The sequence below is a fragment of the Candidatus Cloacimonadota bacterium genome, from assembly GCA_021734245.1.
GTDB lineage: Bacteria > Cloacimonadota > Cloacimonadia > Cloacimonadales > TCS61 > B137-G9.
In genome coordinates this window covers 1-54,668 of record JAIPJH010000009.1, presented here as the reverse complement: position 1 = coordinate 54,668, position 54,668 = coordinate 1, and the positions used below count along the sequence as shown (strand labels likewise).

Sequence of the window (54,668 nt, the reverse complement as noted above, 5' to 3'; positions counted from 1 at the left end):
GAAATATATCAGAAATTAAATCTCAAGTTCAAATTTAATCGGAAATATCATGATGTGAAAGTAAGAATGTAGTGCCCAAACAAAAAAGCCGCCCTTGCAAAATAAGAACTTAGAGGCATTTTGCCGAAACTTGGGTTAATATAAAAATGCCCCGGCAGAAACCGGGGCAGATATAAAACTAACCTTCGTAATGGTTTAATTTATAAGACCTTACGAATGGTTGCATAATAAACCATTGCGGAGGTCAAATGACCATCCGCAAGGTTTTCATATTTCTATTTCATCAGAACCTGTCCCGTGAAATTCCGAAGGACTATTTCATCAGGATCATTTTTTTAGTTTCACCATATTTACCAGCTTTCATTTTGTAGAAATAAACTCCGCTGGAAACAGATCTTCCGTTATCGTCGATTCCGTTCCAGGTTACACTGTAATTACCGGCATCCATTTCATTATTTCTGAGTGTACTTACTTTTTCACCTTTGATGTTATAAACTTCGATGCTTACATGACCATGTTCTGCTACGCTGAAATTGATCAATGTAGTCGGATTGAATGGATTTGGATAATTTCCACCAAGCTTGGTAACTGTTGGTAATAGATTTGGATCGTTGCCAACAGGAACTTCTACTTCTACTTCGTTAGATGGAACAGATTCGTAATCTCCATATAATGCTGTAATGTAATATGTATAAGTTCCGGCAGGAACGTTTGGATCGATAAACAGAAGAGAAGTTACTGTGTTGATAACTTCATCATTTCTATAAATATTGTATCCGGTCAATCCTGGTCCAACAGGAGCAGACCATTGCAGGATTACATTTGGAGCTGTGTAAGTATAAGTTAAGTTTACTGGAGGATTGTACATATGCTGAAGTGCAAAATCTACTTGAGATGTATTGCCAGAAGTTACAACAATTCCAGTTTGAGTGGAAGTTTCATAACCATCGAATGAACATTCTACATCATATGTATCAGGATCAACATCAAAAGAATATTCACCATCAGCATCGGTTGTTGTAGTATACACACCTGCAGTAACCAATGCACCTTCGATGAAATCACCGGTATCTGTATCTGTTACTACACCTGCGATAGTACCAGGAACAACACCTTGAACAAGTTCTACTACCGATCTGAAATGGAAATCAGCAGTATCCAGAGTCCAGCTTGCACCATTCCAGGCATAAGATTGGCCAAATGAACCAGGAGAAGTTTCTGTGCAAGCTACAATGCCAGTTGGAATAAGAAATCCAATATAGAAATCACCCTGGATATCATCAAGTTGTGCAGCATAAGGTCGCAGATCTATTCTGGTCATGGGGCTGTTATTTGCTAAAGTAGCTTCGGGTGTAACCATAAATGGAGTGATCAGATCATCACCAGGAACTCCGCCGTTATCATCCCAAACATGGAATTCAAAATCATCATTTGTATTGTTTGTATCTGTATAATTTCTAATAAGAGCAAAATCCAAATTCAGATCCATTCCGGCTGGATTAAGCATTTTCACTGCTGCGCCCGTGCCTTCGGCAAAAGTAATATAGAAATCTACAACGCCATTATCATAGATGAGATGAGTACCTTCAATATAAGAATTTATTACTGTTTCACCTTCATTAGCTTGAGGAGAAGCATCCACAGCAACTACTTTATAATCGATTTGATCGCCATAATCATGGAATGGAATTGTGAATGAATAGATGTTTCCGGTATTTCCGGTAGATGGTAATGTTTGTTCTGTTCCACCTTCTACAGTGAAAACAACATCAGCAGAAGCTAAACCGGAAATATCGATGATCTCAGCTTCAAAGGTATAATCTTCATCGGTTCCTTCATAAAAATCCGGACCATCATGCAAGATCAATGGTGGAGTGTTATCTACGTCGGAAGTAGAGATAACAACGTCATCCAGATACATTCCATTAACTTCGTATCCACCGTCTGTAACGATCTGCCAGCGAACAAGAACCTGAGAATTTCCTACAAATCCTCCCAGAGAAATTGTATATTCATCCCAGTCGTTTCCTTCTCCATAATAGGTTCCGATATTTACCCAGGTTGCACCATTGTCAGGAGAAACATCAATATACAAGAAATCAAACAATCCACCTTCAATATCGTATTTCATCCAGAAGTTCAGGCTGGCTTCCATGGCGGTAGAAAAATCCAGAGGATTGGCGATTGTTGCTGTATAGGTTACATCGGGAGAATAGTTTCCACCGGGACTTTCTGTTAGTGAATGTGTAGCAGAATGGTATTGACCATCTACCAGATCCCACGTATTATTTGCGGCAGGATCTGCTTCCAATACCCAATTTGTCAGTCCACTTTCAAAGTCATCTTCAAATACTACAGTGTTTCCACCACCGCCGCTGCCTTCTACGAAATATACAAATCTGGCATTTACTCCGTCGATTTTTGTGGATACCAGGTTGTTGCTTCTATCTATCTCATAAACTCCGGCACCATTTGTAACTAAAATGTTTCCATTGGGAAGTTCATAAACTCCACGCGGGCTGCCGACTACGTCATAATAACCGACTTGAGTTCCATCGCTGGTATATTCGTAAACTCCGGATGGAACGCTGAATCCTGCTACCAGCAGATTGCCGTTGGAAGCAATTGAAACTTGTTCAGGAAATTGAATTCCAGAAACCAGATCGCCGATATAAGCACCGGCATTGTCGTATTGGTGTACTGCATCGGATGTGCTGGCAGTTACCAGATAATCATCCTGAGCATCTCGGTATAAAACACAAAATGGACCATCCATAATGGCAGAATTGGGCTCAATGAAATTTCCCAGATAGTTGCCAGACGCATCAAATTCTGCTACTGCATCAGTATTTCCGCCACCAGCTGTTGTCACTAGAATGTTGCCATCAGCTTTTAAATCCCAGCCGCGGACATTATCTAAAACAGCTGTATTAACACCTCCGGCTGGGGCAAACCAACCCATAAAGTTTCCATCCAGATCATATTGAAGAACGCCATCTTCTATTTGATCTGAAACCAGAATGCTATTGCCATCGGGATGAAGAGCTGCTGCAATTGGAGTTGACAAATTAGCATTCATGGGAATAAAATCTGCATCATAAAGATCACCTGTGGCTGGATCAAAAGCCATTACACGATCATCACCGGAATCCGGAATCAAGAGCAGTCCATCATCGGGAATATCTCTTGTGGAGCGTGTTCCAGAATTTGAATGATGATTTACAACATCAATTCCCTGTTCTTCATTGATTTCAGCTGTATCTACAGCGTTCAAAGAAAAAACCAGGATTGCTAATACGAATAAAATAACCATTTTTTTCATTTTTGACCTCCTAAGTCATATATTGATTTGAACCTGCACTCTCCATACAGGTTCTTTTTTTTTATTTAGTAATCTCTACTTTTGTTCCTACGCGCACAATATCAAAAAAAATTATGATATCCTTATTTTTCATGCGGATACAACCTTGTGATGCTGGTTTACCGATCATTGATTCCTGAGTAGTTCCATGAATCCAAATATATCTTTTGGCAGAATCGATACCATCACCTTTATTAATGCCTTCTTCCAAGCCTTCCAATTGTAGAATTCTGGTGGTTATCAGATCTTGCCCTTTGTAAAAATCTTCATTCTGACTGATGATCTCGCCAGTATTACGACTGCCATTAAATATTGATCCTTCAGGTGCATTTTTGCCGAATTTTGCACTGATTTTGTGTTTTCCTAAAGGCGTTTTTCGACTGCCGATTTTATTTCCGATTCCAAATTTTGATGTAGAAACAGGAAAAGTTTTGAATACTTCATCATTCTTGTAGATAGTCATGAGCTGTTTTTTGGCATTTACCACAACTCTCATACTTCCTTTTTTATTCATAAAACTAAAGGTTTATATCCTTACTATTACGTCAAGTGTTTAGAGACATCAATGAAAGTTTTTTTATTGTTGATGTGCAAAATTGATGTCATGCCAAATTTTTCGGCAGCTCTCATGTTTTCCAGTTTATCATCGATGAAGATACATTCTTCTGCTTTTAATTTGTGCATAGATAAGGCTTTGGAATAAATCTCGAGATTTGGTTTCATACAGCCCAATTGGTAGGAAAGCATTAAGTTCTGAGCAAAAATATGTAGCGAAGGAAAAGTTTTCCAAATATATGGAAAATGAATTTCATCTGTATTGGAAAGAATGAATATCTTATATTTGGAAGATAACTTTTTGGCAAAATCGATCATTTTAGTATTTTCCCAAAACAGACTGCACTAGGCTTTTTCAAAATCAGATTGAATAAGATCAAAATTGAAACTTGTTTTCATTTCTTTATAGAATGTTTTACGATAGATAAGACCAGAATCAAATTTCAAAATTAGTGAAATGTCATCTTTAAAATCAATTTTATCAGGTTCCAAACCACAAGCCTGGAAAAAAAGATTGAAATCATAATCTATCAGAACTTTTCCCAGATCAAAAATTATGTTCTTTATCATCGTTCCAGAATTATCGTTACCGGACCTTCATTACAAAGTTTCACCTGCATCATAGCACCGAATTCACCGAATTTGACTGGCACATCTTTTAGCTTCAGGCTTTCACCGAATTTCAGGTAAAGTTTTTCTGCCAGATCCGGCTTGGCTGCATTATTGAAATCTGGTCGTCTGCCTTTTTGACAACTGGCATACAAAGTAAATTGAGAAACCAACAGCACTTCTCCGCCAATATCTTTGATCGATAAATTCATTTTACCTTTTTCATCGGGAAATACGCGTAATTCACTCACCTTTTTTGCCAGCCAGTCGATCTGGTTTCCATCATCATGGATGCTTACGCCAATCATGATCAGAAATCCTGTTCCAATCGTGGAAATGATTTTTTCATCGACGCTAACTGAAGCTTGTGATACTCTCTGCACTACTAATTTCATTATTTATAGTTTTGCGGGAATACAATTCGTTCTACAGTTTCTATAATAATGTGCAGCACGCAGATATGAATTTCCTGAATACGATCTGTTGTTTCTCCGGGAGCGATGATTTCCAGATCGCATTTCCCAGACAGTTTCCCACCATCTTTTCCAGTCAAAAAAATCGTTTTCATGCCTTTTTCTTTAGCAGTTTTCACAGCTTCGATCACATTTTTAGAATTTCCGCTGGTAGAAATTCCAATGAAAATATCACCTTCATTTCCGTAAGCTTCCACTCCCCGGGCAAAAATCTGATCAAATCCAAAATCGTTGGCAACGCAAGTGATGTGTGATGGATCGGTGAGAGAAATTGCTGGCAAAGCTTGGCGGTCTTTGCGGAATCTGCCGGTACATTCTTCGGCAAAATGCATGGCATCTGTACTGCTGCCGCCATTTCCGCAGATAAGAACTTTATTGCCTTTGGAAAACGCTGCAGCTATCATTTCCGAAGCTGCCAGGATTGTTTCGGAATTTTCTGTTTCATGCAAAAAACGAGCAAAATGAGTTGCTGCTTCCTTCAACGAATTCATTACATTTTCTATCATACTTTTTCCTTCTAAATCTTATCTCCTTTTTGTTCCCCTGTTAAGGGGAAATGTTCTGCGTTTTTTTTCTTACACAACAATGCAGAACTAAGGAGTTAGCAAATTTTTCATTTTTTTGTTATTATTTCAAAACCCACAGTTCTCCTTCGTCGAACAGCTCTCTTACAAAGGGAGTGAAAGTAGACGATAAATTTTCTAAAATTCAGCTTTCACTTCCAAACTTATTTTGTGTTCGGTCGGTTTATCGGGAATTACTTCTCCTGAATATTCAAAATGGGCAGAAGTGATCGAACTCACTCTATAATCAAAATTCAGATTCCACTTAATAATATTACCGTCTTTCTTGTCATCCAAAAAACTCAGAAATTCCGATCCGGTACGTTCATTTCTTTTCCAGCTGACCTTTCCAAAAAATCTGTATTTGCTACTCAGATAATAAGTTAATATTTCTGTTAACTTGTAAGAAGCAATCTCATAATCACTTGAATTATCTGTTTTTCTTCCTGCTTCTCTACCGTATTCCAGAGCGGATTTCAAATTGGCATCATCGGTAATTTGATTGCGGATTTCCAGAGCATAGCTATCGATTTCCGAGAAGGATTGATAGCGAGATTCTTCGGTTTCATTTCTTTCTAAAATCAGTTCGATGACAGTTTTGGAAATTGCCGAAAATCTCAGGTTGCCTTCCCAATTCAGTTTATTGGTTTCTTCCGAAATCTCATTGTATCGATTATCTAGAATATCTTCCTGTTTATAGCGCAATTTGGCTCTCAATTTATTCTTTATGATATCCAGCCAAACCGTCTGCTGCTGCAGTATTCTACTGTACAGAGAACTTTCCTTATTCATTAGAATATCAGGATTCAGCAGGTAGATTTTTGTTTTATCGGCTGCTTTAGAATTTTCTGAGATCTGCAGATTAGATTCGGTCTTTATTTTTTTCAGGAAAGATTCGGTGATCATGGATGGAGTTAAGTTCAGAGTAAAATTTGTATTTACTTCCACGCTCATTTGTGGATTATCATAATCGATCTCAACTATCTTCCAATCGTAATCTCCTTGTCCAAAACCAACATAAAGTGAATCTTCATCGTAAGAACCCATTCCTTCTCCGATAAGCTGCAGTTCCCGGATTTTGGGATAGAATTCCACATTTTGGAAAGCGTAACCGGAAGTAAGAGAAATTGATCTTTTAAAGAAAGAATTTCCCGTATTTATCTCTGCCAGATCAAAATTTTTCTTATCATTCTCCACATCATCATAAATTTCTCTATGCGAAAATTGAAGATCTGCATTATGATTCTTTAGATTAAGTTTGGAATTGATGCCAAAAGTATAGGATGTTTCATCTTTAAAAGGAACATCTGTTGTATCGATCACAGTTTTTTGAAGTTCTTTTTTCAGAAAGAACTCAACACCAAATTTTTTTGTATTAATTGTCTGCATCCCAATTTGCCAGTTTTTGTTTGAGATTTGGGATGAATAAATGTTTAATTTCTGATCTGTTTCTTTGTTATGATAGATAAAATTGAACTGCAGCCAGTTGATCTTGTATCTGCTGTCAAGATCGTGTTGATCAAATCTGAAAGTTTGACTGGTTTCATATTCTCTAGCCAATTTTGCGAATTTGTAATTGATGGCAGGAATATACTTCAATTGTTTAGAAATACTTGATAAGTAATAATAATTCTGATCGGCAAAATCTTTGGCTTTTTTTTGGGAAAATCTGAATTCAGGAGAGATGAAATCTTTTATATTGAATTTTAAATTTCCGTTGAAAGTGTTATTGGCAACAGAATCGGGAATTTGCACAGATTCATAATTTGCCAGCGGATTGGAAAGCTCAGCAAAAGTATTCAGGTTTTTTCCGATCAGCCTGTAATTAACAGAAAAATCTGGCTTGATAAGATCAAGGTCTGGAAAATAGCGAGTAGAAAAATTTGCTGCGAATCCCTCGTTATCTCCATCATCTTTTTTGCTGTAAGTATTTCTGTCATGTTGAGTATAAATGGCTTCAGCAGAAGTTTGGAAAGTTTCGGTTTCGTAATCCAGGATTAAATCATAATTGGCTTTTTTCTGAGGTGCTGTAAGCTTGGTAATCGGTAGATAATCGCCTTCTCCAGTTCCCGCGAAAATGTAGTAATTTTCATTATCTACCAAGTCATAATCTCCCTGCTCAAATCCTACAAATTCAAAATGAATTGTATAATTTCCCACAATCGTAGAATCATTCCCAACATACTCATAAAAGCCGTTATCGGTTAAAATATAATCTCCATCTTCTGTCTCATAAACACCGCTGCCCCAAATTTCCTTATCGCCGCCGCTTGTAAGAGAATCGATATCCGCTTCGGTAAATTCGGTCTGCAGAGGATTATCTTTGTCATCGTTCTGAAAAACAAGGTAATTCCTGATCTTGAATTTTTCTGAAATATTTACTTCTGAATGCGCCAGGTACATGTTCTGACGGAAATATTCGTCGCTGTATTGGAAATTTACCTGGATCAGAGAGTTGGAAGAAATGAAATGTTTATTGTCGAATGTGATACTTCCTTCCGCATAATCAATGATATAATCATCACCGCGCTGCATCTGTTTTCCGTTCAAGAAAACCTGTTCCGTTCCCGCCACCACCTGAATAAGTTGAGAGGAATTATTGGTCAGATAATACGGACCCTGTTTAGCTTCAACGCCTGCAAACTGGATGGAAGTACTTTTTCCTTTGGAAATTGCCAAAGCAGCTTGATAAGTATTTCGGCGTTGCCAGGTTGCTTTCAAGCCTTCGAATTTGGGAGCATAATTCATAAACTTCGTGTTATGATAATCAACTTCAAGATCACCAAAAGCCAGTTCGTAATTTGTGCTGTAAAGCCGCAGAAAAACTTTGTCCAGATTGCTGATTTCCCGGCTGTTTCCTTCTGGTGTGATAGGAGTTTGGCTGTCGGAAAGTTGAGCTTCGATGTTTAAATTTTCGCTTAATTCACCATCCATTTTCAGGAACAGAGATTGATCTAAACTGAAATCTTCATTTCGGGAAACAGAGACAGCGATGGTTTTACTTCCCGAGATCTGCAGTTTAGTTGTATTGGAAAACAGCGGATTTCGTTTTGGCGGGAGTTTTACTTTTTTATCAACTGAATATTCCTGTTCTTCAAACAGGTAAAATTTTTCTTTTAGATCTGCTGGATATTTTTGATATTCAACAAAAACGTTTCCCAAATTTTGAGTGAAGGTTATTTTTCCAGTTAGATAGTCAATTGTGTAATCCTGATTTCTTTTGAGTTGGATGGAGTCCTTAATTACAAATTCAGAATTGATAATTACAGGATTGTGCGACAGAACAAATTCACGTTTTTCGTTAGTTACGTTAATGCGTTCCGAATTTGAAATGGGGGAGAAGAAATTGAAAGAAAACAGGATATTGGAAATTAATATCATTCCAAAAAAGAATAATAACCTTCTATTTATATTTTTTTTTAACTTCCATTTCTTCATGCAGCCCAAAATATTTTGGCAGGCTGCAAAGAAGCAAGCAGAATCTTTCACAACATCCGATTGTGTCTCAACATCCGATTGTGCGCAGCTCATCAGATTGTTTCTCAACATCTGATTGTCCGCAGTTCATCAGATTGTTAAATTAATAAAATACAAACAACATTCGGAAGAATCCAGCAGATGCTGGATGCATTCCGAAGTTAGTTCAATTCATATTCAACCAAATACTTTTCTTGGATGGAGTTATTCTCCAAGTCGAAAATTGTTTGCTTTATCAAACCGATTCCAGGACAGAAATAAGAGAGAACGTAGTTATCACTTAAATCAGGGCTATAGGTTTTATAAACAAGGCAGTGTAAATTTTCACCATCATAATTGATCAAGTAATCTTTGGAAACACATTTTACAGTATTATCTCCTGTTGTAAATCCATCGTTATCGAGATCTTGAATCCACGTTTCATCTAATTCGACAGGGAATTTATAAAGCAGATAAGAATAATCCAGTAAACTGTCTTGCCCAGTTGTACTTTGCAATTTTCTTACAGCATGCAAACCGTCGTCATCATTGAATTGATAGTAATTAAGATTAGCCATTTTAATCCTGCTTACTTCTTTCAACTCACCATCAACTTGCAAATCAAGTTTTTCTTCTACTGAATATCTAAGAACGGAGTCATTCGTACTAAAATAGAAATCCCAGAAATCGCTAATATTCAATGGCTGGAAAACTGTTTGATCAGTTGGTTCGGTAGATTTTGTACAGGAAAGTAAAAACAAGATCGAGCAAATAACTAGAACGATTTTAAATTTTCTAAATAACATATCTCCTCCTCGAAGATCCCGGCGTAGTTTCGATTTTCGGAACGAAGCCGGATAATCCTCAACATCCGATTGTGCGAAGCTCATCGGATTGTGTCTCAACATCCGATTGTCCGCAGTTCATCAGATTGTTTCTCAACATCTGATTGTCCGCAGTTCATCAGATTGTTAAATTAATAAAATACAAACAACATTCGGAAGAATCCAGCAGATGCTGGATGCATTCCGAAGTTTACTATTTCAACAGCAACATTTTCTTTGTTTTCTCAAGTTGTCCAGCTTTCAATTTGTAAAAATAAATTCCTGATGAAACGGGTTTGTTGTCATTATCTGTTCCATTCCATGTAACCGAGTTAATCGGTTGATCAGTTGATGGGTAGATCGGGAAAGTCTTCACTTTTTGACCTTTTAAGTTGTAGATTTCTATTGTCGCAAAGTCGGAACTTTGCGTTACGTTGAAGCTGATCGTTGTGGATGGATTGAAGGGGTTGGGGTAATTGGAGAGTAATATTCCTGATTCTATAACGTCATAATGAACAATACCAACGAAATCATCTAGAAAACCAGTAGAAGAATGAAGATTACCCCAGTTTTCAACTGCATTTTCTTCAGCAAAAAGAAGATTTAATATTACCTGATCATCAGAAATAATATTTATTCCCAGATCGGAATATTCCTGGTTGATATTCGAAAACTGTGACTGCCAATTGTACATTCCACCCAAAATGGAATTCGTATTAGTATAATTGAAATCAAAATCTGTTTCAGTAGTGTTTGCTGATTCCTGGATGTAGATTACAGAACCAGCTGGGTTTGAAACAAGTGAGGTCAAATTACTTGGTTCGTAGTTTCCTAAAACATTAAAATCCAAACTAATTGGATCGAATTCGGCAACCACATCTTGATTTGGGTATGAAATTAGAAGTATGATTACATCATTGGCTAATGCTACTTTTTTGAATGTACCATCTATAATGGGAAGAGCATATACTTCATAATTTAGATTATTCTCAGTATAAATTAAATGAAGGTAATCATCGTTTACAAGTTGATAAGCGATTACTATTTTTTCACATTTTGTATCGAAATGGTAATTTGAGATTTCAGAAGAAATGGGAAAAGAATGGGTTTCTTCAAAACTGAAACCGTTATTATCTGATTTATATAGATTTAAACTTTCAAAATTCATAACATCATAATTTAGTGTGGGATAATTTGGAATTTCGACACTGTTCAATCTGCTGTCATAATGATAATTTTTATCATAACCTGTACTAGGATGAGGTCCATCGAAATGGAAATTATCGATATCCCATTCATTATTTCCAGGTGGATGATTGAAATCATCACTACCACTGCGATGAATGTAACCTTTTCTCATTTGAGCCATAGAACCCCAAAGGTGAATTGTTCCCCTTTCAAAAACGATATCTTCCGATGATTCCGGCCAAACAGGATTGTACCAGGGAAAATCCGTTCCATATGGATAGATGTAATTTTGCGGATCGTTATTGGGATAAGAGTTTGCATATTCATCACTTTCATAAGGATAGCCACAGCAAAAATATGCAGCAACTGGCATATTGCCGTGTAAATTGAATCCATCGATATTAGCCGGTAAATTATCTTGAATTGGAAAAATGTATTTGTGAAGATCAACAAAAGTGTAAGTAGTATCCTGCATCGTGTAAGGGCTTAAAGCGACAAAATCTGGTGTTGAACCGTGCGGATGCTGATATTCGAAAGTAAAGATTCCATCGTCTTGAGGATTTGTTCCCGATCCTAATCCTAAAGCTGCATAAGCACCATAAAGGTATACATCATTGCAGTTTCCGGATCTTATTACATTATTCATAAAAGGATCGCGATGTTTATATTTTATAACAATATCTTGTTCAGAAACCAAACCGAAAAAATCTGTCGTATTTGGATTATTTGGATCGTCTGGCGGTGTACCTGGTGTTGTATTGGCATAAGTAATATCATCAACTATATATACATTTTTTGATGTTCCAACAACAAGTTTACCTGATAGCACTCCTTCTATCCATAATTCGGAATCCGGCAAATAATAAGCTGATCCGTAAGGAGAAATGGGAAGCGTTGGTCCAGTCGACCAGATTGTATCGTAGATGGTTACTTCATTTGTCCAGATCACGTCAGTTTCTTCAAACCAGTTTTGATTGGCATTTGCCATGATATTTGCAGTTGCAGCTTCTTGCGGAAACCAACTGTAAACTGGAATCTCGAGGGTGTCACTTATTACAATATTACCATATTTTGTTTGAATTGATCCACCATTCAATTTCATATAAATAATATCTACACCCATTCCAATATGAGCAGCGTTGTTTGGTAGAACGCTCGCATCGATATTACGATGATCAACGTTTTCGGTATATCCACCTAAAAAAACATCATCATAGGGAATTGTTCCATTAATTGAGATAAATTGTCCTGCTGTTGTTACAGAATCATGAAATACCGGCCAGCCGCCATATTCACTGATGTAAATATCATCATTGGAATGAATCGGTCCAAAATATTCTCCATTCGCTCCACAATATGTCATAGGTCCAGATTGAGCAGGAATACCATTTTCATTCGTTTCGTATTCTGTGAAAACCTGAAAGCTGGCTAATGATCTTTCAAAGACTCCTGAATCGTAGGTTTTTCCCATTAGATAGATATTATCGGATTCACTAAAAAATGGATTTGAATCAATCGCCTGGCTTCCAATCTGGTAACTAGCAATATTTTGAAAAGTGTTGCCATTATCCATAGACCTGAAAATTTTTAATAGTTGTAAACTACCATTATGAGTATATACAGCTACGTTAATATAACCTGTTTCGGAAATTGAAATTGTGGGTTTGGAAAAATCAGTGTAGGATGTTTGATTATCGACGACAACAAAATATTCAATTAAGTCATTTTGCTTTTTTGCTAGCATTACTTCCAACAGACCATTATTTTTTTTCAAATATGTCCAATAAGCTGTTCCATTATAAGTTGCACAGCTTTCATTTCCTAGGAAGCTTTCGTTACCAGGGGTTTCATCAACTGATTCAAATGGTTCAAATTGTGCAGTTAATAAAACAGAAAGCAATACAAAACCCAATAGTACGATCTTTTTCATCATCTTCCCCCTTCCTTCAAAGTTCAAATCCAACTCTTAATTTTATGTTAACTTATTTCATTTCTGCTGTCAAGCTTCTGCAAAATTTTTTGCCCAAGAGCTTGAAGCGGAAATATTTGATGCAATTTTTATTCCGCAATGAGACGAAAAAAGGAAGAAAAAGTAATTCGTCATATTGAGGATTCTTCTAACTTTACATTCGAAATATCTCGTGAACATTCTTTTAGCTTTACATCTCGCAATTGCAATGAGATTCTTCCAACCTGTGCCGGCGAAGTTTTGCGAAGCCGTAAGCACAACGTGAACACACCCCGCGACTAAAGTCGCACCCCTCTCAAGAGGGGAATTGCGTCAGAATGACTAAAAAAAACATCGTCTTCCTGAGGTTTTTTAGCTTTACCCTCGACTGTGTCCGGCGAAGCTTTGCGAAGCCGTAAGCACAACGTGAACACACCCCGCGACTAAAGTCGCACCCCTCTCAAGAGGGGAATTGCTTCAAAATGACTAAAAAAAACATCGTCTTCCTGAGGTTTTTTAGCTTTACCCTCGACTGTGTCCGGCGAAGCTTTGCGAAGCCGTAAGCACAACGTGAACACACCCCGCGACTAAAGTCGCATCCCTCTCAAGAGGGGAATTGCTTCAAAATGACGGGAAAAAGACTTGAGTTAAGTTCCGTCTGTGCTCGAGAATTTTTGCTCTTAAGTCCAGTCAAGCCTGAACTCCAGTTCAAAATTTTTTATCCTAAACTTTTACCACCAATGCCAAAATTAGTGCGTGGTACTTCATCGATGCGAACGTAAACATAATTAGCAGGTTTGCCTGTAATGTCTACAACAGCATCGGTAAATCGTTTTATCAATTCTTGCTTTTGTTCATTGCTTAAGCTTCCCGCATTTTCCATTGTAATTATCGGCATCAGAACTCCTTAATCTTCATTTGGAAGAATAAACCAGAGAGCTACATAGCCGATAACACCGATCCAGCCGGCAAAAGAAAGAGCTACAAACCCAACCCGAACCAGAGTAACATCCCAGCCAAAATATCTGGCAATTCCAATGCAGACGCCTCCCAGCATTCTGCCTTCCCAAAGTCGAATCAGTTTTTTCTTTCCTTCTTCATCTGTTTGCGGCTCCACGTCGATGATCTGCTGAGCAGCATCTTTTTTTGGCATTATGAAAGCTAAAGCCAGATAGATCCAGAAACCAGCCGTTCCCACGAAAAGTGAGACAATAAAGAAGAAGCGAACCAGGTTGGCATTAAATCCATAGCTTTCAGCAATTCCTCCGCAAATTCCCAGAATCACTTTATCGTCTTGTGAAACATAAAGTTTTTTCATACGACCTCCAACTTCGAATTTTCTTTTCTCAGAAGCTCGATTGATGATTTTATTCGTCAAGAAAAATATGATGCGAATTGATTGACATATAAAACTGTGAAGTAAATTCTGATCTGTGAAAATTGGAGGTAAGAATGCTGAAAATGATCAATGTGAGTACATCCAGCCGGCAGCAGATGGTCGATGTAACTTCTCAAGTAAATAAGATTCTCCGCGAATCAGGAATTAAGAATGGAATAATAACCTTGTTTGTACCGCATACCACAGCGGCTGTTACAATCAATGAAAATGCTGATCCCACTGTTCCGCGAGATATGCTTTTTTCTCTGGAAAAGATATCACCAATCTACAAAGAATTTCGTCATCTGGAAGGCAATTCTGATGCTCATGTAAAAAGTTCTCTGATAGGTTGTGATCAGCAGATCATCGTGGAAAACGGGCAATTGGTTCTGGGAACCTGGCAGGATATTTATTTTTGTGAATTTGACGGTCCTAGAAATAGGAAACTGTATATAAAAATATTAGGAAATTAAGTAGTTTCAGATGCTCATCTGGATCAGTTTTCTGGTAGCTTTGGCGTTGATTGTTATCATTGCCAGGAAAAGTTTGTGGCTGGCCCTGATAATCGGGGCAGTTGTTTTAGGATTATTCAATCTTTCACTTCCCAAACTTGGTGAAGAAATCGTCAGAACGATCACACAAACTGATATTCTATTATTAGCGATCGCGGTTGGCTTGATCCCGATGATCGGTGGAAGCCTGCAGGTGAGTGGACTACTGAGAGATCTGGTGGATAATCTACAGTTGAAACGTCAGGTATTCCTGGGGTTATCTCCGGCTTTGATGGGGATTTTACCGATTCCCGGCGGTGCGCTGCTTTCTGCTCCCATGCTGATTCGGGCTGGTGAAGATATTTCCGATGATCACTATGCAGCGATCAACGTCTGGTTTCGTCATATTTTAATTTTGATCTATCCACTGGGAGCTTTGTTGCCAGCATCAAAAATGGCTGGATTAAATATTTACAGCATAATATTGTTCATCTTACCAGCATTTTTTCTGCTTTTCTTTCTTGGTTATTTTTTCTTTTTGCGATCTATAAAAGGAGATATGCCAAGACCGCAGAAATTGAATATAAGTAAATTATTGGTTCCTTTGATCATCATTTTAACAGCACCGATCATTCACATAACTTTATCAAATCTGGGCATGATGGACGAAATATCTCTGCTGATTGGGATTTCATCCAGTTTGATTTTAACTGCAATAATCGGTAAATTGAATTTCACTGATTTTAAAACTATTTTCCAAAAAATGAGACCCTGGAAATATTTCTTGATCATAATTGGAGTTTTCCTGTTTCTGCATGTTTTTCAGGCTTCGCCCGTTTCGGAAGAGATTTCCAAAATTGTATTTTCCAAAAGCTTTTTGATAATTTTTATAGGTGCTTTTCTGAGCCTGGCAACGGGTAGAGTTCAACTTCCCATCTCAATTCTGATTCCAATTTACATTTCCACTTATGGTGCTGCAGAGCTAACTCCGCTGGCTTTTGCCATCATGTATGTAGCAGTTTATATCGGCTACATGATCTCGCCTGTTCATCCCTGCGTGTCGGTTTCTATCGAATTTTATGGGGCAAAATATAAAGATTTTGCTGGAAAACTTTTATTGCCCAGTTTAATTGGTTTTGGTTGTTCGTATATAGCAGCTTTGGTGTTGTTGTGATGAATTTATTGCGATCTGTTGTTGAGAAACTTCGGAATGCATCCGGCTTTTGCCGGATTCTTCCGAATGTTTTTTGCTTTATGATCAACGATCCGATGAGCTATGCACAATCGGATGTTATTAAGAAAAATCCGGCGTTGCAAAGCTACGCCGGGAATTATCCGGCTTCGTTCCAGTTTTGGAACTTTGCCGTGATCTAACGAGGAGGAGAATTGAGTGAAGATTTGATTTTAGATTTTAAATATCACATAATTGACGTGAATGGAAATCAAAAAGATTTCAAGATTCAGGTGGATGCAAAAACTTTGAGCATCATTCCAAAAGAAACTGAAGATCTACCTGAATGGTCATTGCTGGAATTCAAACAATGCCCGAATTGTTCATTGAACTCTGAAGAAGTGAAATACTGTCCGGTCGCCAAAAATCTGTTTCCCATCATGGAATTTTTTAAAGATTCTGTAAGTTTTGAAGATTCTGTATTTGTGTTGGAAACCAAAAATCGAAATTACAGCAAGCATACTTCCTTACAGCAGGGAGTTAGTGCGATGATCGGAATTATCATGGCAACTTCCGGCTGTCCGATCCTTTCCAAACTGAAACCTATGGTCCGGTTCCATCTGCCTTTTGCCAGTCCACAGGAAACGTTGTATCGAGCCATGAGCATGTATCTGGTTCAGCAATATTTTAAAAATAAAAAAGGGGAAGAACCGGATTGGGAATTAGAAGGTTTAATCAAAATTTACGAAAAAGTTCATGATGTAAATCTGGCATTTTTCAAAAGACTTTCCTATTTGAAAGGAAAAGATGCCAATGTAAATTCTCTCATCATCTTGGATAACTTTGCCAATTATGTAAATTTCAGTATCGACCGTTCCAAACTTTCCAGTATTGAAGAACTGTTTGAGGAAAGCCTTTGATGATAAAAAAGATCTTCTGGATCGCTGGAGAAAAATCGGGTGATCTGCATGCTTCGATAGTTTTGCAGAAATTAAAGGATCTGAAACCTGATTGGGTAAACTTCGGAATTGGCGGGCCTCACATGCAGGAATTTGGCTTTAAACCGCTTTTTCCATTTGAACGTTTTTCCGTGATGGGTTTTAGTGAGATTTTAAAACACATATTATTCTTCTGGAAAGTGGAAAAGAAGATCAAAAACATTTTTCGTCAAAATTCACCTGATTTAATTATTTTGGTTGATTATCCCGGACTGAACATGAGAATTGCCAAAATGGCAGAAAGCTTTCAGATACCAGTTCTTTATTTCATTTCTCCACAATTCTGGGCCTGGAAATATAAACGGATCTTTAAACTTAAGAAATTTACCGATCAGATAGCTTACATTCTTCCTTTCGAGAAAAAATATTTCGCTAAGCATGAAGTCAATTCCGTTTATGTTGGTCATCCGATTGCTGAAGAAATTGAAATTAATTTGAACAAAATTGATTTTGCAAAAAAATACAAATTGAATTCCAACAAGAAATGGCTGGGATTTTTACCCGGCAGTAGAGATAACGAAATAAAAAAGATGCTGCCTGAATATTTAAAAGCAATGACAGAATTCAATCCTGAAACACATGAATTTCTGCTTTCCAGAGCCAGTTCTGTGAATGATGATGTTTTCAAGAGCTTTTTGAAGGAAGCAAAAACTCAACCTAAAATAATCGAATCTGACCGTTATGAAATGATCAAACATTCAGATTTCATGGTGGTAACTTCCGGTACAGCTACTATCGAAACTGCATTTCTGGGAACGCCGTTTTTGATAGCCTATAGAACCAGTAAACTCTCTTATGAGCTGGGAAAAAGATTTATCAAGATCGACAGAATTGGTCTTCCCAATATTGTTCTGGATAAAGATCTGATTCCGGAATTGATTCAGAATGAAGTAAATGGCGTGAACATCGCAGCGAATATAAAAAGATTTCTGGAATCTGAAATCGAATATGAAGAGATGAAAAACGAGTTAAAAGAAATTCATGATCTTTTACAGAAGAAAACAGCTTCAACTGAAGTTGCCAAGATAGTAACAGAATTGATCGATGAGTAGAATTCTATTTTTTCTGGAAAAGTATCTGGCAGCCTGGTTCGTGCTGATCCTGGGCAAAACTCTGCGCTTCAATCTACGCAATCAGCCACCCAAAGGAAATGTAATTTATGCTTTCTGGCATCGCAACATGATTCCTCTATTATATTTGCATCGCAAACAGGGAAATGTCATTTTAATTTCATCTTCTAAAGATGGAGAATTGATCGCAGGCCCGGCTCATGTTCTGGGTTATAATACTGCCCGTGGATCATCTCGAAGAGGTGGAAGTTCTGCTGTAAAAAAAATGATAAAAATGAGTAAAAAATTTTCTCTTGCCGTTACTCCGGATGGTCCTAAAGGTCCAAATCAGAAGATCAAAGACGGGCTTCTATATATTTCGTATTTCACCAGAAATCCGATAGTTCCAGTAGCTTTAGATCTTCAGAAAGAGAAGGTTTTTAATTCCTGGGACAAGTTCAGATTACCGCATTTATTCAGCCATGTAAACATCACTTATGGAAAACCTTTACAAATTATGGAAAAATCGGAAATAGACACTCGATTGGCTGAAGTTCAAGATGCCATGGATAAATTGGAAAAAGAAAATAAAATTAATACATTGTGAGGAAAAAATGAAATTATCAAGTCGTGCCACAGATGTGCAGGCATCACCGATTAGAAAATTGATGCCTTATGCCATTGCTGCTAAGAAAAAAGGATTGAAAATTTATCATTTGAATATTGGACAACCCGATATTGAAACACCTGCCAAAATGATAGATGTTTATCATAATTACAGCGATAAAGTTCTGGCTTACGGTCCTTCTCAGGGTTTGGAAAGTTACCGTGAAAAACTGGTCGAATATTATTCTCGCTACAAAATCAATCTCGAAACAGAAGATATCTTAGTTACTACTGCCGGTTCCGAAGCGATTGTTTTTGCTATGTTAGTTACCTGCAATCCGGGTGATGAACTAATTATTCCCGAACCATTTTATACCAATTATAACGGTTTTGCCACAATGACCGGAATCAAGATAAGAGCGATAACAACTTATGCTGAAGATGGATTTCAACTTCCTGCCAGCGAAAAATTCGAAGAATTGATCAATGCTAAAACCAGAGCGATCATGCTGTGCAATCCCGGCAATCCCACCGGAGCAGTTTATACAAAAGAAGATCTGGAAAGAATCGCTGAACTGGCAATAAAACACAACCTTTATGTTATCGCCGATGAAGTTTATCGTGAATTCGTGTATGATGGATATTCTCACACAAGTATTCTTGCTTTCCCAAAAATCGCAGACAGAGCGATCATGGTGGATAGTATTTCCAAGCGCTACAGTGCTTGCGGTGCCAGGATCGGTTGTATAATTTCCAAAAATAAAGAACTGATTGCTTCAGCCCTGAAGTTTGCGCAAGCTCGATTGTGTCCACCTACTTTGGAACAGCTTTCTGCAACCGCAGCAATCGATCTGCAAGAAGATTATTTTAATGAAGTTCTGGGTGAATATGACAAACGCCGCCGCCTTGTTTTCGAAGAATTACAGAAGATTGAAGATGTGGTTTGTGTGATTCCGAAGGGTGCTTTTTACATAGTTGCCAAACTGCCTATCGAAGATGCGGAAGATTTTGCCAGATGGATGCTGGAAGAATTTGATCACCAAGCTGAAACCGTGATGTTTGCTCCTGCGCAGGGTTTTTATGCCACTCCAAACATGGGCAGAAACGAACTTAGAATTGCCTACATTTTGAATGAAACTGATCTGAAAAAAGCCATGCAGATTTTGCGGGAAGGTTTAACAGAATATAAGAAATTGAAATAGGTTTTGCTGAAATTATTGTAAAAGAAAAACCATCCAGGTTTTCGAAAACCTGGAAGGTTTGCTATTTGAACTAATAAAAACTCGAATTAAGGAAAGATCAATCCCAATTCTCTTTTCGCACTTTCAGGACTATCGGAAGCGTGTACAGAATTCTCACCCTTAGATGTTCCATGTACTGCTCGAATTGAACCGAGATTCGCCTTTGTGCTGTCTGTATTTCCAACCAGTTCACGCAATTTCAATATAGCATCTTCCCTGGTCAGCATAGCCCCAATTATCTTGCCGGACATCATGAATTCGCTCAAATCTGGGAAGAAAGGTTTTCCCACATGTTCAGCGTAGAATTTGTTAGCCAATTCATTATCCATTTTGAACATTTTCAGCTTATTAATTTCAAATCCGTTTTCTTCTACTTTCGCCAGGATCCGACCAATTTCGTTTCTGCCAGTGGCATCAGGTTTGATCAAAAGTAAGGTGTTTTCTTTCATTTTTTTTCTCCAATTTTTCTTAATTAATTTACTTTATCTTCTTTTCAATTGCAAATTTGTTTCTAAGACTTTCTTTAGCAAGAAAAATGTTTGACATATTCTAGCTGAGAATAACTAACAGGTCGGTATAAGAAATTAATTATGCAGAAGATATAAGAGAAAAATAAATGGAGGAAAATTATGGATTTAAGGAAAATGTCGAAGGAGCAACTGATCGGAATGCTGGATGATTTTGCAAAGAATTGGTTAGCTCATGATGGTCTGTGGTTTCAACAGGTAGAAAAAAATTATGGACTTGAAAAAGCAATTGAATTGGATACAGAAGCTTGGAGAATATTTACACGGATTGAAGCAAAGCGAATTATGGCACGACATAATATTCCGGAAAACAGTGGTTTAAGGGGATTAAAAAAAGCTCTATCTTTTAGATTATATAGCAGATTGAATATTCAGAGTATTTCAGAAGAATCGGAGAACTCTTTTGTTTTTAAAATGAATAGATGCAGAGTACAATATGCTCGATCAAAGAAAGGACTTCCAGACTTTCCGTGCAAAAGCGTTGGAATTGTAGAATACAGTGAGTTTGCAAAAACTATTGATCCAAGAATAAAAACCACCTGTATTGCTTGTCCTCCCGATCGTCACCCTAAAGAATTTTATTGTGCCTGGAAATTCGAAATTTGAACATTATCGATATAAAATGGAGAGTATAGCAAATTAAACTACATTATATAGTTAGGTTTTACTCTACAGCGAAATTTTCTTCAATACTTTCTTATATTCAAACCAAATCTCTTCAACAATTTCTCCAGCAGATTTTAGCCTATCTATCATTGATGAAACTTGCCCGATTTCAAGCTCACCTTCCTGCATATCTCCATCGAACATTCCTCTTTTAGCTCTGGTTTTTCCCAGAAGTTCATTGAGTTCATCTTTGGAAGCACCTGTGGACTCCTGTTTATAAACTTCAAAAGCAAAATCGTTACTCAGAAGTCGAACCGGAGCCAGTTTTTTCAGCATCAAAAGCGTTTCACCTTCTTTAGCTTCGAATATCTTTTGTTTGAAATTATCGTGTGCGGATGATTCTCTGCATGCTGCAAAAAGAGAACCGATCTGAACTGCATCTGCTCCCAGGGCAAAAGCCGCAGCCATTGCTTTACCGCTGCCAATTCCACCTGCAGCAATTACCGGAATACTTACTTCTTCCGTAATTTTCGGGATCAGACACATGGTAGTTGTTTCTTCTCTGCCGTTATGCCCACCTGCTTCGAAACCCTCTGCGACGATAGCATCCACACCGGCGGCTTCACTTTTGATGCCGTATTTTGTTCCGGGAACAATATGAACCATGATCATGCCTTTTTCTTTCAAATACGAAGTCCACGTTTTCGGGTTGCCGGCTGAAGTAAAAATGATCTTCACACCTTCAGATAAAATGATGTTGATCTTTTCTTCCGCATCTCCCATCAAAAGCGGCAGATTCACTCCAAAAGGTTTATCGGTAAGGGTTTTGCATTTCCTGATGTGATCCCGTAAAACATCAGGGAACATCGATCCGGCTCCGATCAAACCTAATCCGCCGGCATTGCTGACAGCAGCTGCTAATTTCGCTCCACTGCACCAGATCATGCCACCCTGGATTATTGGATATTTTATATTAAATAATTTTGTAATTTTATTGTTCATCATAATTCTCCTTCAATTTATATAGTTTCCAGGTTCTAACTTTAGAACCACTTATTTATAATATCCTCATGCTCTTCTTATACCAAATTCTTTATAGCGTACCTCCGAAAATGCAAGCGGGATAGGGTCAAAACAAAAGCGGTACAAATCTGCACCGCTTTCGTAGTATATTCATCTAACACCTTAGATTATGGTCTTTTATAAACTATAGAAACAACAGTTTTATCGTCTCCACCCATATTTATCGTCATGCCGTAAGGTTTTTCTTCTTTTATTTTGATCTGTGCAGCACCAGCTTTGCCGGTAAGCTGTTCCCAAATAGTAACCGCTTGATGAACTCCGGTTGCCCCTGTTGGATGACCCCAACCTACCAAGCCACCAGTTGTGTTTGTAGGAATAATACCATCTCTGGCAGTATTTCCATCAGCTACAAAACCTGCACCTTTTCCCGGTTCAGCAAAACCAAGAGCTTCTATTCCCAAAATACCAGCAATAGAGAAACAGTCGTGCAATTCAACTGTTGCAAGATCACTTTTAGTGATACCTGCATTTTCCATAGCTTGATGAACTGTGTGTTTGATCGTACTCACTTCTGTCATATTTCCGGGTTCCTCTGTAAGATCTTCTTCACATTGGCCGTAGCCCATAATTTCAACTGCATCTTCTTTATTAATCCCGCAGCGTTGCAAGCCTTCTTCCGAAAGAATAGCAATCGCACTGGCACTATCAGACACTTTAGAACAATCGTAAACGCTCAGATGATCTACAAAATTTTTTCCGTTTGGTTTTGTAAGTCCTACTGCCATCAAATCATCAGTTGTATTATGATATTCCTGAGCAGTTGGAGAAAGTCTGGCATTCTCAATTGCATTTTTATACCAGGTTGCCATGCCTTTTCTGGCATAATCAAAACCATATTTGTCGTAATAAGCTCCTGCTCTGTTACTAAATTGTCCGGGGAAGAAATAGGCGTGTCCGTCCTTTCTTTTTCCGAACCAGCCAGCTCCAGCCAGAACGTCTGCACCATAAATTGCTTTCATAGTATTCTGAACTTCCACACCAAGGCATAATACAACTTCAGCAGTTTCAGCTAAAATTGATTTGATCCCAGTTGCCAAAGCCAATCCACCCGAAGCACAAGCACCTTCTACACGAACAGAAGGTTTGTAGCGAAGACCTTCATCGATCATAGGTGCAAAAGCAGCCAGGTGTCCCTGTTTATTAAAACGGGCTGCCATGAAATTTCCAACCACACTTTCATCTACGTTCTGTGCACCACCGATCATTTCGAGTGTTGCTTTTCCAGCTTCTTTAAGATAATGTTCCAAACCCGGACGGGGCTTTTTGGGATGAAATTCTTTTCTACCGGTTCCAAGAGAAATCGTGTTATAGCCTGCAGCCATATATACTTTTCTTCGTAATTTTTTCATGATATCATCCTCTCTCAATAGTTATTTATGGGTCCGTAGGCATGATAAAAACCTGTCAAAAGAACAGTGTTCACATCTTCATCAGTTTTAGCAATATTCATACTGACAAGCTTCTTACCAATTTGTTTGGAATTATGCAAATAATCGATTGCAAGTTTACAGCCAAAAGAATCAGTTGCATTCAATTCACGGAAATATTCTGTCAGAATATCAGATTTCTGTTTATTGAAATTAACAGCTTTCCAGGGTTTTTGAGTAGCTGGAGCTGCACCGATTTTTTCATCGCATTTAGCTTGAATATCTGCATAATCCACATATTTCTTTGCTTCAAAATCATAAGCTGCAACCGGTTTTCCGCCATCATATTTCAGGAAACCATCTTTTTGAGCTCCACTGGAGAGTTGTCCACCTTTCACACCCAGTTCCAGCATTTTATGAAGTTCAGGACTGTACAAATCTTCATCATCCAGATAAGGATTCATCACATCCATTATAAAACTGCAGACATCAATTCCAACATAATCGATCAATTGAAATATTCCCATAGGACGAATCAGAAAATCTCTACTGATCTTATCAACAATGTATATTGCTTCAGCAATTGAGATGTTTTCATTTTTTGCAAGTTCCAGAGCTTTGTTGATGCCATAAAGAGCATCACGCATGAAGTGACCATTACCGATAAATCCAGCGAAATCATTGGAATACACTATCTTCTTCTTAAGTTTCTTGGCATAAATTAAAGCGAATTCTTCGGTTTCTTTATCTGTATTTTTCGTGAGAATAAGTTCTACAAGTTTTTGCACTGCTGGCGGATTGTAGAAATGGAATCCTAAAATGCGTCCTTTTAAATTTGCTTCATTTTCTAATTTTGTAATTGGAACTGAAGAAGTATTGGTAAAAAACCAGGGCTTGTTAGGATTGTTTTCGTCGATCTCTTTGAAAATTTTGATCTTAAGATCTGCATTTTCTGCAACTGCTTCGAAGATAAGATTGGATTTATAAGCAGATTCTAAAGTAGTAACCGGACGTACAATATTCATCACATCAAATACATATTCATCGATAATTTGGCCATTTTCAATCAGATCCTTTCGATCTTTGTACATTTTCCTCAATAATACCATTTTCTTTTCAGCAATTTTTGTTACCTGAACTTTCAGATATTTCATCAATCCCGATAAAGCTTCATCGGAAATATCCATCGCATTCAGAACAAATCTTTTGTCCTTGTTTTCAGGAAGAAAACTACTATCCACCATTTCAATGGCTGTAAGCAGCAAGATGCCACTTCCCATTTTGCCGGCAGCTCCCAGAACGGTTACATTTTGTAATCTTTCAGCATAATTCATAATTATTTATGTTCTCCTGTATATTTTTTTCTATGTTAATATTTATTAGTATTATTTACCATTTAGGTTTACGTTTCTCTAAAAACGCTTTCATTCCTTCTGCACCTTCTTTTTCAAAAAGTGAAGAAAAAGCTTTTGCTTCGATTTCACACCCTGAAGCAAAATCTGTATTGAAACCATTCCGAGTTGATTTTTTAATGTGTTTTATTGCTTCCGGACCTTTGGAAGCAATTTTGCGAGCAATTGACAGAGCTTCTTCCATAAGCTGCTCAGGTTCTACAACCTTTTGCACAAGTTTCAGTCTGTAAGCCTCATCAGCATTTATCATATCAGCAGTATATAGTAAGTACAAAGCATCTGCTAAACCAACCAGGCGAGATAATCTTTGGGTTCCGGCAAATCCGGGAGTTAAACCCAAGTTTACTTCAGGTTGACCGAATTTGGCTTTACTGCTGGCAATTCTAAAATCACAGGACATCGCCAGTTCACATCCACCACCGAGAGCAAAACCGTTAACTGCTGCAATAACAGGCTTAGACAGCTTTTCTATTTTATCAAAAACTGCTTGTCCAAATTTGGAAAAGTCATAGCCTTCCTGCTGTGTTTTATCGCACATTTCGGCAATATCTGCTCCAGCTGCAAAAGCTTTACCTTCTCCAGTAATTATAACTACACTTATTTCATTGTTCCCTGCAATATCATCCAACAGTGAATCCATTTCTTTAAAGAAATCTGTGTTGAGTGCATTCAAAGCTTCCGGTCTTGATATTGTGATAACACCAATACTATTTTCAACAGCTAATTTCAGTATTTTATAATCCATCTTCCTGCCTCAATAATTTATTTTAAAATATTGTTACATATTTCTTCTATACTGGCCACCCACCTCAAATAGGGAGTGAGTTATCTGCCCGATCGAGCAGACTTTCGTAGCTTCCATCATCATTTCAAAGACATTTCTATTACTGGAAGCACATTCCTTCAAATTATTCAAAGCAACTTCTACTTTTTTTTCCTGAGTTTTGTGAAGCTCCTTCAGCATAATGATCTGATACTCTTTTTCTTCCGTGGTAGCACGGATTACTTCTCCAGGTAAAACTGTGGGAGAACCTTTGGATGAAAGGAATGTGTTTACACCCATGATCGGCAGTTGTCCTGTATTTTTCATAGTTTCGTAGTAAAGCGATTCTTCTTGTATCTTGCTTCTTTGATACATCGTCTCCATCGCTCCCAAAACTCCACCTCTTTCTGTCAATCGATCAAACTCGGCCATTACAGCTTCTTCTACCAGATCAGTAAGTTCTTCTATAATGAATGCGCCTTGCAGAGGATTCTGATTTTTTGCCAGACCAAGCTCGTGATTGATGATCATCTGAATTGCCATCGCTCTTCGCACTGATTCCTCGGTGGGAGTTGTGATCGCTTCATCATAAGCATTTGTGTGCAAAGAGTTGCAGTTGTCATAAATTGCGTAAAGTGCCTGCAGAGTAGTTCGAATATCATTAAAATCTATCTCCTGGGCATGCAGTGATCTTCCTGAAGTTTGAATGTGATATTTCAGCTTTTGAGAACGTTCATTTGCCTTATACTTCAATTTCATAGCTTTAGCCCAGATTAGTCTGGCAACTCTGCCCAGAACAGAATATTCAGGATCAAGACCATTGGAGAAAAAGAAGGATAGATGAGGGGCAAATTTATTGATATCCATTCCTCTTGAAACGTAATATTCTACATATGTAAATCCATTGGCAAGAGTGAGCGCAAGCTGTGTAATAGGATTTGCTCCTGCTTCTGCTATGTGATACCCGGAGATGGAAACCGAATAATAATTTCTAATATTGTGTTGAATGAAATATTCCTGAATATCACCCATTAGCTTCAATGAAAAATCCGTTGAGAAAATGCAGGTATTCTGGGCTTGATCTTCCTTCAGAATATCAGCTTGAACTGTACCGCGAATTCTGCAAAGCGTATCAGTTTTGATCTTTTCATAAACATCTTCCGGTAAAACCTGATCTCCTGTAACTCCCAGCAGCATTAATCCCAAGCCATCATTCCCATCAGGTAGCTCTCCTTGGTACTCTGGACGCTTTGTACCTTTCTTTTTATAGATTGCTGCAATTTTCTTCTCTACTTCGTCTTCCAGATGGTTTTCTTTAATATAGATTTCACATTGCTGATCTATAGCGGCATTGAAGTAGTATCCGACCATCATGGGAGCCGGGCCATTAATGGTCATCGAAACAGATGTTTTGGGATCAGCTAAATTGAATCCGGAATAAAGTTTTTTCAGATCATCAAGACAGGATATTGAAACACCGCTATTGCCGATTTTTCCATATATATCCGGTCTTCGGTCTGCATCTTCTCCGTATAGAGTTACAGAGTCAAAAGCAGTAGAAAGTCTCTTGGCTGGCAATCCCAGTGAAACATAATGAAATCTTTTGTTAGTTCTTTCCGGTCCACCTTCTCCAGCAAACATTCGGGTAGGGTCTTCACCCTCTCGTTTGAAAGGGAAAACTCCGGCAGCATAAGGAAATTCACCAGGAACATTTTCTTTTAAATTCCATCTCAGGATATCTCCCCAGGCTTTATAGGATGGCAGAGAAATCTTGGGAATCTGCAAATGAGATAAACTCTCGGTTTTAGTTGCAATTTTGATCTCTTTATCTCGAACTTTGAAGAAGTAATAATCATCCTCATAAACCTTTTTCTTATCTTCCCAGTCATCAATGATCTTCTTATTGTAACCATCCAATTCCAGTTCGATTTCCTCATATTTTTGTTTCAGAGCTTCTTTCGGGTTTTCTTCATCAAGAATTTCCTGGGAACACTTCAGATTGTAGAGTTTTTGCGCTATTTCACTTTGTTCTTCCACCCATGTATTATAATTTCTAACAGTTTCGCTGATCTCAGACAAATATCGAGTTCTATTGGGAGGAATTATGAAGATCTTTTCACTTATTTCATCTGGATGCTCGATTGTAGAAGAAAAATCTATACCTGTTTTTTCTTTTACTTTGTCCATTAGGGCATGATAAAATTTGTTCACACCAGGATCGTTAAAATGTGAAGCAATTGTTCCATAAACAGGCATACTATTAAGATCATCATCCCAGAGACCATGATTTCTCTGATACTGTTTTTTTACGTCTGCTAAAGCATCGAGCGATCCTCTTTTATCGAATTTATTCAAGGCAATTATATCGGAGAAATCCAGCATATCGATTTTTTCCAATTGGGTTGCAGCGCCATAATCAGGAGTCATCACGTACATCGAAACGTTGCAGTGATCAACAATCTCTGTATCGGATTGACCGATACCCGAGGTTTCCAGAATAATAAGATCATAACCTGCTGTTTTCACAATATTCACAGCATCACTTACATATTTTGATAAAGCCAGATTTGATTGTCGAGTAGCCAGCGATCTCATATAGATCCGAGAGTTATTGATAGAATTCATGCGTATTCTATCACCCAGCAGTGCACCTCCGGTTCTTCTTTTAGAAGGATCAACTGAGATTATCGCAATCGTTTTATCTGCAGAATCAGCTAAATATCTTCTTACTATTTCATCAACCAAGGATGATTTACCTGAGCCACCGGTTCCGGTTATGCCAACTACAGGTGCTGATTGATCTTTTGCAACAGAGGTGACTTCAGCTAAAATGTCTTTTACTTCTTCCGGATAATTTTCGGCAGCTGAAATGAGCCTGGCAATATTATTGATTTTATCTTTTGTAGATGTTAATCCCTTTATTGTGGTTTTGTTGTTTTTTCCGGTAGGAAAATCGACAGCTTCGAGCATATCATTGATCATACCCTGAAGTCCCATGACTCTTCCATCGTCAGGTGAATAAATTCGTGAAACGCCATACTCATGAAGCTCTTTTATTTCATCGGCAAGAATTACTCCACCACCACCGCCAAAAACTTTTATATGAGCGCAATCTTTCTTCCTGAGAAGATCCAGCATGTGCTTGAAAAATTCAATATGACCACCCTGATAGGATGTGATCGCAATAGCCTGTACATCTTCACAAACAGCACAATCTACTATTTCTTGAACTGATCTGTTATGTCCTAGATGGATCACTTCTGCACCAGTTGACTGGATGATTCTTCTCATTATGTTTATAGTAGCATCATGGCCGTCAAATAGTGAAGATGCAGTAACCATTCTGATATGGTTTTTGGGCTTATATTTTTTGATTTTGTTATGATCTTTTACCATTAATTAATCCTCATAATAATATCATTTTTAAGAATGATATGCATTTTTTCAGCGTCAAATCGTCAAGTGATTTGTTAATCATATCAAGTTCAATTGAGTAACAGAAATTAGTAATATTGAAAATAATTCAATTTTAATTTTGAACAGGAAAAATCTCATTTGCTGTTTCCAAAGCAAGCTGATAACCATTCATTTAATCAATAGAACTCCTCGACGCTTGCGTCGGGGTTTTCCGAAATTTCTCCCTCTGTTTGAGGGGAGATGCCAAAGGCAGAGGGGTAAATAATGAAAATTCGATTTTCAGCTTTTCATGTTTAAATCAATTTCAAGCGGTTCTAAATGTTTGAAACATGTTTCTTATCTTTTCACGCATCCCCCGAAAAATATTTATTTTTCAGTAAGCAACAAAAAAAAACACAATAATTTCATTTTTTTCAAGCCCATGAATTTTTAACCTGTGAAATCAATTCAATTTCACTGGGTTAGTCATGTGAAAAGCAAACAAAGCCTTTTATAGTAACCATTTCAATGGCTTATTATTTGTGCAAACGGTTGAAACAGTTGTCCGATATATTTCTGGTATCAAGATTCTTTGCTGGATAAGGTTTTGGACGGGTAAACTAGCAAAAATTTCATTTATTACAATAAATTAGGTTTATACCTTCCCAAATTTTTCGGGGGATGCGTGCTTGTTTTTTTTGTTTGACACAAATACTTTTAAAAAATGAATAGAAACAAATTTAAAAAAAACGGAGGATTTAATGATTGATTTTTCATTGACCAATAAGCAGATGGAGATACGGGAAAAATACCGTGATTTCGCAAATAGATTAATTCGACCCAACAGAATGAAGTATGATGAGTCTTGTGAATTTCCCTGGGATATTGTAAAACAAGCCTATAAAGAAGGAATGATGAATGGTCCCGTTCCGGTAGAATGGGGTGGAAATGGATATGGAATTTTTGAAAGCGCTATAACTTCCGAAGAACTCGGTGCAGCATGTGTAGGAATAGGCATTTGCATCGATGCAAATACACTAGCTCTTACTCCTTTACTTCTTAGCGGAACAGACGAACAGCAAAAAAAATATTTCGGTTTGATAAAAGAACAACAAGCTGTTGCTGCCTACTGCCTTACTGAACCAAATGCCGGATCCGATGTTGCAGGAATCAAATCTACTGCTATTCTAAAGGGTGATAAATATATTTTGAACGGTCATAAACGCTTTATCACAAATGGTGAAGTTGCAGCATTTCATACTGTATTTGCCCTCACGAATCCGGAAAAAGGTGCCAGAAGCCTTACGCCTTTTATCGTTCCTACCGATCTTCCTGGGGTAGAAATCGTGAGTAAAATGAAAAAAATGGGTCAGAATGCTTCCGTGCAAAACGAAATTAAATATAACGATGTTGAAGTTCCGGTAGAGAATAGATTAGGCAAAGAAGGTCGCGGTTTCTTGGTGGCGATGAAAACTTTTGATAGAACCAGAACCGGTGTAGCTGCGCTTAGTTTGGGTGCTGCCAGAGAAGCTTATGAGATTTCACGAGAATGGGCCAAAGATCGCATCCAGTTTGGCAAGCCGATCGCAGCAAACCAGGCTGTTGGATTTATGCTGGCTGATATGGCTACCGAAATTGAAGCTGCCAGAATGCTGACATGGAGAGCTGCCTGGGCTTATGATAACGGTCAAAAAGATCTTTCGATTTTATCCGCAATGTCCAAAATGTATGCATCCGATGTGGCGATGAAAGTATCTACAAATGCTGTACAGGTTATGGCTGGTGATGGTTATTCTAAAGATTATCCTGTAGAAAAAATAATGAGAGATGTAAAACTCTGCCAGATCTATGAAGGAACAAACCAGGTTCAAAGAATTGTGATTTCGAAAGGGATTTTGAAGTAAATAAAAGTTAAGTTATTACAAAATAATATAAAAAAAAACTTCGAGGTGATTGCTCGAAGTTTTTTTTATTTAAACGGTATCCTTATTTAAAATAAAAACATGAGTAGTAAAAAAAAAATATTACTCTTCGTTTTTTACTTCCAATTAGGCTTATAAGTATAGCTTAAAAAAAAATGGAAAGGATTAAGCTAATTGCTTACTGTTAATCGGAAATTATTATCCTACCAAAAATTCTTTAGCATCTTTTGGAATATCTCCGGTGGAAAGAAATTTACGAAGTGATTTGTAATATTTCACATATTCTTCATCATCAGATTCTGCTGTTTGTTCGGTTTTTGTTTTCTCTTTTAGGATGTCGAAATTGTTTACAAAATTCGATAATACCCAGCTGACTAATTCCGAAGTTTTCAGCTCGTTCATTTTTGCCAGTTTCTTGATCTTGGCAATTAACTCTTCATTTAGATTTACTGTAAATGATTTCTTGCTCATATATTCCTCACCAATTTTTTTTATAATTAGATTTTTTTTTGAGTGCTATTGAATGTCAAGTGTAATAATCGAAATCGTAATGGTTATTTGCTTACAACAGATGTATATTTACTTAAAAATGTTTGACATCCAGATGAAAACAAAAATCTGGAATCAAAAGAATTATTATCGGGAGAAGAAATGAGCTTAGAAAAAATACGAGCAGGAAATAAAACGTTTTCTCAGAAATTTAGTGAAGAAAAGGAATTTTATCTGGACCTTGTAGAAAATGGTCAACATCCCAAAGTATTATGGATCGGTTGTTCAGATTCTCGTGTTGTTCCGGAATTTGTGGTCAATGCCAAAGCAGGTGAACTATTTGTGATGAGGAATATCGCAAATATAATCCCACCGAAAGATGCTGATATCAGTTGCACAGGATCAGTTTTGGAATATGCAGTTCAACATTTAAAAGTTGAACACATAATAGTTTGTGGTCATACAAACTGTGGCGGAATTACAGCTTGTGTACAGGGAGTGGAAGAAGGAAATCACATTCACGATTGGCTGCAATTTGCCGAACCTGCAAAAAAAGTAGCAAAAAATAAAAATGGTGAAGACCTGATCCTTGATACGATCAAAGAAAATGTACTTCAGCAGAAAAAGAATCTACTGAGTTTCGATTACGTAAAAGAAATCGTAGAAAATGGCAATCTTGAAATTCATTGTTGGTTATACGATCTTAAAGATGGGAAAATTTCCAGTTATAATAGATTGGAAAATGTTTGGTTGGATTTGGATTGATTTATAAACTCAAAAATTGTGCTGAAATCTAATAATTTCAGATTAATCTGTGATGAAAATGAAATATGTTCAATCATAAGTTATTCATTAGCTACCCGAAGCATAAGGTTTTATAACTAATAAGGTTAAATACATTCAAAAAGTTAAAGAGAAAGTTCTTGACTCTGTGAAGCAAGCTCAAGAATTTGAGTCCGAATTTATGAAAATTTTTTAAAAATAAAGGAGGATATAACAAGATGGCAGAAAAAAAAGCGATAACTTCGTTATCACATGAAGGTAGAAAATTCCCACCACCAGCGGAATTACAGAAAAACGCCTGGATTTCTTCAGATGAACAATACAAAGAAATGTGGGAAAGATCAATTAAGGATCCTGATGGCTTCTGGCTGGAGCAGGCAGAAACTCTTCACTGGTTCAAAAAACCTACAAAAAGTTTAGAATACAAATGGGATACTCAAAACAGAATAATTGAGCATACCTGGTTCAAAGATGGTGAATTGAACGTTTCTTACAACTGTTTAGACAGACATTTGGGAACTCCAATCGAAAATAAAACAGCTATCCTGTGGCAAGGTGAAGAAGAAGATGCAGTAAAAAAATACACCTACAAAGAACTACATACTGAAGTTTGTAAATTTGCCAATGTGCTGAAATCTAAAGGAATTGAAAAAGGCGATAGAGTTGCTATTTATATGCCGATGGTTCCAGAATTGGCTATTGTGATGCTGGCTTGTACTCGTATCGGTGCTATCCACTCTATCATCTTTGGTGGATTCAGCTCTGATGCTATCAAAGGCCGTGTAAACGATTCCGATTGCAAAATGCTTATCACTTCCAACGTTTCCAATCGTGCTGGAAAGCATATCAGATTGAAAGACATTGCAGATGAAGCTCTCAAAGAAACTCCTACTATCGAAAGCGTTATCGTAACTAAAGTTAATGAAGAACCATGTCATATGGAAGACGGAAGAGATTTCTGGTATCATGATGAAATGGCAAAAGCAGACGCAGTCTGCGAAGCAGTTCCCATGAAATCTGAAGATGAATTATTCATTCTTTATACATCAGGTTCCACAGGAAAACCAAAAGGTGTTGTTCATACAACGGGTGGTTATTTGATGCATACAACCCTTACTCACAAACATATTTTCAATATTCACGAAGATGATGTTTATTGGTGCACAGCTGATATTGGTTGGGTAACCGGACACAGTTATATTGTTTACGGACCGCTGGCAAACGGAGCTACTTCTGTTATGTTTGAAGGCGTTCCAACTTATCCTGATGCAGGACGTTTTTGGCAAATCGTTGATAAATTCGGCATCACTGTATTCTACACAGCTCCCACAGCTATCAGAGCTTTGATGAGACTGGGTGATGAGTGGGTCGAAAAATATGACCTGAGTTCTTTAAGAATTCTGGGAACAGTTGGTGAGCCAATTAATCCCGAAGCCTGGATGTGGTATTATGAAAAAGTCGGTCATGGTAATTGCCCGATCGTAGATACCTGGTGGCAAACTGAGACTGGCGGATTTATGATCACCCACTTCCCAGGTGCTCATACACTTAAACCTGGCGCAGCAGGAAGACCATGGTTTGGCGTAGAAACAGCAGTTTTAAGAGATGATTCTTCCGAATGTGATAGAAATGAAGGCGGAAAACTTTGCATTCGTAAACCATGGCCCGGAATGATGAGAACTATGTGGGGCGACCACGATAGATTTATTGATACGTACTTCACAATGTATGATGACATTTATTTTGCTGGTGACGGCTGTCGTGTAGATAACGAAGGCGACCATTGGTTAATGGGAAGAATCGATGATGTTGTGAATGTATCCGGTCACAGAATCGGTACAGCCGAAGTAGAAAGTGCCCTTGTAAGCCACGAAGCAGTTGCAGAAGCAGCAGTTACACCAATTCCACACGAAATCAAAGGTCAAGGACTATATGCTTATGTTACTCTGATTGGCGGCATTGAAGAGACAGATGAATTGAAGAAAGAACTTATTATGCATGTCCGTAAAGAAATTGGACCAATTGCAGCTCCAGAAGCTATTCAATGGGCTCCTGCTCTTCCTAAAACTCGTTCAGGAAAGATCATGCGCCGCATCCTTCGTAAGATCGCCGAAAACGATACTGGCAATCTGGGTGATATCACTACTCTGGCAGATCCGAGTGTTGTTGAGCACCTGATTGAAGAAAGAAAATTAATAAAGTAAAAATTTATTAAAACATAGCCGGGACTGGTAAAACGGTTCCGGTATTTTTTTGAAAGGAGAGGAAATGGCTGAAAAAAAAGTTATGAATAGAAATTTGGTAGTTGTTGGTGCAATCATGATCCAGCTTTGCCTGGGTGCCATATATGCTTGGTCGGTTTTCACCAAGCCATTGGTTGATGCCGATTGGACAAAAACTCAAACACAGGCTGTTTTTGCAGCCGGTTTGGCTTTATTTGCCATCGTCATGGTGATTGCCGGTCGTTTGATGCCAAAACTGGGTCCTAAAAAATTAGCTATGGCCGGCGGAATTGTACTCGGTCTTGGCTATTTACTGGCCGGTCTTTTCGGTGGCACAAATTTCTGGTTGATTTTTATATTTGTAGGAATTATTGGCGGATCAGGAATCGGTCTGGCTTATGTTGTACCGATCGCTGTAGGAATGCGCTGGTTCCCCGATAAAAAAGGACTTATCACAGGATTAGCAGTAGCCGGTTTTGGATTTGGAGCTACACTCTGGGTAAAACTGGCAGGTACTTGGGGAAATTTGATAGCAAATCTGGGATTGAGCACTACATTCACGATCTACGGAATTGTCTTCTTCGTTGCTGTTTTCATTGGCAGTCTCTGGATGGTTTTCCCACCTGAAGGATGGAAACCTGCTGGTTGGGAACCAACCGAAACACAGAAAAAATCTGATGATTCACGCAAACAGCTGAAAAGTGGACAAATGCTTAGAACTCCCCAATATTATATGATTTTACTTACTTTCGTATTTGGTGCAAGTGCCGGTTTGATGAGCATTGGACTAATGAAATTATTCCCGATGGATGCTTTGCAGGCTAATGGTTTTAGTGAAGCTGTTGCATCTGGCATTGCCGGAACAGCGATGGCAGTATTCTTCTCTCTTGCCAATGGACTGGGACGGATCGCCTGGGGCGCAATCAGTGATAAATTGGGTCGTAAGAAATCTATCGTAGTAATGATGGCAACTCAGGGAATTTTTGTTATTCTCTTCCAATGGATTGCCGGAACTCCCGGACTGCTTTATCTTGGTGCTGCACTTATCGGGTTTAATTTCGGTGGAAATTTTGCTCTTTTCCCAACCATTACGGCAGAAACTTTTGGAACAAAATATATTGGTCAAAACTATGGCTGGGTTTTCCTGGCATACGGAATTGGTGGTATTTTTGGACCGATCATGGGTGGAAAACTTGGTGATATGAACAACTTCTCACTTGCTTTCATCATTTGCGGAATTCTCTGTCTTATCGCTGCTGGAATTATTGCTGGTGTGAAGCCTCCCAAAAAAGCAGTTTAACAATATTTTTTTTTATTTCCGGTAATTCACTTTTTATTGAGTGATTACCGGTTTTTTTTATCTTCTTAATCAGAATCATTTACGAAAAATGACAATATTAAACAACAATTAACTTAATAATAATTCTTATTTTTTTAACATTTTTTAATAATTCGAAATTTTCTTGACACATGTGGTTAAATTTTTTGTTTCAAAATTGATGGAAAAAATGTTGAGGATGAATGATGGTAATTACTTTAGTTGATCCCTTTGAAATTGAAACTGATGAAAAATCTTTGCTCAAATTGATTCAAAAACTTTTTTTATCTTATAATTAATTCGAAAAATAATATATGAAAGGAGGCAGTATGTCTAAAGTAGACAAAACAAAATATGAGGAAATTTATAATAATTGGAAATGGGAGATTCCAGAATATTATAATTTTGCCTTTGATGTAGTTGATAAATGGGCAGATACCGATAAAACAAAATTAGCTTTAGTTTCAATTGCACCAGACACAGAAACTGCAAAGTTTGATACTTTTTATGAATTAAAGGTTTACTCAAACAAAATGGTAAACCTTCTTCAGGAACTTGGTTTCAAAAAAGAAGATAAGGTCCTGATAATTTCCGATTCTATCCCGGAATGGTATTATTGCATGTTGGGAATGTTCAAGCTTGGTGTTATTCCAATGCCGGGAACTTCACTTCTTACTCCAAAGGATATTGAATATAGAATGGAACGATCCGATGCTGTTGGTGTTATCACCAGCAAAAAATATACAGATGCAGTTAAAGAAGGTTTAAAGAACTACGGAAAGGTAAAACACAAAATCCTTCTTGATGGCTCAATGCCAGGTTGGATTGATCTGAATGAAAAATTAAAAGAAATGCCGATTTTCATCGATAAAGAAAACATTCCCAAAACAAAAAGTACTGATCCTTTAATGATTTATTTTACTTCTGGAACTACAGGTCATCCTAAAATGGTGCTTCATTCTCATCATTATCCTCTGGGTCACGAAGTAACTGCCAGATATTGTCAGAATTTGAAAGATACTGATCTGCACTGGACGGTTTCCGATACCGGCTGGGCTAAATGTGCCTGGGGAAAACTGTTTGGTCAGATGATCGTGGGTGCTGCAGTTATTCAGTGGAATAATCCTGGGAGATTCAATGCAAACAAATTACTTGGCTTGATGGAACGTTTTGGAGTTACCACTTTCTGTGCACCACCAACTGTTTACAGGATGCTTATCCAAACTGATCTCAGTAAATTTAATTTAAGTCTGAGATATTGTATGGCAGCAGGAGAACCTTTGAATCCTGAGGTGATCAGAGTTTGGAAAAAATACTTTAAACTGGATATTTATGACTTTTTCGGACAGACAGAAACTGTGTGCCTTCTTTCCAATTTCCCATTTACCCCGATCAAATTGGGATCTGTGGGATTACCAACTCCGGGTCATGATGTTAGAATTGTCGATGACGACCTGAATGAATGCCCTCCCGATGAAGAAGGACAAATTGCTGTTTATTTGGATAAAAGCAAACCAAAACCTCCTGGTTTGATGAAAGAATATTGGAAAGATCCCAAAATAATGGAAGAGGCTTTCCGAGGTGATTATTATCTTACTGGAGATAAAGCTTATCGTGATGAAGATGGATATTTCTGGTTCGTTGGTCGTAACGACGATGTCATCAAATCTTCCGGATATCGAATTGGACCATTCGAAGTGGAATCAGTGCTGATTGAACATCCGGCGGTTGCTGAATCGGCTGTTATCGGTGCGCCAGACCCAAAAGGAATTCGAGGTATCGTTGTAAAAGCTGTTGTTGTGTTAGCCAAAGGTTACAAACCTTCTGACGAACTGACACATGAAATTCAGATGTTCGTTAAAGAGAAAACAGCTCCTTATAAATATCCACGCATTATCGAATATAGAGAAACTTTACCGAAAACTGTTTCTGGAAAACTGCTGAGAAGAGAACTTAGAAAAGATTCAGGTAATTAATTTTTAAATGGAATAATACGCAATAATTCCAAAGGAGATACAAGATGAATAAAATGCCGCTTAATGAAACTCTGGGAGAGCTGATAGAAAGAATTGCTTCAAAATTTCCTGATAATGAAGCTCTGGTTTATCCAGATCATAATATACGACTTACTTATAAAGAATTCAATGCAGAAGTCGATAAAATTGCCAAATCACTTATAGCTTTGAATATCAAGAAAGGTGATCATGTAGCAATTTGGTCTACCAATGTTCCGCAGTGGCCGGTCTTAATGTTCGCTCTGGCAAAAGTTGGAGCTGTACTGGTTACGGTGAATACAAATTACAGATCACATGAATTGGAATACTTGCTGAAGCAATCAGATTCCAAAGCGATCTTTTTGATTGATAAGTTTAAAACAAGTGAATATTTCAACTGGCTCAAAAAGGTGCTCAGCGATGCGAAATGGCCTGGTAATGGTAAAGTAGAATCAGAGAAACTTCCCATGCTGAAGAACGTTATCATGTTTGATCATGAAACTACAGACCACGCTCTGGGTTATGATGATTTCAGCGAAATGGGAGCACATGTTTCTGATGACGATTTGAATAAAATTAAAGAAGACCTGGATGAATATGATGTTGTGAATATGCAGTATACATCGGGAACTACAGGATTTCCTAAAGGTGTAATGCTGACGCATCATAATATTGCCAACAATGCTTATCTTATTGGTGAGCAGATGAAACTTACCGAAAAAGATCGCATGTGTATTCCTGTGCCGTTTTTCCATTGTTTTGGCTGTGTTCTTGGAATTCTGGCAGCTGTTACGCACGGCACGACCATGTTGCCAACTGTAACTTTTGATGCAGAAGAAGTACTGAAGCTGGTCGATAGTGAAAAATGTACAGTTCTGCATGGCGTTCCGACCATGTTTATTGCCGAACTTGGTGTTGAAAATAGAGATCAATATGATACCTCAACCTTGCGTACAGGAATTATGGCAGGCTCTCCCTGTCCGGTTGAAGTTATGAATCAGGTAATCAACGAAATGCATTGTGATCAGATCACGATAGCTTATGGCCTGACAGAAAATTCACCGGTTATCACCATGACTTCTGTGGATGATGATGTAGAGCATCGAACCACAACTGTGGGAAAAGTATTATCTCCAATGCAGATGAAAGTAATGAATCTGGAAACTGAAGAGGAGTGCAAACCTGGTGAACAAGGTGAAGTGATAATGGCTGGAGAATGTGTGATGTCCGGTTATTATAAAATGAAAAAAGAAAATGAAATGGCTATCAGAGACGGCTGGCTGCATTCCGGTGATCTGGGAGTGAAGGATGAAGATGGATACCTTAAAATTACGGGTCGCATAAAAGATATGATCATTCGAGGTGGAGAAAATGTTTATCCTCGTGAGATCGAGGAATTTCTTTATACTCATCCAAAAGTTCGCGATGTTCAGGTAATCGGTGTTCCCGATAAAAATTTTGGCGAACAAATTCTGGCTGCCATCAAACTGAAAGAAGGGGAAACAGCTACTGTAGAAGAAATCAAAGAATATTGCCAGGAAAATATTGCTCGCCATAATCAGCCTTATTATGTTGTTTTTGTGGATGAATATCCCATGACTGCATCTGGTAAGATTCAAAAATTCAAACTTAGAGATCAACTTGTAGAAAAACTCAGTATAGAATAAACAATAGATAATCAATCATAAAACTGGGTGGAATGAAGAAATTCTTATTTCACCCAGTTGTTTTTTTATATGAACAAAGAGTAAAATTTGTATTACAAAATTTCATTTAATAAGGCATTTTTTGAAACTGCAATACCTATTCAAAACTTGACATTAAATGCAGACTTCAATTTTAAGTAAAGAAAAAATTCGGAGGAGAAATGGCGATCAAGAAATTGACAAAATTGATCGAATTAGCTAAGAAAATTCCCAGGAAAAGAGTGGTGGTTGCTTATGCGCAGGATGAAACGACCATCCTGGCGACAAAAAGGGCTAATGAATTGAAAATTGCAGATTTCACCTTGGTTGGGAAAGCAAAAGTTATCAAGAAGATATGTGCTGATAATGATATTGATTGCAGTATTTATAAAATAGTTGATGTGCCTGATGAAATGTCTGCCGGATATGAAGCTGTTCGCCTTGTAAGCAAGGGTGAAGGTGATGTTTTAATGAAGGGATTGATTTCAACCGACAAATTATTGAAATGCATGCTGGACAAAGAATATGGCATAATGTTGCCAGATGCAACACTTACTTCTATCACTATTGCGGAAATTCCAAACTATCATAAATTATTGATATTTGCTGATGCAGCCTTTATTCCAAGACCCAATATAAATCAGAAAATTGCTATGACGAATTATGTGATTGAAACTGCTAAGAAAATTGGGGTCAAGCGACCAAAAGTTTCGATAATTTCTTTTTCGGAAAAACTTAATCCCAAAATTCCAACAGCTATGGATGCTGCTTTCATTGCAAAAATGGCAGAAAGGAAACAGATAAAAAATGCTGATGTTGATGGACCTCTTTCCATTGATCTCTCTATAGATGCAGATAGTGTAAAATACAAAGGTGTAAAGAGTTGTGTGAAAGGTGATGCTGATTGTCTGGTCTTTCCATTCCTGGAAGCTGCAAATGTTTTTTATAAATCACTCTCTTATTTTGCCAATGCCGATATGGCTACTGCAATTGTGGGAACAAAAATCCCTACAACACTTTCTTCCAGGAGCGATTCAGTTCGCAATAAACTTTATTCCATGGCATTTGCCTGCATAAGAGCAGAAAAAGAATTGGAAAATAACATTGAAATCGAGGAGCTTTTATGAAAATAGCAATAGCTTCCGATCACGCTGGATATGAATTGAAAGAAGCAATAAAAGAATACTTATCCGATCATGAGATCAAAGATTTTGGCACACATTCTCTTGATTCCATGGATTATCCCGATACCGGATTTGTTGCTGCTAAAGCTGTAGCAAAGGGAGAATGTAAAAGGGGAATTCTAATTTGCGGAAGTGGAATTGGCATGAGTATTGTTGCCAATAAAGTTCCAGGAATTCGGGCAGCTTTGTGCCACACTGTTCAATATGCACAGCTTTCCAGAATGCACAACAATGCAAATATTCTTATTCTGGCAGGAAGGTTCATTTCCAAATATCTGGCAAAAGATATTATTGACACCTGGCTTACTACCGAATTTGAAGGAAATCGACATCAAAAAAGAATTGATAAAATCACAAAATATGAAAGTAAATAATTTCCAAAATAAAGGAGAATGAAATGAGTTTTATTAAAAATCAAGATCCCGAACTTTTTGAAGCAATGCACAATGAGTTGAAAAGACAGAGCGAAAATCTGGAACTGATCGCATCAGAAAATTTTGTTTCCCGGGCAGTTCTGGAAGCTGTTGGATCTGTTCTAACGAATAAGTATGCAGAAGGCTATCCCTATCGTTGGAGCAGAAAGACAGGAAAACTGAAATATAGTTTGTATGGCCGTTATTACGGTGGTTGTGAATACATCGATGATGTGGAAGAACTGGCAATTGAACGCGCCAAAGAAATTTACGGAGCAGATCATGCCAATGTACAGCCGCATTCCGGTTCGCAGGCAAATATGGCAACTTATTTTGCCATCATCAAACCAGGTGACACGATTCTTAGTTTGGAACTTTCTCATGGTGGTCATCTCACTCATGGTCATCCACTCAGTTTTTCAGGATCACTTTTCAATATCGTGCCTTACGGAGTAAATAAAGAAACCGAACAATTTGATTATGATGAATTGCGCAAAATAGCCTTGGAAGTGAAACCACAGATGATCCTGACAGGAGCAAGTGCATATCCACGCTCTATTGATTTTGCTAAATTCCGTGATATAGCAGATGAAGTTGACGCAAAATTAGTGGTTGATATGGCACATATTGCCGGTTTAGTTGCAGCAGGTGAGCACATGTCTCCAATTCCTTATGCCGACTTGGTAACTACAACCACTCACAAAACTCTGCGTGGCCCTCGTGGTGGAATGATCCTGTGTAAAGAAGAATTTGCCAAAGATGTAGATCGCTGGGTTTTTCCTGGTATTCAGGGTGGACCATTAATGCACGTGATCGCAGGAAAAGCAGTAGCTTTCCACGAAGCTTTACAACCGGAGTTCAAAACATATCAGAAGCAGGTGATAAAAAATGCAGCAGCTCTGGCCAAAGCTTTGAATGAAAAGGGATTCAATCTTGTTTCAAACGGAACCGATACGCATCTTATGTTGCTGAATCTGGGAACCGAAGAAGAAGGTGGACCAAGCGGAAAGAAAATCGAAGGATGTCTGGATCTGGCTGGAATTACTGCCAATAAAAATACAGTTCCTTTTGATACTCGTAAACCTTTCGTTGCATCTGGAATACGTCTGGGAACACCAGCTGTTACAACTCGCGGTATGAAAGAAACAGAAATGATCCAGATCGCAGACTTCATTCATCAGGTTTATACAAACTACGAAGATGATGAAAAACTTGCTTCCATCAAAAACAATGTGCGTGACTTCTGTGCTCAATTCCCTCTTTATGCTGATCTTTTGAAATAAATTTAAAATAATAACATTCAACCTTCCAGGTTTTCTAATTCCTGGAAGGTTTTTTGATGTTTTGACTTAAAATTAACCCCTCTGCCTTTAAATATGGAATGAAAAAAAGTGAATTCCACATTCGCTCCCTGGGAAGGGAGCTGTCCGATATAGGAGGCCTGAGAATTTTGGAAACTAAAATAATCCCTCTGATCTGCTTAGAAAATCAAAAAGAAAAAGCAGAACATCTCCTCTTGTCAGGGGAAGAAATAGGAACATAAGTTTAAATGGATATCTTCGCTCATTCTCTCTGGTCACTGGTTTTACTGCCGGGACCGCCGTCAGTAGAAAAAGTTGCTTTAGGCGTAGCTCCCGATCTGATCGTTTTTACAACCAGTTTAGCTAAACAAGCCTTCAAAGGCAAAATGCAGCCTGGCTTCAAAACTAGAGATGAGATGATGAAATGGTATCATCGACCTGAAAATAAATGGGTTTTGAATTTTTATAAATGGACTCATTCTCTGACCGTGTGGACTGTCTTGCTGATCCCGCTATTTTATTTCTGGATTAGATTTTCTGGGCAAGCTCCCTGGTTTCTTCTGGCAGCCCCGCTTCATATTCTGATGGATATTCCGACTCACAATTTCAACTCATTTCCGGTTCAGTTTTTATATCCAATTTCGCGTTTTCAGGTAAATGGACTGCATTGGTCAAAACCTGTGGTTTTTATAGGAAATTATGTGCTGATAATAATTGCAGTTTATTTCCGTTTATTTGTAATAGGAAAATAATGAAAAAATATTTTATTGCCGCATCTGTTTTTGGATTCTTTATGACTCTGTTTGTTGTCGGATTATTTTCGCTGCAAAATGGTTTTAGCGTAAAACTGGTCTATTGGGGATTTGCCGTAGGAGTTTTCAGTGGAATTCTTTTCAGTATAATGCTTTATGCATTTGTTCAGAATATGAAAAATAATATCAAATTGATAGATATTGAACTTTTAGAAAATGAGAAGATCATCCTGGAAGATACTGCCAATCACATTAAGAGAATGAATAGTGCTGGTGGAAAGTTATTCCTCACTAATAAACGCATAATTTTCAAATCTCATGGTGCAAATATCAAAACATATAATTTACAATTCCAGCTTTCTGATATCGATGATATTAGGATCTACAAAATACTCGTTTTTATACACTATGGAATCAAAATACTACATGATGATAAAGTCGTAAATTTCATGGTGGAAAATCCAGAAGTTTGGATAAGAGAAGCGGGAAAGTGGTAAAATAAGAGTTGAGAGATGAGACTTTGTGAAGCAAAGCAGCAAAGATCAAAGACTAAAGGTTAAAAATTAAAGGTAAAAAATTAAAGGTAAAAAATTAAAAAGTATTATAACGTATTGCTTATAAGATTTATCACAAGTTGGAAGATCATGCGATAAGGCAAAGCAATTATTCTTTTGACAATAAGACTACACAATATCATGTTTGGAACAGCATTTGAAATCAGAAGGAATTGAAATGATTGAATGAAATAGGATACTATGAAAACTAAACTCTTTTTTTTATTCGTATTTGTTAGCATTTGTTCGTTGCTTTTTTCCACCATCTGGGAAATTAACCTCGACGGTACTGGTGATTTCACATCCATCCAGGAAGGAATCAATGCTTCAGTAGATGCTGATACAGTAATTGTTTATCCTGGCAGATACTATGAGAACATCAACTACAATGGCAAGAGTATAACAGTTTGTAGTCTTGAGATGATCACCGGAGATGAATCTTATATTGCAACAACGATAATCGATGGTAATCAACAAGGTTCTTGTGTTCATTTCATCAATGAAGAGGATGGAGCAGTACTACAAGGACTTTCCATCACTAATGGTTCAGGAACGATTCTTTATGGAGATATAAAAAGGTTGGGTGGGGGAATTGTAGTATATACTCCTATCAATCATCCTTCACCCAATGTAAGTATAAGAAACTGTCGTATCTTTAAAAATTCTGCTGTTGGTGGTGGTGGAATGCGCATTCAAAGATCCAATGTAGAATTATCTGGAGTAAATATTTACAATAATCAAGCAGTTACTGGTGGTGGGATTTATGTTCTTTATGAATCAACACTTTTATTCGATCCAGATAATTTATGTAATTTATATAATAACTTTTCTGGTAATCGATTAGACTTATTCGTATCTGACGCTGTCAATGATGTAGATGTCATTGTGGATACATTTACAGTTGATTCTGATTTTAAATATTATGCATATTATACACATTCTATTGCCAGTACAGGTGAATTAACAATAGAATTCCAGAATCACTTTCTTGATCGAATTAATCATGACCTCTATGTTTCTACTTTGGGTGATGACTCTAATGATGGACTCACTCCGAATACGCCATTAAAGACAATTGCCATTGCCTTACAGAGAATAGAGTCTGATAGTCTAAATCCAAAAACGGTACATGTGGCTGCTGGAACATATTCTCAGGCATTAAATAATCAGATATTTCCATTGGCTGGTAAGAAATGTGTAAGCTTGATCGGCGAAAACATGGAAAACACAATACTATTGAATGATTATTGTGAGATGTCATATCTTACAGGAGAAGATCATACTTTGCTAAAAAACCTTACATTTACATCTTTAGATCAAATTATGATGGATGTGATCAATATATTTCAATGTAATGATGTAGGTTTTTCAAATATAATTGTAAAAGATAATTTTCTTGATTCAAATTTTTCTATAGACATGTATCTATGTTATGAAGTACTCATTGATAAATTGTTTGTAATTGATAATTATTCGGAAAAAGGATCTGGTTTCAGTTTAGATGGAGGAAATGCGATAATCAAGAATAGTGTATTTGATAATAATGATGCTTTAGGTCCTAACCAGTTTGTATCTAATTTTTATAGTATGACGGATGATTATCTGGAACTTGAAAATTGTGTTTTTACAAATTCCGATATCCCTCCATTTCCAATGGAGGAAAATTATACTGTCCAAATTGGTGCACGACCAAATTGCAGTCCAGATATAAAAATCAGTAACTGTCTGTTTACCAATAATTATACACCTAATGGAAATTACGTTGTTTTTGTAAAATCTCCAGGAAGCGTTGAGATGAATAATAATACTTTCACTCAGAACACTTCTCAAACATGCCCACTTGGTCTATTTGGTGAAGTAGAGTTCAATAACAATGTATTATATAACAATACATCAGATTACGAATACGAGATTAATACAGGTAATTGGCCCGATATCACTTCAACTCTTAATGTGTGTTATAGTGATATTGAAGGTGGAGAAGCTGCTATCTATCCTGGCAATCCACCTAATCTGGCAACAATCAACTGGTTGGATGGTAATATTGATTCAGATCCTCTGTTTTTACTAAGCGGAGAGCATCCGTATCAGTTAACAGAATTTTCACCTTGTGTTGATAGTGGTACACCCAATATTACAGGTTTGTATCTTCCCAATCATGATTTGTTGTTCAATCAACGAGTTTGGGATGGAGATAATAATGGAGAAGCCATCATCGATATGGGTTGTTATGAGTTCGGAGCAGATTCTGTGGGAGTATCAAATTACCAGTTACCAGTGACAAGTTCACAAATGAGCAACTACCCAAATCCTTTCAATCCTTCCACGACGATCTATTTTAAAACCACGAATTTACACGAATCAGCACGAATTGAAATTTATAATCTGAAAGGCCAGAAAGTGAGAACTCTGCCTGTCATCCTGAGTGATTCGCAAAATCGTATCGAAGGATCAGGCACGCCAAACAGTTATTCCGTTGTTTGGAACGGAACCGATGCTAACAACAAACCTGTTTCATCAGGCATTTATTTTGCACGATTAAGAGCTGGAAAAGGAGTAATTAGTAGGAAAATGCTTTTACTAAAGTGATTTTTGAACTCGACTTCAGAAAAATGAAATGAGACTGGGGTTGAGAGCGTAAATTTATAAGGCTTTGTTCTGAAACCCTGCTTGAAGCGAACACCAGTTAACATGGAAAGCTGATAACTTCCTAACGAAATTCCTTGGCATTGAAGCAAAAAAGACACCTAAGAAAGATGCTGTTTTTTCATTTCAAATTCAAAATTTATTAGTTTCTCATTTTCGAGATTTATTTTGGAAATCAATGTTTTTTAAGGTTCTAGAAAAAATATTAAGCTAAATCTGATCTAACTGGTTTGCTTAGAAAACTACAAATAAAATGGTCGGGATGAGAAGATTTTCCCGATGAATTCAAACTTTGTATTTCAACTTCGGGACGACCTTTCGGTCTTTTAAAGATACTGGAAAGTCAATTTTAATTGATTAAAAAACCGATATGTTTTGCATAGAAAAAATGAAAGAAACGCAAAGTCAAATCTCGTTTTTATTGTGCTCGCTTTGCGAACCACAATATAAATGGTCGGGATGAGAAGATTTGAACTTCCGACCTTTCGGTCCCGAACCGAACGCGCTTACCGGACTGCGCTACATCCCGACAAATCCAAATTCTGAATACACATTTTATTGTCAATAATTCCTAAACAAATTTTGAAATGTAATCGTTACAAACAATTCACTTGACTGAAAATGGATTAGAAATTGCATACCATTAAATAAAAATATAAAATGGAGAATGATATGAAAAAATTATTACTGATTTTAGTTCTTTTACCTTTTATCTTGAATGCTGTTAATGTTAATATTGAAACTCCTCGAGTAGAAGGAAATAAGATCGTAAATGCACTTCCAATAAAATTGGATATTGGAAATCCGGCAGTTCCTTACGTACCTGTAAAGCTGCTTCTTCCGATGGGACAGAAGTTGAAGAATATTTCAGTTACATTCCAAAATGAAAATGTAATGGAAATCAGCACATTAGATCATGTAAGAAAGCCACAACCAATATCTCTGGCAACACCTGATAATACTCCTATAAATTCAGAAATTTACGGGTCAAATTCTTTCTATCCAAATCAAGATTTTCAAGTGTTGGGAACGCAGCGTTACAAAGGATTTGAATTACTACTGGTGAATCTTTACCCATATAAGTTCAATCCTGTAAAAAATGAATTGACCTGGTATGAAAATGCCGAGATCGATTTTAATACTGAAATTGATTTGGAACTGGAAAGTAAGCAGAATAATAATCTGATATTAAATGATGATGTTATTAACTCTCTTCAGAGATTGACTGTAAATTACCAGGAAGCAATTACTTATAGAAAGAGCACAGTTGCTTCTAATAGAACTCTGGTCGATCCTAATGATCCTTTTACAATGTTGATAATTACCGATACAGAAAGAGCACCTTATTTTGATGATTATCTGGTTTGGAGAAATGATCATGGAGTTTCCACAGCTCTATTTCTAGTAGAAGATATTTATACTGAATATACAGGAGTCAACGATCAGGAAAAAATAAAGAACTTCATAATCGATGCTTATCAAGCTTATTCAACTACCGATACACCATTGGAACACATTTTACTGGGTGGAGATGATGAGATAATTCCGATCAGGACCGTCTATATAAATACTGGAAGTGGAACTGTTGATGAACACATGCCTTGTGATGCTTATTATTCCTGCCTGGATAATAACTGGGATGGTAATGCAAATGGCATTTACGGTGAACTTGGAGATGATGTTGACCTGATACCTGAAATTGCCGTAGGTAGAATTCCAGCCGAAACAGAAGATGAATTTAATAGATTTTTCAACAAAACTTATGAATATGTGGATGAAGTTTCCGTAAGTGATGACATGGTGTATAAATTTGGTGAAAATCTGAATAATAATCCACTCACCTGGGGCGGAGATTACATGGATGAAGTTATTGATGAAGTTCCCAGTCTGCAGGATGATTACCATATTTTCAAATTGTACGATAGAGAAGGAACCTTCAGTACTCAAACGGTGAAATCTGCTATTAATAATGGAGTTGCTATCATAAATCATATGGGACATTCCAATGAGACGATGGTTTTTGGTCAGAACGTCAGTCATTGCAGCAGCTACACAAATACCGAGTTTGGTTTTGCTTACAGTCAGGGTTGTTATCCTGCAGCCTTTGATGAAGCTACCAGTCATTCTGGTGAAAGTATTGCTGAAAATCTAGTGATTGCTGAAGGAGGACTTTACGCATTTGTAGGAAATACGCGTTATGGCTGGTATAGTCCGGGAAGTACAAATGGACCTTCACAGCCTTATGATATAGAGTTTTTTAAAGCAATTTTTACCAACGATATCAGAGAGTTGGGAACTGCACTCAGTGAATCAAGAGTAGTATTGGCAAATGAAGCTGCCACAAATCATTTTTTAAGATGGGTTCATTATGAACTTGTGTTATTTGGTGATCCTTCCGTTGGTGTAAAATATGCTAACGGGAATTTCCCATTTATTACACCGGGAGAAGTTGTTTATGAAGATTCTAATACCGGTGATGGGGATGGAATTCCAAATCCTGGTGAAGAAATTGAAATTTATATTGAACTTATAAACCAGGATGGTTGGGCAGATGCTACTGATGTTTCAGCTTCTATTGATTTTGAAGATCCAACAATTCAGCTGATAACCGGATCGGTAAATTACGGTGCCATCCAAAATGGTAGTGGAGCAACGGCAGATCCTTTTTTGGTGCAAGTTCCTCAGGATTGCGAATATGATTCATATTCCTACACTCTCACGGTTACAGCTCCTGTAAATGCTAATGCAAACTTTGAAAAAGAATATGTTCGCAGCTTCGAAGTTTCTCTTTTTCAGAAAAACTGGCCGTGGCAAACCGATAACTCGATCTTGAGTAATCCAATTATTTTCGACTTTGATGATAATGGATCACGAAATCTGATGCTGATCGATGCTGATGCAAACGTGAATTTACTTGGTTATAATGCAAATATGGTAAGTGGTTATCCCTGGACGAATGAAGAAAATGTTTGGAAAAGTACAGCGTTGGCAGATATTACAAACGATGACGAACCGGAAATCGTTATTGCCAGCAGAACCGGCAGGATATTTGCTATCGATAATTCAGGAAACGTAGTTTTGGATTATCAGGCAAATTCAGACCAACTCCTTACGCCAATAGTAGCAGATTTCGATGGTGATAATGAAAACGAAATTGTCAGTTTTGGAATGGATAAATTCCTGAATGTAGTAGATACTGATGGCTCGATGCTTTCCAACTTCCCAATTGAAATGCCGATGTTAACTTTCCAGGAAATGGCTTCTGCTGATCTTGATGAAGATGGAGCTTACGATATTTTGATAGGTTCTTTGAATGGACAGTTTCATGCCATTGCAAACGATGCTGAAGAATTGACAGGATTTCCTGTAGATTTGGGAATCGGGACCTGCACAGCACCGATCGTATTGGATAATCTTAAAATAGTTATTGGAACGAACGACAGCAAGTTGCATATCATAGATAATGAGGGAAATATTTTATTGCAAAAAGATACAGCGCAGAAAATTGCTACAAGCCCGATCGCAGCAGATTTTGATAATGATGATGAGCTGGAAATTGCTTATGTTACATTAAACGGAATATTGAGCATCATCGAGCAGGATGGAACAGAACTTTCCGGCTGGCCGATCGATACAGAATGCAATTTTATTAATCCTCCAATCACAGCGGATATTGATAATGATGATGATCTTGAGTTGATCGCTCTTTCCAGTGCAAACAATATGTTCGTCTACCATCACAATGGAACCGAAGTAGAATTTGCTCCTGTTCCGGTGGGAATGGTTGGCAATACTCCTGCCAGTTTGGAAGACATTGATTGGGATGGAGATTATGATGTGATCTCAGGTCTGTCAACCGGTGCTTTTGTTATCGATATAAAACTTCCAAAAGGTTTGAAAACTCCCTGGAAAACATATCGTGGAAATTACAGCAGAACAGGATTTTATAGCGATAATGAACTTTTTACACATGCTGGTGAGATCTTGCCGGAAGTTGCTGAAGCGGCTTTAAATCAGAACTTCCCGAATCCGTTCAACCCCGTAACAACCATTTCTTTTGCTTTGAATGAAGGTGCTGAAGTTGATCTCGATATTTACAATATTCGAGGACAAAAAGTTCGCACATTGATCTCTTCGGAATCATTTGAAAAAGGTGTTATCGAGGTTGAATGGAATGGAAAAGATAATGCAGGAAAATCTGTGGGAACTGGTGTATATTTCTATAAACTAAAAGTAGATAATAATGAAATCGATACAAGAAAATGTTTACTGCTTAAATAAAAGTTAGTGCTTTATAAAGGCGATCTTCGGATCGCCTTTTTTGTTATGGATATTAAGAAAATTATTGATTTTCTCAGAGATGAAAAAAAGCGAATAATTCTGGATATGTTAAGAGATAATTATCCTTATTCGATTAATGAAATAACAAAATTAGAAGAACAATATTCTGATTTTCCGATAAAAGATCTATTATCTTTGATTAAAATTCAACAGAGATTTAAACATAAAATAGATAATTCAGAAAAAATGATATTTACAGATAAAGGTGGGCAGCAAGCCAGTTCAACAATGTTAGCAAAATATCATGCTGAAAAATTTGTGAAGTTTTCTAGAATTGCCGACCTTTGCTGTGGAATTGGAATAGATCTTATTCATCTTGCTGAAGATAAAGATTCTGTTTTTGCAGTTGATTCTGATCCTGATACACTTGAAGTTGCAAAATATAATTGCTCGATTGTAAACAGAAAAAATGTTACATTCCAAAACCAAAATGCAGAAGATTTTGATAGAAAAGTAGATGCGATATTTTCTGACCCTGACAGAAGACCTTCCAACAAACGTAAAATAGATCCCAATGAATTGTCACCAAAGTTAACAGATATTTTGAGTTTACGGAATTTAACCGAAAATATTGCTGTAAAGTTATCTCCTGCAATGGATTACAATAAAATGGAATTGCCCTTTGAGCATACATTTGAGTTCATTTCTGAAAATGGAAAATTAAAAGAAATCCTGCTTTGTTCAGGAAAATTGCATACAATTGGAATTACCAGGAAAGCTGTTTTACTTCCTCAGAAAACTGAGATTTTGAATAGTGATAAAAGAGTTGCTGTGAGACCAATTAATAATTTTATTTTTGAACCTGATAATGCTGTAATTCGGGCCGGATTGGTGCAGGAATGCGGCTGGGAAATTGGTTATGATCTTATTGATGAGAAATTGGCTTTGCTGACGGGAAGTAAACAAATTAACTCGAACCTGGGAAAATGCTTTAAAGTAATCACAGTTTTTGGTTATGATGTAAAGAAACTTAAAAGATTCTGTAAAGAGTTTGATGTTGGAGATTTAGTAATTAAAACACGAGGATTTCCCCTTACGGTCGAAAAATTGAGAAGAAAAATTAATTTGAAACTCAACGGCAGGAATAAGAAGATTCTATTCATAATTCGAAGAAAAGATGATCATCAAATGATGATCTCAGAAGAAAATTCATAAAAAAATACTTGCTTAATTATGATTAAATTTTGACTTTGTATTTATCAATAAATTGAGAGGTTTACATGAACGGAAGAGTAAAGTGGTTTGACGATTCAAAAGGTTATGGATTCGTTTTAACCGATGATGGAAAGGAATATTTTGTACATTGGAAATCTATTGTGACCATCTCAGAGAAATCGCGGAAGTTTTTGGTTCCGGATGAAGAAGTTCAGTTTGATTTGATGGAGACTGATAAAGGCACACAAGCCATAAATGTGGTGCGGTTAAATCCATGATCATGCGGCGTTTAACGTCGCTTTTTTTATGTCCTATTTTTTACCAGCTACCAAAGAAGAATTAACTCGTCTTGGTTGGAAACAACTCGATATAATTATTATTACTGGCGATGCTTATGTCGATCATCCCAGTTTTGGCCCTATTTTAATAGCTCGTTATCTGCATTCCAAAGGATTCAAAGTAGGAATCATCTCTCAGCCTGATTGGAAATCTGATAAAGATTTTACTAAGTTGGGAAAACCACGTTTATTTTTTGGAGTTTCATCCGGAAATATGGATTCAATGGTAAATCATTACACAGCACAACGTAAAATACGTTCAAATGATGCTTATTCTCCCGATGGGAAAATGGGTTTGCGTCCAAATAGGGCAACTATTGTTTACTCTCAGAAACTTAGATCAATCTACAAGGAAACTCCGATAATTTTAGGTGGAATCGAAGCAAGTTTGCGTCGCCTTCCACATTACGATTTCTGGAGCGATAAAGTAAGGAATTCTATTTTATTCGATTCCAGAGCGGACATGCTGGTTTATGGGATGGGGGAAATGCCGATCCTGGAAATTGCTGAAAGATTGAATAATGGCCACAGGATTGATGAACTTAAAGAAATTAGAGGAACAGTTACATCCACCAAAAAGGATCTCGGAGAAATCTCTTTTGGAGAATTTAAAGGTCAATTAACAAAGAAAGAATTCTGGGAACTATATCAGAAATTCTACGAAAACAATACAAGAAAAGTGCTGAGCTATAAATTTGCAGGAAAATATCTGCTTCATAATAAACCAGCCAGCCCTTTGAGTAAGAAAGAAATTGATGAGATCTATGATTTACCTTTTATCAGAAAACCACATCCGATGTATGGAAAATCAAAAAATCCCGCTTTCGTTCAAATCAAAGATTCGATCACTTCTCATCGAGGTTGTTTTGGCGGCTGCAGTTTCTGTGCAATTGGATTTCATCAAGGTAAAACTATTCAATCAAGAAGCAAAAAATCGATTGTTTCAGAAGCTAAAAAAATCTCTAATGATAATGAATTTAAAGGAACGATCTCGGATATTGGTGGTCCTTCGGCAAATATGTATGGCATGTACTGCAAGCTTGATATCAGCGAAATATGTAAAAGGAATTCCTGTCTTTTCCCACAGATTTGTGAAAATCTGAATTCTTCACATGACCAATATGCAAATGTTTTGAAAGAATGCCTGGAATTGAATAAGGTGAATAATGTTTATGTTTCTTCTGGAATCCGTTTTGATCTTGCTTTAGAAGATTCGAAGTTTATAGAAAGAATATCGGATAATCATGTGCAGGGCTTATTGAAACTTGCTCCTGAACATAAAAGCAGCAAAGTTCTTGATTTGATGAATAAAGCAACTTTTGAATTGTATGAAAAATTCGGAAAATTATTTAGAATTTATAACAAGAAAATTGGTAAGAAACAATTTATTGTTCCTTATATTATTATTGGCCATCCTGGTGAAACGTTTGAAGATATATTAGAATTAGCTGTTTATCTAAAGAAAAATAACATAAAACTAAAACAGATTCAGGAATTTACTCCTACTCCAATGTCATTGAGCACTACTATGTACTATACAGAAATGGACATGGAAGGAAGAAACATTGATATTCCCAGAGGAAGAAAAATTAGGCTGAGAAAAGCTTTAGTCCAATGGTTTGAACCAAGTAATAAAAAATATATAATTGAAATTTTAAGAAAATATGATCGGAACGATCTGATAGATAATTTTTTGAAATAAAAAAAGGTCATGAACAAACATGACCTTTTAATCTATATTATTTTTTCTTTAGAATTTATAACCCAATTGTACTAGGAATGTAGGATCGATATCATCATTAGAATCGATATTTACTTCAAACTTCATATAAGATTTTTCAAATGATTGGTAGTTTATACCGCCAAACATATTACTATCTCCCATTCCTTCTCCATCATCATCACCATTTCTGGTTATCATGCCAAAGTAAGGTCTCCATTCACCGTAAATAACACGGCCAATTCTTTTACCCATGTATGGCATCTCAAAACCAGGATCATAACTGGCGATTACATAATAGTTATCTTCGCTGCCAACGCGTTCTCTACTAAATTGTCCTGAAACTCTTAAAAAATTTGCCAGTACAAAATCAATATCGAAAGCCCAAGCTCCTTCTGTTGTACCATCTTCTTTAAACCATTCTGATAAATGTCCCATAACTCCGGAAGCACCGATGGTCAATTTATCTGATTCATAAGCCAATCTTCCAGCAGCATCTGCTAAACCAACTTGTGGCCAGACAGCATCTGAATAAAGATGAATTTTTCCTAATTGTTTATGAAGCTTGAAACTCCAGACAACTGGTGCTACATGTAAAGGTTGAATCTGAAGATTTCTGGAACCACGGGAAGTACAAATTCTTCCATATGATAAAACATTTCGGCCAATCTGAAAATCGGCTAAATCCCACAAATTAACTTTCTTCCAAGCTTGACTTAAAGTGAAATCAAGTGGTTGTTCAGTTGTTCCTGTTATCATAAAATCTACAAGATATGTGCCATCACC

General features: G+C 37.2%; 44 protein-coding genes and 1 tRNA gene. 25 read left to right on the top strand and 20 right to left on the bottom strand.

Annotated features, from left to right (window positions below; all coding sequences use genetic code 11):
- Positions 1–313: 313 nt before the first annotated feature.
- The 9 genes from K9N40_02875 to K9N40_02835 all read right to left on the bottom strand — a co-directional run bounded on the left by K9N40_02875 (position 314) and on the right by K9N40_02835 (position 12,959).
- Positions 314–3,322, bottom strand: coding sequence for a carboxypeptidase regulatory-like domain-containing protein (locus K9N40_02875; protein ID MCF7813407.1), 3,009 nt, complete (start codon positions 3,320–3,322; stop codon positions 314–316).
- A 61-nt stretch (positions 3,323–3,383) separates the two neighbouring features.
- Positions 3,384–3,875, bottom strand: a complete 492-nt coding sequence (locus K9N40_02870; GenBank protein MCF7813406.1) for a L,D-transpeptidase — start codon at positions 3,873–3,875, stop codon at positions 3,384–3,386.
- Positions 3,876–3,901: 26 nt separating this feature from the next.
- Positions 3,902–4,234 (bottom strand): HAD-IA family hydrolase, encoded by a 333-nt coding sequence (locus K9N40_02865; protein MCF7813405.1) that lies wholly within the window; start codon positions 4,232–4,234, stop codon positions 3,902–3,904.
- 27 nt (positions 4,235–4,261) lie between these two features.
- A complete protein-coding gene (locus tag K9N40_02860; protein ID MCF7813404.1) occupies positions 4,262–4,486 on the bottom strand; it encodes a hypothetical protein in 225 nt (74 codons plus the stop codon).
- Entirely contained in the window at positions 4,483–4,920 is a 438-nt protein-coding gene (gene dtd / locus K9N40_02855; protein ID MCF7813403.1) for a D-tyrosyl-tRNA(Tyr) deacylase, read from the bottom strand. The genes K9N40_02860 and dtd overlap by 4 nt, the downstream gene beginning before the upstream one ends.
- A complete protein-coding gene (gene gmhA / locus K9N40_02850) occupies positions 4,920–5,489 on the bottom strand; it encodes a D-sedoheptulose 7-phosphate isomerase (GenBank protein MCF7813402.1) in 570 nt (189 codons plus the stop codon). Before gmhA ends, dtd begins: the two co-directional genes overlap by 1 nt.
- 210 nt (positions 5,490–5,699) lie before the next feature.
- Entirely contained in the window at positions 5,700–8,999 is a 3,300-nt protein-coding gene (locus K9N40_02845) for a hypothetical protein (protein ID MCF7813401.1), read from the bottom strand.
- Positions 9,000–9,199: 200 nt separating this feature from the next.
- Positions 9,200–9,823 carry a hypothetical protein gene (locus tag K9N40_02840; GenBank protein MCF7813400.1) on the bottom strand — a complete coding sequence of 208 codons (624 nt, stop codon included), beginning with the start codon at positions 9,821–9,823 and terminating at the stop codon, positions 9,200–9,202.
- Positions 9,824–10,055: 232 nt separating this feature from the next.
- Complete coding sequence (locus K9N40_02835) at positions 10,056–12,959, bottom strand: T9SS type A sorting domain-containing protein (GenBank protein MCF7813399.1); 2,904 nt, start codon at positions 12,957–12,959, stop codon at positions 10,056–10,058.
- Positions 12,960–13,097: 138 nt separating this feature from the next.
- Here K9N40_02835 and K9N40_02830 point away from each other — a divergent pair, with 138 nt between their 5' ends.
- Positions 13,098–13,280 (top strand): hypothetical protein, encoded by a 183-nt coding sequence (locus K9N40_02830; protein MCF7813398.1) that lies wholly within the window; start codon positions 13,098–13,100, stop codon positions 13,278–13,280.
- Between the two features lie 415 nt (positions 13,281–13,695).
- Here the strand turns inward: K9N40_02830 and K9N40_02825 are convergent, their stop codons facing one another.
- Together K9N40_02825 and K9N40_02820 are read right to left on the bottom strand one after the other, a co-directional pair.
- Positions 13,696–13,875 (bottom strand): 4-oxalocrotonate tautomerase family protein, encoded by a 180-nt coding sequence (locus tag K9N40_02825; GenBank protein ID MCF7813397.1) that lies wholly within the window; start codon positions 13,873–13,875, stop codon positions 13,696–13,698.
- A 9-nt stretch (positions 13,876–13,884) separates the two neighbouring features.
- The gene (locus K9N40_02820) at positions 13,885–14,295 is read right to left on the bottom strand and encodes a PspC domain-containing protein (GenBank protein ID MCF7813396.1); all 411 of its coding nucleotides are present in this window, start codon (positions 14,293–14,295) and stop codon (positions 13,885–13,887) included.
- A gap of 134 nt (positions 14,296–14,429) precedes the next feature.
- Between K9N40_02820 and K9N40_02815 the strand changes: the two genes are divergently transcribed.
- From K9N40_02815 to K9N40_02790, 6 genes are all read left to right on the top strand, one after another.
- Positions 14,430–14,828: a secondary thiamine-phosphate synthase enzyme YjbQ gene (locus tag K9N40_02815; GenBank protein ID MCF7813395.1), complete on the top strand. Its 399-nt coding sequence runs from the start codon at positions 14,430–14,432 to the stop codon at positions 14,826–14,828.
- Positions 14,829–14,838: 10 nt separating this feature from the next.
- Positions 14,839–16,020, top strand: a complete 1,182-nt coding sequence (locus K9N40_02810) for a DUF401 family protein (GenBank protein MCF7813394.1) — start codon at positions 14,839–14,841, stop codon at positions 16,018–16,020.
- A 212-nt stretch (positions 16,021–16,232) separates the two neighbouring features.
- The gene (locus K9N40_02805; protein MCF7813393.1) at positions 16,233–16,937 is read left to right on the top strand and encodes a hypothetical protein; all 705 of its coding nucleotides are present in this window, start codon (positions 16,233–16,235) and stop codon (positions 16,935–16,937) included.
- Entirely contained in the window at positions 16,937–18,067 is a 1,131-nt protein-coding gene (gene lpxB / locus K9N40_02800) for a lipid-A-disaccharide synthase (protein MCF7813392.1), read from the top strand. Before K9N40_02805 ends, lpxB begins: the two co-directional genes overlap by 1 nt.
- Positions 18,060–18,671, top strand: a complete 612-nt coding sequence (locus tag K9N40_02795) for a DUF374 domain-containing protein (protein MCF7813391.1) — start codon at positions 18,060–18,062, stop codon at positions 18,669–18,671. Before lpxB ends, K9N40_02795 begins: the two co-directional genes overlap by 8 nt.
- A 7-nt stretch (positions 18,672–18,678) precedes the next feature.
- The gene (locus K9N40_02790; GenBank protein ID MCF7813390.1) at positions 18,679–19,872 is read left to right on the top strand and encodes a pyridoxal phosphate-dependent aminotransferase; all 1,194 of its coding nucleotides are present in this window, start codon (positions 18,679–18,681) and stop codon (positions 19,870–19,872) included.
- Between the two features lie 86 nt (positions 19,873–19,958).
- Here the strand turns inward: K9N40_02790 and ndk are convergent, their stop codons facing one another.
- Entirely contained in the window at positions 19,959–20,360 is a 402-nt protein-coding gene (gene ndk, locus K9N40_02785; GenBank protein ID MCF7813389.1) for a nucleoside-diphosphate kinase, read from the bottom strand.
- A 180-nt stretch (positions 20,361–20,540) separates the two neighbouring features.
- On the opposite strand from ndk, the gene K9N40_02780 reads away from it, so the two are divergent.
- Complete coding sequence (locus tag K9N40_02780; GenBank protein ID MCF7813388.1) at positions 20,541–21,044, top strand: DUF6125 family protein; 504 nt, start codon at positions 20,541–20,543, stop codon at positions 21,042–21,044.
- A gap of 63 nt (positions 21,045–21,107) precedes the next feature.
- On the opposite strand, the gene K9N40_02775 is transcribed toward K9N40_02780, so the two are convergent.
- The 5 genes from K9N40_02775 to K9N40_02755 all read right to left on the bottom strand — a co-directional run bounded on the left by K9N40_02775 (position 21,108) and on the right by K9N40_02755 (position 29,065).
- Complete coding sequence (locus K9N40_02775) at positions 21,108–22,046, bottom strand: nitronate monooxygenase (protein ID MCF7813387.1); 939 nt, start codon at positions 22,044–22,046, stop codon at positions 21,108–21,110.
- Positions 22,047–22,234: 188 nt separating this feature from the next.
- On the bottom strand, positions 22,235–23,476 hold the full coding sequence (locus tag K9N40_02770; GenBank protein MCF7813386.1) for a 3-ketoacyl-CoA thiolase: 1,242 nt from the start codon (positions 23,474–23,476) through the stop codon (positions 22,235–22,237).
- Positions 23,477–23,490: 14 nt separating this feature from the next.
- Positions 23,491–24,828, bottom strand: a complete 1,338-nt coding sequence (locus tag K9N40_02765; GenBank protein ID MCF7813385.1) for a 3-hydroxyacyl-CoA dehydrogenase family protein — start codon at positions 24,826–24,828, stop codon at positions 23,491–23,493.
- 55 nt (positions 24,829–24,883) lie between these two features.
- Positions 24,884–25,651, bottom strand: a complete 768-nt coding sequence (locus K9N40_02760) for an enoyl-CoA hydratase/isomerase family protein (protein ID MCF7813384.1) — start codon at positions 25,649–25,651, stop codon at positions 24,884–24,886.
- Positions 25,652–25,684: 33 nt separating this feature from the next.
- Positions 25,685–29,065: a methylmalonyl-CoA mutase family protein gene (locus K9N40_02755; protein ID MCF7813383.1), complete on the bottom strand. Its 3,381-nt coding sequence runs from the start codon at positions 29,063–29,065 to the stop codon at positions 25,685–25,687.
- Between the two features lie 761 nt (positions 29,066–29,826).
- On the opposite strand from K9N40_02755, the gene K9N40_02750 reads away from it, so the two are divergent.
- Positions 29,827–30,969, top strand: a complete 1,143-nt coding sequence (locus K9N40_02750) for an acyl-CoA dehydrogenase family protein (GenBank protein MCF7813382.1) — start codon at positions 29,827–29,829, stop codon at positions 30,967–30,969.
- A 216-nt stretch (positions 30,970–31,185) separates the two neighbouring features.
- On the opposite strand, the gene K9N40_02745 is transcribed toward K9N40_02750, so the two are convergent.
- The gene (locus tag K9N40_02745; protein MCF7813381.1) at positions 31,186–31,458 is read right to left on the bottom strand and encodes a hypothetical protein; all 273 of its coding nucleotides are present in this window, start codon (positions 31,456–31,458) and stop codon (positions 31,186–31,188) included.
- A gap of 180 nt (positions 31,459–31,638) precedes the next feature.
- Between K9N40_02745 and K9N40_02740 the strand changes: the two genes are divergently transcribed.
- The 12 genes from K9N40_02740 to K9N40_02685 all read left to right on the top strand — a co-directional run bounded on the left by K9N40_02740 (position 31,639) and on the right by K9N40_02685 (position 46,271).
- Positions 31,639–32,241 (top strand): hypothetical protein, encoded by a 603-nt coding sequence (locus K9N40_02740; GenBank protein MCF7813380.1) that lies wholly within the window; start codon positions 31,639–31,641, stop codon positions 32,239–32,241.
- A 236-nt stretch (positions 32,242–32,477) separates the two neighbouring features.
- Entirely contained in the window at positions 32,478–34,463 is a 1,986-nt protein-coding gene (gene acs, locus K9N40_02735; protein ID MCF7813379.1) for an acetate--CoA ligase, read from the top strand.
- Positions 34,464–34,527: 64 nt separating this feature from the next.
- The gene (locus K9N40_02730; protein ID MCF7813378.1) at positions 34,528–35,781 is read left to right on the top strand and encodes an OFA family MFS transporter; all 1,254 of its coding nucleotides are present in this window, start codon (positions 34,528–34,530) and stop codon (positions 35,779–35,781) included.
- Between the two features lie 347 nt (positions 35,782–36,128).
- Positions 36,129–37,775 (top strand): AMP-binding protein, encoded by a 1,647-nt coding sequence (locus K9N40_02725; GenBank protein ID MCF7813377.1) that lies wholly within the window; start codon positions 36,129–36,131, stop codon positions 37,773–37,775.
- Positions 37,776–37,819: 44 nt separating this feature from the next.
- Complete coding sequence (locus tag K9N40_02720; GenBank protein MCF7813376.1) at positions 37,820–39,460, top strand: AMP-binding protein; 1,641 nt, start codon at positions 37,820–37,822, stop codon at positions 39,458–39,460.
- A 200-nt stretch (positions 39,461–39,660) separates the two neighbouring features.
- Positions 39,661–40,605, top strand: a complete 945-nt coding sequence (locus K9N40_02715) for a hypothetical protein (protein ID MCF7813375.1) — start codon at positions 39,661–39,663, stop codon at positions 40,603–40,605.
- Positions 40,602–41,036: a ribose 5-phosphate isomerase B gene (gene rpiB, locus K9N40_02710; GenBank protein ID MCF7813374.1), complete on the top strand. Its 435-nt coding sequence runs from the start codon at positions 40,602–40,604 to the stop codon at positions 41,034–41,036. Before K9N40_02715 ends, rpiB begins: the two co-directional genes overlap by 4 nt.
- Positions 41,037–41,059: 23 nt before the next feature.
- Entirely contained in the window at positions 41,060–42,358 is a 1,299-nt protein-coding gene (locus tag K9N40_02705) for a serine hydroxymethyltransferase (protein ID MCF7813373.1), read from the top strand.
- A 98-nt stretch (positions 42,359–42,456) separates the two neighbouring features.
- Positions 42,457–42,618 (top strand): hypothetical protein, encoded by a 162-nt coding sequence (locus K9N40_02700; protein ID MCF7813372.1) that lies wholly within the window; start codon positions 42,457–42,459, stop codon positions 42,616–42,618.
- 6 nt (positions 42,619–42,624) lie between these two features.
- Entirely contained in the window at positions 42,625–43,128 is a 504-nt protein-coding gene (locus K9N40_02695) for a hypothetical protein (GenBank protein ID MCF7813371.1), read from the top strand.
- On the top strand, positions 43,128–43,625 hold the full coding sequence (locus tag K9N40_02690) for a hypothetical protein (protein MCF7813370.1): 498 nt from the start codon (positions 43,128–43,130) through the stop codon (positions 43,623–43,625). Before K9N40_02695 ends, K9N40_02690 begins: the two co-directional genes overlap by 1 nt.
- Positions 43,626–43,883: 258 nt before the next feature.
- On the top strand, positions 43,884–46,271 hold the full coding sequence (locus tag K9N40_02685; GenBank protein ID MCF7813369.1) for a T9SS type A sorting domain-containing protein: 2,388 nt from the start codon (positions 43,884–43,886) through the stop codon (positions 46,269–46,271).
- Between the two features lie 508 nt (positions 46,272–46,779).
- Here K9N40_02685 and K9N40_02680 read toward each other — a convergent pair.
- A tRNA-Pro gene (locus tag K9N40_02680) sits at positions 46,780–46,857 on the bottom strand.
- Positions 46,858–47,000: 143 nt separating this feature from the next.
- On the opposite strand from K9N40_02680, the gene K9N40_02675 reads away from it, so the two are divergent.
- From K9N40_02675 to K9N40_02660, 4 genes are all read left to right on the top strand, one after another.
- The gene (locus tag K9N40_02675; GenBank protein MCF7813368.1) at positions 47,001–50,609 is read left to right on the top strand and encodes a T9SS type A sorting domain-containing protein; all 3,609 of its coding nucleotides are present in this window, start codon (positions 47,001–47,003) and stop codon (positions 50,607–50,609) included.
- Positions 50,610–50,654: 45 nt separating this feature from the next.
- Positions 50,655–51,824 carry a class I SAM-dependent methyltransferase gene (locus K9N40_02670; protein MCF7813367.1) on the top strand — a complete coding sequence of 390 codons (1,170 nt, stop codon included), beginning with the start codon at positions 50,655–50,657 and terminating at the stop codon, positions 51,822–51,824.
- Positions 51,825–51,889: 65 nt separating this feature from the next.
- Positions 51,890–52,102, top strand: coding sequence for a cold shock domain-containing protein (locus K9N40_02665; GenBank protein ID MCF7813366.1), 213 nt, complete (start codon positions 51,890–51,892; stop codon positions 52,100–52,102).
- 28 nt (positions 52,103–52,130) lie between these two features.
- Positions 52,131–53,864 (top strand): YgiQ family radical SAM protein, encoded by a 1,734-nt coding sequence (locus K9N40_02660; GenBank protein MCF7813365.1) that lies wholly within the window; start codon positions 52,131–52,133, stop codon positions 53,862–53,864.
- Between the two features lie 48 nt (positions 53,865–53,912).
- Here the strand turns inward: K9N40_02660 and K9N40_02655 are convergent.
- On the bottom strand, positions 53,913–54,668 hold a 756-nt coding region (locus K9N40_02655; GenBank protein ID MCF7813364.1), incomplete at its 5' end, for a hypothetical protein.

Bases quoted from the DNA above. Each gene is read 5' to 3' on its own strand.
- K9N40_02875 (MCF7813407.1), bottom strand. From the start codon at position 3,322: ATGAAAAAAATGGTTATTTTATTCGTATTAGCAATCCTGGTTTTTTCT.
- K9N40_02870 (MCF7813406.1), bottom strand. From the start codon at position 3,875: ATGAATAAAAAAGGAAGTATGAGAGTTGTGGTAAATGCCAAAAAACAG.
- K9N40_02865 (MCF7813405.1), bottom strand. From the start codon at position 4,234: ATGATCGATTTTGCCAAAAAGTTATCTTCCAAATATAAGATATTCATT.
- K9N40_02860 (MCF7813404.1), bottom strand. From the start codon at position 4,486: ATGATAAAGAACATAATTTTTGATCTGGGAAAAGTTCTGATAGATTAT.
- dtd (MCF7813403.1), bottom strand. From the start codon at position 4,920: ATGAAATTAGTAGTGCAGAGAGTATCACAAGCTTCAGTTAGCGTCGAT.
- gmhA (MCF7813402.1), bottom strand. From the start codon at position 5,489: ATGAATTCGTTGAAGGAAGCAGCAACTCATTTTGCTCGTTTTTTGCAT.
- K9N40_02845 (MCF7813401.1), bottom strand. From the start codon at position 8,999: ATGAAGAAATGGAAGTTAAAAAAAAATATAAATAGAAGGTTATTATTC.
- K9N40_02840 (MCF7813400.1), bottom strand. From the start codon at position 9,823: ATGTTATTTAGAAAATTTAAAATCGTTCTAGTTATTTGCTCGATCTTG.
- K9N40_02835 (MCF7813399.1), bottom strand. From the start codon at position 12,959: ATGAAAAAGATCGTACTATTGGGTTTTGTATTGCTTTCTGTTTTATTA.
- K9N40_02830 (MCF7813398.1), top strand. From the start codon at position 13,098: ATGAGACGAAAAAAGGAAGAAAAAGTAATTCGTCATATTGAGGATTCT.
- K9N40_02825 (MCF7813397.1), bottom strand. From the start codon at position 13,875: ATGCCGATAATTACAATGGAAAATGCGGGAAGCTTAAGCAATGAACAA.
- K9N40_02820 (MCF7813396.1), bottom strand. From the start codon at position 14,295: ATGAAAAAACTTTATGTTTCACAAGACGATAAAGTGATTCTGGGAATT.
- K9N40_02815 (MCF7813395.1), top strand. From the start codon at position 14,430: ATGCTGAAAATGATCAATGTGAGTACATCCAGCCGGCAGCAGATGGTC.
- K9N40_02810 (MCF7813394.1), top strand. From the start codon at position 14,839: ATGCTCATCTGGATCAGTTTTCTGGTAGCTTTGGCGTTGATTGTTATC.
- lpxB (MCF7813392.1), top strand. From the start codon at position 16,937: ATGATAAAAAAGATCTTCTGGATCGCTGGAGAAAAATCGGGTGATCTG.
- K9N40_02795 (MCF7813391.1), top strand. From the start codon at position 18,060: ATGAGTAGAATTCTATTTTTTCTGGAAAAGTATCTGGCAGCCTGGTTC.
- K9N40_02790 (MCF7813390.1), top strand. From the start codon at position 18,679: ATGAAATTATCAAGTCGTGCCACAGATGTGCAGGCATCACCGATTAGA.
- ndk (MCF7813389.1), bottom strand. From the start codon at position 20,360: ATGAAAGAAAACACCTTACTTTTGATCAAACCTGATGCCACTGGCAGA.
- K9N40_02780 (MCF7813388.1), top strand. From the start codon at position 20,541: ATGGATTTAAGGAAAATGTCGAAGGAGCAACTGATCGGAATGCTGGAT.
- K9N40_02775 (MCF7813387.1), bottom strand. From the start codon at position 22,046: ATGAACAATAAAATTACAAAATTATTTAATATAAAATATCCAATAATC.
- K9N40_02770 (MCF7813386.1), bottom strand. From the start codon at position 23,476: ATGAAAAAATTACGAAGAAAAGTATATATGGCTGCAGGCTATAACACG.
- K9N40_02765 (MCF7813385.1), bottom strand. From the start codon at position 24,828: ATGAATTATGCTGAAAGATTACAAAATGTAACCGTTCTGGGAGCTGCC.
- K9N40_02760 (MCF7813384.1), bottom strand. From the start codon at position 25,651: ATGGATTATAAAATACTGAAATTAGCTGTTGAAAATAGTATTGGTGTT.
- K9N40_02755 (MCF7813383.1), bottom strand. From the start codon at position 29,065: ATGGTAAAAGATCATAACAAAATCAAAAAATATAAGCCCAAAAACCAT.
- K9N40_02750 (MCF7813382.1), top strand. From the start codon at position 29,827: ATGATTGATTTTTCATTGACCAATAAGCAGATGGAGATACGGGAAAAA.
- K9N40_02745 (MCF7813381.1), bottom strand. From the start codon at position 31,458: ATGAGCAAGAAATCATTTACAGTAAATCTAAATGAAGAGTTAATTGCC.
- K9N40_02740 (MCF7813380.1), top strand. From the start codon at position 31,639: ATGAGCTTAGAAAAAATACGAGCAGGAAATAAAACGTTTTCTCAGAAA.
- acs (MCF7813379.1), top strand. From the start codon at position 32,478: ATGGCAGAAAAAAAAGCGATAACTTCGTTATCACATGAAGGTAGAAAA.
- K9N40_02730 (MCF7813378.1), top strand. From the start codon at position 34,528: ATGGCTGAAAAAAAAGTTATGAATAGAAATTTGGTAGTTGTTGGTGCA.
- K9N40_02725 (MCF7813377.1), top strand. From the start codon at position 36,129: ATGTCTAAAGTAGACAAAACAAAATATGAGGAAATTTATAATAATTGG.
- K9N40_02720 (MCF7813376.1), top strand. From the start codon at position 37,820: ATGAATAAAATGCCGCTTAATGAAACTCTGGGAGAGCTGATAGAAAGA.
- K9N40_02715 (MCF7813375.1), top strand. From the start codon at position 39,661: ATGGCGATCAAGAAATTGACAAAATTGATCGAATTAGCTAAGAAAATT.
- rpiB (MCF7813374.1), top strand. From the start codon at position 40,602: ATGAAAATAGCAATAGCTTCCGATCACGCTGGATATGAATTGAAAGAA.
- K9N40_02705 (MCF7813373.1), top strand. From the start codon at position 41,060: ATGAGTTTTATTAAAAATCAAGATCCCGAACTTTTTGAAGCAATGCAC.
- K9N40_02700 (MCF7813372.1), top strand. From the start codon at position 42,457: ATGAAAAAAAGTGAATTCCACATTCGCTCCCTGGGAAGGGAGCTGTCC.
- K9N40_02695 (MCF7813371.1), top strand. From the start codon at position 42,625: ATGGATATCTTCGCTCATTCTCTCTGGTCACTGGTTTTACTGCCGGGA.
- K9N40_02690 (MCF7813370.1), top strand. From the start codon at position 43,128: ATGAAAAAATATTTTATTGCCGCATCTGTTTTTGGATTCTTTATGACT.
- K9N40_02685 (MCF7813369.1), top strand. From the start codon at position 43,884: ATGAAAACTAAACTCTTTTTTTTATTCGTATTTGTTAGCATTTGTTCG.
- K9N40_02675 (MCF7813368.1), top strand. From the start codon at position 47,001: ATGAAAAAATTATTACTGATTTTAGTTCTTTTACCTTTTATCTTGAAT.
- K9N40_02670 (MCF7813367.1), top strand. From the start codon at position 50,655: ATGGATATTAAGAAAATTATTGATTTTCTCAGAGATGAAAAAAAGCGA.
- K9N40_02665 (MCF7813366.1), top strand. From the start codon at position 51,890: ATGAACGGAAGAGTAAAGTGGTTTGACGATTCAAAAGGTTATGGATTC.
- K9N40_02660 (MCF7813365.1), top strand. From the start codon at position 52,131: ATGTCCTATTTTTTACCAGCTACCAAAGAAGAATTAACTCGTCTTGGT.